Annotated in this window: 58 protein-coding genes; 22 read left to right on the top strand and 36 right to left on the bottom strand. The window is 36.9% G+C overall.

What is annotated here, in order from left to right:
- Positions 1-120 precede the first annotated feature (120 nt).
- The 3 genes from CVT13_RS03460 to CVT13_RS03450 all read left to right on the top strand — a co-directional run bounded on the left by CVT13_RS03460 (position 121) and on the right by CVT13_RS03450 (position 3,214).
- A complete protein-coding gene (locus tag CVT13_RS03460; protein WP_107811611.1) occupies positions 121-1,794 on the top strand; it encodes a 4Fe-4S binding protein in 1,674 nt (557 codons plus the stop codon).
- The gene (locus CVT13_RS03455) at positions 1,787-2,500 is read left to right on the top strand and encodes a molecular chaperone (protein ID WP_103579643.1); all 714 of its coding nucleotides are present in this window, start codon (positions 1,787-1,789) and stop codon (positions 2,498-2,500) included. The genes CVT13_RS03460 and CVT13_RS03455 overlap by 8 nt, the downstream gene beginning before the upstream one ends.
- 81 nt (positions 2,501-2,581) lie before the next feature.
- Complete coding sequence (locus CVT13_RS03450; RefSeq protein WP_107811610.1) at positions 2,582-3,214, top strand: DUF6803 family protein; 633 nt, start codon at positions 2,582-2,584, stop codon at positions 3,212-3,214.
- Positions 3,215-3,255: 41 nt separating this feature from the next.
- On the opposite strand, the gene CVT13_RS03445 is transcribed toward CVT13_RS03450, so the two are convergent.
- From CVT13_RS03445 to gltX, 6 genes are all read right to left on the bottom strand, one after another.
- The gene (locus CVT13_RS03445; protein WP_107811609.1) at positions 3,256-3,936 is read right to left on the bottom strand and encodes an MqnA/MqnD/SBP family protein; all 681 of its coding nucleotides are present in this window, start codon (positions 3,934-3,936) and stop codon (positions 3,256-3,258) included.
- A complete protein-coding gene (locus tag CVT13_RS03440; protein ID WP_107811608.1) occupies positions 3,933-4,205 on the bottom strand; it encodes a barstar family protein in 273 nt (90 codons plus the stop codon). Before CVT13_RS03440 ends, CVT13_RS03445 begins: the two co-directional genes overlap by 4 nt.
- A complete protein-coding gene (locus CVT13_RS03435) occupies positions 4,202-4,708 on the bottom strand; it encodes a ribonuclease domain-containing protein (protein WP_103579639.1) in 507 nt (168 codons plus the stop codon). Before CVT13_RS03435 ends, CVT13_RS03440 begins: the two co-directional genes overlap by 4 nt.
- A gap of 9 nt (positions 4,709-4,717) precedes the next feature.
- Positions 4,718-5,344, bottom strand: coding sequence for a uracil phosphoribosyltransferase (gene upp / locus CVT13_RS03430; RefSeq protein WP_103579638.1), 627 nt, complete (start codon positions 5,342-5,344; stop codon positions 4,718-4,720).
- Positions 5,345-5,428: 84 nt separating this feature from the next.
- Positions 5,429-6,682, bottom strand: coding sequence for a malic enzyme-like NAD(P)-binding protein (locus CVT13_RS03425; protein WP_103579637.1), 1,254 nt, complete (start codon positions 6,680-6,682; stop codon positions 5,429-5,431).
- Positions 6,679-8,058, bottom strand: a complete 1,380-nt coding sequence (gltX, locus tag CVT13_RS03420) for a glutamate--tRNA ligase (RefSeq protein ID WP_107811683.1) — start codon at positions 8,056-8,058, stop codon at positions 6,679-6,681. Before gltX ends, CVT13_RS03425 begins: the two co-directional genes overlap by 4 nt.
- 70 nt (positions 8,059-8,128) lie before the next feature.
- Between gltX and CVT13_RS03415 the strand changes: the two genes are divergently transcribed.
- Entirely contained in the window at positions 8,129-8,959 is an 831-nt protein-coding gene (locus CVT13_RS03415) for a peptidylprolyl isomerase (RefSeq protein WP_021091056.1), read from the top strand.
- 92 nt (positions 8,960-9,051) lie between these two features.
- Here CVT13_RS03415 and CVT13_RS03410 read toward each other — a convergent pair whose 3' ends face one another.
- Complete coding sequence (locus tag CVT13_RS03410) at positions 9,052-11,154, bottom strand: TonB-dependent receptor (RefSeq protein WP_107811607.1); 2,103 nt, start codon at positions 11,152-11,154, stop codon at positions 9,052-9,054.
- A 292-nt stretch (positions 11,155-11,446) separates the two neighbouring features.
- Positions 11,447-12,505: a YedE family putative selenium transporter gene (gene yedE / locus CVT13_RS03405; RefSeq protein WP_107811606.1), complete on the bottom strand. Its 1,059-nt coding sequence runs from the start codon at positions 12,503-12,505 to the stop codon at positions 11,447-11,449.
- A gap of 134 nt (positions 12,506-12,639) precedes the next feature.
- On the opposite strand from yedE, the gene CVT13_RS03400 reads away from it, so the two are divergent.
- Together CVT13_RS03400 and CVT13_RS03395 are read left to right on the top strand one after the other, a co-directional pair.
- Positions 12,640-13,839 (top strand): molybdopterin molybdotransferase MoeA, encoded by a 1,200-nt coding sequence (locus CVT13_RS03400; RefSeq protein ID WP_107811605.1) that lies wholly within the window; start codon positions 12,640-12,642, stop codon positions 13,837-13,839.
- Between the two features lie 18 nt (positions 13,840-13,857).
- Entirely contained in the window at positions 13,858-14,859 is a 1,002-nt protein-coding gene (locus CVT13_RS03395) for a TerC/Alx family metal homeostasis membrane protein (protein WP_107811604.1), read from the top strand.
- Positions 14,860-14,979: 120 nt separating this feature from the next.
- Here CVT13_RS03395 and CVT13_RS03390 read toward each other — a convergent pair whose 3' ends face one another.
- From CVT13_RS03390 to CVT13_RS03350, 9 genes are all read right to left on the bottom strand, one after another.
- Entirely contained in the window at positions 14,980-15,543 is a 564-nt protein-coding gene (locus tag CVT13_RS03390) for a MotE family protein (RefSeq protein WP_107811603.1), read from the bottom strand.
- Positions 15,543-15,965, bottom strand: a complete 423-nt coding sequence (locus tag CVT13_RS03385; protein ID WP_107811602.1) for a flagellar export protein FliJ — start codon at positions 15,963-15,965, stop codon at positions 15,543-15,545. The genes CVT13_RS03390 and CVT13_RS03385 overlap by 1 nt, the downstream gene beginning before the upstream one ends.
- Positions 15,962-17,212 carry an adenylosuccinate synthase gene (locus CVT13_RS03380; protein ID WP_084041659.1) on the bottom strand — a complete coding sequence of 417 codons (1,251 nt, stop codon included), beginning with the start codon at positions 17,210-17,212 and terminating at the stop codon, positions 15,962-15,964. Before CVT13_RS03380 ends, CVT13_RS03385 begins: the two co-directional genes overlap by 4 nt.
- 2 nt (positions 17,213-17,214) lie before the next feature.
- The gene (locus CVT13_RS03375; protein ID WP_103624594.1) at positions 17,215-18,081 is read right to left on the bottom strand and encodes an ATP phosphoribosyltransferase regulatory subunit; all 867 of its coding nucleotides are present in this window, start codon (positions 18,079-18,081) and stop codon (positions 17,215-17,217) included.
- The gene (locus tag CVT13_RS03370) at positions 18,081-22,175 is read right to left on the bottom strand and encodes a diguanylate cyclase domain-containing protein (protein WP_107811601.1); all 4,095 of its coding nucleotides are present in this window, start codon (positions 22,173-22,175) and stop codon (positions 18,081-18,083) included. Before CVT13_RS03370 ends, CVT13_RS03375 begins: the two co-directional genes overlap by 1 nt.
- A gap of 146 nt (positions 22,176-22,321) precedes the next feature.
- Positions 22,322-22,951, bottom strand: a complete 630-nt coding sequence (locus CVT13_RS03365; RefSeq protein WP_107811600.1) for an NAD(P)H-dependent oxidoreductase — start codon at positions 22,949-22,951, stop codon at positions 22,322-22,324.
- Between the two features lie 92 nt (positions 22,952-23,043).
- Complete coding sequence (selD, locus tag CVT13_RS03360; protein ID WP_410470344.1) at positions 23,044-24,066, bottom strand: selenide, water dikinase SelD; 1,023 nt, start codon at positions 24,064-24,066, stop codon at positions 23,044-23,046.
- A complete protein-coding gene (gene yedF / locus CVT13_RS03355; RefSeq protein WP_103592831.1) occupies positions 24,063-24,662 on the bottom strand; it encodes a sulfurtransferase-like selenium metabolism protein YedF in 600 nt (199 codons plus the stop codon). Before yedF ends, selD begins: the two co-directional genes overlap by 4 nt.
- Before the next feature lie 150 nt (positions 24,663-24,812).
- The gene (locus CVT13_RS03350) at positions 24,813-25,760 is read right to left on the bottom strand and encodes a formate dehydrogenase subunit gamma (RefSeq protein WP_021090567.1); all 948 of its coding nucleotides are present in this window, start codon (positions 25,758-25,760) and stop codon (positions 24,813-24,815) included.
- A gap of 235 nt (positions 25,761-25,995) precedes the next feature.
- Between CVT13_RS03350 and CVT13_RS10525 the strand changes: the two genes are divergently transcribed.
- Both CVT13_RS10525 and CVT13_RS03345 read left to right on the top strand, forming a co-directional pair.
- Positions 25,996-26,130, top strand: a complete 135-nt coding sequence (locus tag CVT13_RS10525; protein ID WP_265094416.1) for a hypothetical protein — start codon at positions 25,996-25,998, stop codon at positions 26,128-26,130.
- A gap of 33 nt (positions 26,131-26,163) precedes the next feature.
- Complete coding sequence (locus CVT13_RS03345; RefSeq protein ID WP_234411958.1) at positions 26,164-26,586, top strand: DJ-1/PfpI family protein; 423 nt, start codon at positions 26,164-26,166, stop codon at positions 26,584-26,586.
- An 84-nt stretch (positions 26,587-26,670) separates the two neighbouring features.
- On the opposite strand, the gene nspC is transcribed toward CVT13_RS03345, so the two are convergent.
- Positions 26,671-27,810, bottom strand: coding sequence for a carboxynorspermidine decarboxylase (nspC, locus tag CVT13_RS03340; protein WP_107811599.1), 1,140 nt, complete (start codon positions 27,808-27,810; stop codon positions 26,671-26,673).
- 84 nt (positions 27,811-27,894) lie between these two features.
- On the opposite strand from nspC, the gene CVT13_RS03335 reads away from it, so the two are divergent.
- The 10 genes from CVT13_RS03335 to CVT13_RS03290 all read left to right on the top strand — a co-directional run bounded on the left by CVT13_RS03335 (position 27,895) and on the right by CVT13_RS03290 (position 35,713).
- The gene (locus tag CVT13_RS03335) at positions 27,895-28,116 is read left to right on the top strand and encodes a MoaD/ThiS family protein (protein WP_002941462.1); all 222 of its coding nucleotides are present in this window, start codon (positions 27,895-27,897) and stop codon (positions 28,114-28,116) included.
- Position 28,117: 1 nt separating this feature from the next.
- Complete coding sequence (locus CVT13_RS03330) at positions 28,118-28,552, top strand: molybdopterin synthase catalytic subunit (protein ID WP_084041651.1); 435 nt, start codon at positions 28,118-28,120, stop codon at positions 28,550-28,552.
- A gap of 11 nt (positions 28,553-28,563) precedes the next feature.
- Complete coding sequence (locus CVT13_RS03325) at positions 28,564-29,025, top strand: molybdate transport repressor (protein ID WP_107811598.1); 462 nt, start codon at positions 28,564-28,566, stop codon at positions 29,023-29,025.
- A gap of 241 nt (positions 29,026-29,266) precedes the next feature.
- The gene (locus CVT13_RS03320; RefSeq protein ID WP_107811597.1) at positions 29,267-31,117 is read left to right on the top strand and encodes a TonB-dependent receptor domain-containing protein; all 1,851 of its coding nucleotides are present in this window, start codon (positions 29,267-29,269) and stop codon (positions 31,115-31,117) included.
- An 11-nt stretch (positions 31,118-31,128) separates the two neighbouring features.
- Positions 31,129-32,094, top strand: coding sequence for an ABC transporter substrate-binding protein (locus CVT13_RS03315; protein WP_107811596.1), 966 nt, complete (start codon positions 31,129-31,131; stop codon positions 32,092-32,094).
- Positions 32,091-32,888: an ABC transporter permease gene (locus tag CVT13_RS03310; protein ID WP_103560510.1), complete on the top strand. Its 798-nt coding sequence runs from the start codon at positions 32,091-32,093 to the stop codon at positions 32,886-32,888. The genes CVT13_RS03315 and CVT13_RS03310 overlap by 4 nt, the downstream gene beginning before the upstream one ends.
- Positions 32,888-33,577 (top strand): ABC transporter ATP-binding protein, encoded by a 690-nt coding sequence (locus tag CVT13_RS03305; protein ID WP_107792814.1) that lies wholly within the window; start codon positions 32,888-32,890, stop codon positions 33,575-33,577. The genes CVT13_RS03310 and CVT13_RS03305 overlap by 1 nt, the downstream gene beginning before the upstream one ends.
- Positions 33,570-34,676, top strand: coding sequence for an NnrS family protein (locus CVT13_RS03300; protein ID WP_107811681.1), 1,107 nt, complete (start codon positions 33,570-33,572; stop codon positions 34,674-34,676). Before CVT13_RS03305 ends, CVT13_RS03300 begins: the two co-directional genes overlap by 8 nt.
- A 111-nt stretch (positions 34,677-34,787) precedes the next feature.
- Complete coding sequence (locus CVT13_RS03295; RefSeq protein WP_107811595.1) at positions 34,788-35,333, top strand: hypothetical protein; 546 nt, start codon at positions 34,788-34,790, stop codon at positions 35,331-35,333.
- A 164-nt stretch (positions 35,334-35,497) separates the two neighbouring features.
- Positions 35,498-35,713: a hypothetical protein gene (locus tag CVT13_RS03290; protein ID WP_234411957.1), complete on the top strand. Its 216-nt coding sequence runs from the start codon at positions 35,498-35,500 to the stop codon at positions 35,711-35,713.
- A gap of 99 nt (positions 35,714-35,812) precedes the next feature.
- Here CVT13_RS03290 and CVT13_RS03285 read toward each other — a convergent pair whose 3' ends face one another.
- Positions 35,813-36,979, bottom strand: a complete 1,167-nt coding sequence (locus CVT13_RS03285) for a multidrug effflux MFS transporter (RefSeq protein ID WP_107811594.1) — start codon at positions 36,977-36,979, stop codon at positions 35,813-35,815.
- A gap of 345 nt (positions 36,980-37,324) precedes the next feature.
- Positions 37,325-38,536 (bottom strand): saccharopine dehydrogenase family protein, encoded by a 1,212-nt coding sequence (locus CVT13_RS03280; protein WP_107811593.1) that lies wholly within the window; start codon positions 38,534-38,536, stop codon positions 37,325-37,327.
- Between the two features lie 93 nt (positions 38,537-38,629).
- Between CVT13_RS03280 and CVT13_RS03275 the strand changes: the two genes are divergently transcribed.
- The gene (locus CVT13_RS03275; RefSeq protein WP_107811592.1) at positions 38,630-39,352 is read left to right on the top strand and encodes a tetratricopeptide repeat protein; all 723 of its coding nucleotides are present in this window, start codon (positions 38,630-38,632) and stop codon (positions 39,350-39,352) included.
- On the opposite strand, the gene CVT13_RS03270 is transcribed toward CVT13_RS03275, so the two are convergent.
- On the bottom strand, positions 39,345-39,986 hold the full coding sequence (locus CVT13_RS03270) for a non-canonical purine NTP pyrophosphatase (RefSeq protein ID WP_107811591.1): 642 nt from the start codon (positions 39,984-39,986) through the stop codon (positions 39,345-39,347). The genes CVT13_RS03275 and CVT13_RS03270 overlap by 8 nt on opposite strands.
- Positions 39,987-40,099: 113 nt before the next feature.
- Between CVT13_RS03270 and CVT13_RS03265 the strand changes: the two genes are divergently transcribed.
- Entirely contained in the window at positions 40,100-41,401 is a 1,302-nt protein-coding gene (locus tag CVT13_RS03265) for an MFS transporter (protein WP_107811590.1), read from the top strand.
- On the top strand, positions 41,398-42,522 hold the full coding sequence (locus CVT13_RS03260; protein ID WP_107811589.1) for an NAD(P)/FAD-dependent oxidoreductase: 1,125 nt from the start codon (positions 41,398-41,400) through the stop codon (positions 42,520-42,522). Before CVT13_RS03265 ends, CVT13_RS03260 begins: the two co-directional genes overlap by 4 nt.
- A 246-nt stretch (positions 42,523-42,768) precedes the next feature.
- On the opposite strand, the gene CVT13_RS03255 is transcribed toward CVT13_RS03260, so the two are convergent.
- The 6 genes from CVT13_RS03255 to CVT13_RS03230 form a co-directional block, all read right to left on the bottom strand.
- Positions 42,769-43,407 (bottom strand): HAD family hydrolase, encoded by a 639-nt coding sequence (locus CVT13_RS03255; RefSeq protein ID WP_107811588.1) that lies wholly within the window; start codon positions 43,405-43,407, stop codon positions 42,769-42,771.
- A gap of 73 nt (positions 43,408-43,480) precedes the next feature.
- Entirely contained in the window at positions 43,481-44,497 is a 1,017-nt protein-coding gene (locus tag CVT13_RS03250; RefSeq protein ID WP_084041636.1) for an OmpA family protein, read from the bottom strand.
- Between the two features lie 153 nt (positions 44,498-44,650).
- Positions 44,651-45,040 (bottom strand): 30S ribosomal protein S9, encoded by a 390-nt coding sequence (gene rpsI, locus CVT13_RS03245; RefSeq protein ID WP_021084780.1) that lies wholly within the window; start codon positions 45,038-45,040, stop codon positions 44,651-44,653.
- Between the two features lie 2 nt (positions 45,041-45,042).
- Positions 45,043-45,471, bottom strand: coding sequence for a 50S ribosomal protein L13 (gene rplM / locus CVT13_RS03240; protein WP_002939292.1), 429 nt, complete (start codon positions 45,469-45,471; stop codon positions 45,043-45,045).
- Between the two features lie 80 nt (positions 45,472-45,551).
- Positions 45,552-48,371 (bottom strand): RecB-like helicase, encoded by a 2,820-nt coding sequence (locus tag CVT13_RS03235; RefSeq protein ID WP_107811587.1) that lies wholly within the window; start codon positions 48,369-48,371, stop codon positions 45,552-45,554.
- Positions 48,368-50,809: a PD-(D/E)XK nuclease family protein gene (locus tag CVT13_RS03230; RefSeq protein WP_234411956.1), complete on the bottom strand. Its 2,442-nt coding sequence runs from the start codon at positions 50,807-50,809 to the stop codon at positions 48,368-48,370. The genes CVT13_RS03235 and CVT13_RS03230 overlap by 4 nt, the downstream gene beginning before the upstream one ends.
- Before the next feature lie 54 nt (positions 50,810-50,863).
- On the opposite strand from CVT13_RS03230, the gene CVT13_RS03225 reads away from it, so the two are divergent.
- A complete protein-coding gene (locus tag CVT13_RS03225) occupies positions 50,864-51,451 on the top strand; it encodes a flavin reductase (RefSeq protein WP_107811586.1) in 588 nt (195 codons plus the stop codon).
- Positions 51,452-51,574: 123 nt separating this feature from the next.
- Here the strand turns inward: CVT13_RS03225 and CVT13_RS03220 are convergent, their stop codons facing one another.
- The 9 genes from CVT13_RS03220 to CVT13_RS03180 all read right to left on the bottom strand — a co-directional run bounded on the left by CVT13_RS03220 (position 51,575) and on the right by CVT13_RS03180 (position 57,671).
- Entirely contained in the window at positions 51,575-52,045 is a 471-nt protein-coding gene (locus tag CVT13_RS03220; RefSeq protein WP_107811585.1) for a FixH family protein, read from the bottom strand.
- Positions 52,038-52,607, bottom strand: a complete 570-nt coding sequence (locus CVT13_RS03215) for a hypothetical protein (RefSeq protein ID WP_107811584.1) — start codon at positions 52,605-52,607, stop codon at positions 52,038-52,040. Before CVT13_RS03215 ends, CVT13_RS03220 begins: the two co-directional genes overlap by 8 nt.
- 106 nt (positions 52,608-52,713) lie before the next feature.
- On the bottom strand, positions 52,714-52,926 hold the full coding sequence (locus tag CVT13_RS03210; protein ID WP_021090794.1) for a DUF4006 family protein: 213 nt from the start codon (positions 52,924-52,926) through the stop codon (positions 52,714-52,716).
- Positions 52,926-53,789: a cbb3-type cytochrome c oxidase N-terminal domain-containing protein gene (locus tag CVT13_RS03205; protein ID WP_107811583.1), complete on the bottom strand. Its 864-nt coding sequence runs from the start codon at positions 53,787-53,789 to the stop codon at positions 52,926-52,928. The genes CVT13_RS03210 and CVT13_RS03205 overlap by 1 nt, the downstream gene beginning before the upstream one ends.
- The gene (locus tag CVT13_RS03200; protein ID WP_021090915.1) at positions 53,777-53,986 is read right to left on the bottom strand and encodes a cytochrome c oxidase, cbb3-type, CcoQ subunit; all 210 of its coding nucleotides are present in this window, start codon (positions 53,984-53,986) and stop codon (positions 53,777-53,779) included. Before CVT13_RS03200 ends, CVT13_RS03205 begins: the two co-directional genes overlap by 13 nt.
- Before the next feature lie 9 nt (positions 53,987-53,995).
- The gene (gene ccoO, locus CVT13_RS03195) at positions 53,996-54,661 is read right to left on the bottom strand and encodes a cytochrome-c oxidase, cbb3-type subunit II (RefSeq protein ID WP_084041629.1); all 666 of its coding nucleotides are present in this window, start codon (positions 54,659-54,661) and stop codon (positions 53,996-53,998) included.
- On the bottom strand, positions 54,661-56,148 hold the full coding sequence (ccoN, locus tag CVT13_RS03190; RefSeq protein ID WP_087585221.1) for a cytochrome-c oxidase, cbb3-type subunit I: 1,488 nt from the start codon (positions 56,146-56,148) through the stop codon (positions 54,661-54,663). The genes ccoO and ccoN overlap by 1 nt, the downstream gene beginning before the upstream one ends.
- 92 nt (positions 56,149-56,240) lie before the next feature.
- Positions 56,241-56,924, bottom strand: coding sequence for a response regulator transcription factor (locus CVT13_RS03185; RefSeq protein WP_084041627.1), 684 nt, complete (start codon positions 56,922-56,924; stop codon positions 56,241-56,243).
- Between the two features lie 81 nt (positions 56,925-57,005).
- Positions 57,006-57,671: a sulfite exporter TauE/SafE family protein gene (locus CVT13_RS03180; protein WP_234411955.1), complete on the bottom strand. Its 666-nt coding sequence runs from the start codon at positions 57,669-57,671 to the stop codon at positions 57,006-57,008.

Below are 57,671 nucleotides of genomic sequence, written 5' to 3'. Positions count from 1 at the left end.
TGATTTTAACATAAAAAATATTATAAATTAAACCTTAGAACAAAAAGGAACATATAAAATTCAGAGTCCATTAATCCCATTAATATTAAAATAAGCCTGTTTTTGATAATAGGAGAAATTATGAAAGAATTTGGCTTTTATAACGATTTTGACGATACTTTAATGCTAAATGAACAGATAGAAATAAATAATGAAAAGGAAGAATATTTAGTTTCTAACTCGCCAAAGCTTAAAGCAAACATTACCGCACCTGAGATAAATTTTTATCTAAAAAGTACAACTGCAAGCGTATTAGAAAAAGCTAAAAATACACTTTTGCTTTATGAAGCAAGGGCAACTGCGTTTGACATGGCAAAGGATGTTGATTACGAAAAAGAAGTCGGCAAAAATGTCGTAATAGTAAGCAACTCAGGCCGTGAGGAGTTAGCAAATTTATTAAAAGAAAATGGCTATAAAGTCATTGAATTAACGCATTTTGAAGTGAAATTTATTTATGGCGCAGCTGGCGAGCTTAGCGTTTTGATACTTAGAGCAAATGACGAGTTTGAAGTTGATTGCGACTTTTTCTTGGTTGAAAATGCAAGGGATTATATGCTAAAGCAAAGCGGCTGTTATGAAATTTCAGGGCTAGAAGATGAAGCTGTGCTTAAAATTTTAAATGAAAAAACTCCAAAATTTAAGTACAAAAGTCTAACTCAATATGACTCTTCGATATGTCAATATCACGAACGACGAAATGAAATTTGTGGACGCTGTGTCGATGTTTGTCCAACTGTAGCCATTTTAAAAGAAGACGAGACAAAGCATCTTGTTTTCTCACAAATCGATTGTGTAAATTGTGGCAACTGCATTAGTGTCTGCCCTAGCGGATCTCTTGACTCTACACTTATGCCACAAAATTCTTTTGCTACCATTGCCAAACTTTACAAAGGCAAAATTCCACTAATAATCTCTAATGAAACAAATTTAGACGAGCTAAATATAAGCCTACCTGAAAATGTCCTGCCTTTTTTCATATCAGCACCACATATGTTAAATCAAGCGCATCTTCTTACATTGCTTCAAGAAAGTGGTGCGAGTGTGATTTTATTTAGCAAAACTCTTGGCAAAGGTGAAAAAGACGCCATTAACATCTTAAATCAAATTTATGAGCTTAAATTTAAAGAGACGGCGATCTATCACGCTAAAGATAAAAATGAGCTTGAAGATGCGCTCAAAAAGGCAAAATTTATATCTGACTCACAACACACAATAAACGAATATGCCTTACCAAAAAGAGAAATTTTTGCAAAAAGGCTTAAGTTTTTAGTAGGTAGCGAGGATCTTGGCGTGGTAAAAAGCGGCGAGATGATAAGATATGGCGATGTCAAGATAAACACTGATAGCTGTACACTTTGTCTAAGTTGCGTTGGCGCTTGTAACGTAAGTGCGCTAGTGGCTGATAAAAAGACAAATTCTATTTTATTTAATCCAAGTGTTTGTACAGCTTGCGGATACTGCGAACTAAGCTGTGCCGAGAAAGATACCATAAGCCTTGAGATTGGAAAAATTTCTCTTAAGCCTGAGTTTTTTACATATAATGAGCTGGCACGAGATGAGCTTTTTGCCTGTGTTGAGTGCGGAAAAGAGTTTGCAACTAAAAAAGCAGTCGAAAAGATCGCAACTATAATGCAACCAAGATTTGGCAACGATAGGGTAAAGATAAAAGCACTTTACTGCTGTGCTGACTGTAAAGCCAAACTAATGGTTCAAGCCCAAATAAACGCGATGAAAGAGGATTTATTAAATGGATAAAAACATCATAAAAGCAAGATCATATTTTTACGAATTTCTAGCATATCCTATGTTTTTTTACACAAATGATGAGAAATTTTCAAGGTGGAAAGAGCAGTTAAGATACTTAAGCGCAAATCCTTTAAGCGAGGATAGTGATGCTGCGTTTAAAAATTTAGATAAATTTAGCTTTGAAGAATTTTCAAAAGAACAAAATGACGTTCTTTTTGGCTTTACAAATATCCCCTTAAGCGCTTCATTTTATGAAGAGGGCAGAGATAACGGAGCAGCTAGGCTTAGGGTTATTGAATGTTTAAAACTAAGCCCATATAGACGTGATAGCGAGCTTTGCAAAGACAGCGAGGACTACGTTGGATTTATATTTTTAGCGATGGCTACATTTTTAAAAGATGAGTTTAATGATGCAAAAAATATTAGCAATAAGCTATTTTCTGAAACTTTAAATTTATTTGTAGACGAGTTTAGCTCGCTACTTTTGGCTCACAAAGAGGCAAATTTCTTTAAATCATATATTATTATTTTAAAAGATTTCATCGATCTTGAACGCTCTATACTAAACGTAGAAGCACCGGCTAAGCCAAAAGGCGATAGTGTCGCCATGGCAGCACTTAAGAAAGAGCCATTTCAAAGCAAGATGCCAACAATCAAAACCAAGCTTCACTGGGAAGAATTTTCTCCAGTCATCTCACACGAGTTTAAAGACTAGCTTAAATTTGTTATCTTGATATTTTATAATTATTAGCAATTTGGCGTTAATCTTCTTTAAATTTTTTACAAAGGACTTACAATGGTAATGACACACTACATGGAGCTTTTATCGCTCAATCAACCTTACAATCTAATCCTCTTCATGGTGATACCTGTGGGGCTTACGGAGCTTTTAGTGGCGATGGAGTTTCTCACTATGTATCACATGGATAGCGGCAAAAATGCTGGCTTTAAGGCTGTTGGCAAATTTGCTGGCATAGTGCTTGGGGTCTATTTTACAGCTCTTGTGATCTATTTTATGGCAAAAATTTATCCAAGTATAAAATGGCGTGGATATGCCGATGTCATCGCTGTCTACTCATATCTCATCGGCGTCATACCACTTCTTGGCATCGCGCTTTTAGAGCTAAATTTGATCTACAAAAACGCAAGCGAAAAGGCAAAGCTAAAGCTTCACTTTTGCCTACTCATATTTACCTTGATCGTCGCACACGTCGCTATGATATTTGGCATGGTTGATCCTACCATAACTGGCTACAAGGCTGAAAACGGTGAGATGGGTATGCATATGAATATGCCGATGAACATGCCAGCAGATATGCCAATGCACGATCACCACAAGATGATGCAAAATATGGGTGAGATGCATATGAATATGATGATGCAAAATATGAGTGATGATAACTCAACTAATATGCATATGCACCACTAAATTTTATAGCTTCTTGGTAGCTGCTAAGAAGCTATAAAAATTTAATTCTTTTTTGCTACTTTTAATAATCTATTTTCTTTAAAAAATTTTCTGAGTGATTTTTGCTCTTTTGGGCCTATTTTGTAGCTTATAAATTTCAAATACCACTTGATATCTTGTTCGCTTATGTCGCGACTTTTGGCATACTGGGCTAAGATATAGTTTGGGATCTTTACATTTTTTTGTAGAAATTTTGCGACCAGTTTTTTGTAGAACGAGCCATTTTTTACGTAAGAAAACCTACCAAAAACAAATGGCAAATTTGTCTTTTCGTGCCAAATTTTACCAAGGTCGTAAAAGCACTCTTTGCCCTCGCTTAAGTATGCCTTTAGCGCCCTGTCGCCTATGATCACCTCTCCATTTAGTTTAAGCACCTTGGCTAGGGCGTTTGAGCTAGCTGAGGCAGGATCTGGCTTTGGGGCTGAGTTTTTGCGAACAAGCACGCTTTTTACATCTTTTTTGGCGACTATTCCAAAATTTAGCTTCTTTAAATTTGCCTTTTTGCTTGCTATGCTTGAAATAACTGCAGCATCGATCTTTCTGGCGTTTAGGGCTCTATTTAGCTTACTTGGCACGCCCTTTTTAAACTCGATCGCCTTTTTTATCTGAGAGCTTAGTGGGGCTGATTTTAAAAAAACGTGAAATGGGAGTAAATTTAGATAATCAATCTTTCCAAATATCATTTTTCATCTTTTACAAGCTCAAATTTAACTAGCTCATTTTCGTTGCAAACGTCACGAAATAGCTGGGTTAAGCTCTCTTTTGTGGCACTATCCAAAGCATTTTCGTTTTTTAGCTTTATAAGCGTTGGCTCATTTATCTCGCAAAGGCAGTCAAAGAGCGCGTCTAAATTTTTGCCGTAGTACTCTGGCAGGTCAAATTTCTTAGCAAAATACTCATGCATCTTCTCTTTTTCGAGCATCTTTTTGGCATCTAAGATCACGCTTTTCATTGCATCCTCTTCTCATAAAGCAGGTAAAAATGCTCGTAGTGATCGGGCGTGTAGTAGATAAGCCCGTCGTTTGAGTATAAAATTCTCTCAGCGCCGCGCCTACCACCATTATAATTTACATCGCACTCAAACCACTTTCTACCATCAGCCTCTGGCAGCCTTTTTTCTCTGTTTGAAAATCTATCTCCGCCGATACTTTTGCCACCGCTTATCTGCCATAAATTTCCGCTTTTTGTATCCCAGCCAAGATTAAGTGCCTCTTTTTTGGTTATGAAATTCTTTGGTAGCTTGTTAAATTTATAGATATAAAGAGCGACCTCATCTTTTGAAGTGTATGAGCCATTTTCTGCAAGACTCTGGCTTTTTTGTCCCTCTTTGTTTAGTTGCTCAAGTAAAATTTGAGCATTTTTATTTGCTTCACTACCATTATTTGAAAAGAAAAAAGTGCCAACAATAATAGTAATGATAAAGGCGACTAAGGCTGGCAAAAGTCTTTTATTCAAATTTTGCCCTTAAAGCGTGTTAAAAACTCTATCGCCAGCATCACCAAGACCTGGAACGATATAGTTTTTCTCATTTAGCTTCTCATCAATCGAAGCTGTATAGACCTCGACGTCTGGGTAAATTTCGCTAAATCTCTTTAGCCCTTCAGGAGCAGCGATGATAGAGATAAATTTGATCTCCTTAACGCCCTTTTCACGTAAGAATTTGACCGCATCTATCGCCGTGCCACCAGTTGCAAACATAGGATCGATGATGATCGCCATGCGTTCTTTTGCGTCTTTTGGAAGCTTCGCGTAGAAAAACTCAGCTTGTGCTGTCTCTTCGTTTCGCTGAAAGCCCAAAAAGCCCACACTCGCATCTGGAATGATAGTAAAAACGCTATCAAGCATACCAATAGCAGCCCTTAAGATGGGGCATATCATCACTTTTGTAGTAAGCCTCTTTGCATCTGCCACCGCAACTGGAGTTTGGACTTTGACATCTTTTACCTTTAAATTTCTAGTCGCCTCAAAGATCATAAGATAACTGATCTCATCAACTAGCATGCGAAACTGAAAAGGTTGGGTGTTTTTATCACGTAGAATGGTTAATTTATGCTCGATCAGTGGGTGTGAGATGAGCTTCACGTTTTGCATTTTTTATCCTTAAATTTACTGTTTTTACAAGGTTTATCTTTACAAAATGCCAAAAAGAGTTTAGCCCAAAATTTGGGCTAAAATTTAAAATCCTTTTGCAAGTTTGGCTTTGTAAGCCTCAACATCAAAGTCTTTTACTCTTGCTACACCATCTTCAACCGCAGCTTTCGCAACCGCTGGAGCGACTGCTGTTAGCACGCGTTTGTCAAATGGTTTTGGGATGATGTACTCTTTGCCAAATTTTAGCTCACTAACACCACTTGCTTTTAAAACTTCAGCTGGCACTGGCTCTTTTGCAAGCTGCGCAAGCGCTCTAGCTGCAGCCATTTTCATATTTTCAGTGATCTTTTTAGCTCTAACGTCAAGTGCGCCTCTAAAGATGAATGGAAAGCCTAGAACGTTATTTACTTGGTTAGGATAGTCGCTTCTGCCTGTGCCCATCATAACGTCACTTCTTACAGCCTCAACGTCCTCTGGATAAATTTCAGGCACTGGATTTGCAAGAGCAAAAATTATAGGCTCTTTATTCATAGATGCAACCATCTCTTTTGTAAGCACTCCTGGCTTACTAAGACCTAAAAACATATCAGCACCCTTCATCGCATCAGCTAGAGTTCTGTCCTCAGTCTCAAGCGCGAACTCTACCTTTTCAGGTGTAAGGTCTGTTCTTTTTGAGTGAATTACGCCTTTGCTATCTATCATCACGATATGTTTTGCACCAAGTGCTTTATACATCTTCGCGCACGCAATACCAGCCGCACCTGCGCCGCTAACTACGATTTTTATCTTAGATATATCTTTGCCAGAAATTTCCATCGCATTTATCATGCCAGCACTTGTTATCATCGCAGTACCGTGCTGATCGTCGTGCATGACTGGGATATCGACTGCTTCTTGAAGCTTCCTTTCGATCTCAAAGCACTTTGGAGCACGGATATCTTCTAAATTTATACCGCCAAATGTCGGAGCAAGAGCCTTGCAAATCTCAACGATCTTATCTGGATCATGCTCGTCTAGCTCAATGTCAAAGGCATCAACATTTGCAAATTTTTTAAATAAAACTGACTTTCCTTCCATAACTGGCTTACCAGCGATAGCACCGATGTCTCCAAGTCCAAGAACAGCCGTGCCGTCAGTGATAACGGCTACTAGATTTGCTTTATTTGTATATTTATAAGCTAGTTCATTATCAGCTTCTATCTCTTTGCAAGGCTCTGCAACGCCAGGCGTATAGGCCATTGAAAGGTCTCTTGATGTTTCGCAAGGCGTCTTTACCTTTATCTCGATCTTACCGCCTATATGGTAGTTTAATGCTTCTTCTTTAGTTACATGTGTCATTTTTCTTCCTTTAATAAATTTTGTATTCTATTTTTCGTCTCGCTACTGCCCACTACTTCAAGCACTTCAAATATGCTTGGGCTCACGCTTGAGCCAGTTAACGCTATCCTTAGAGCCTGAGCTAGGTCTTTTAGCTTTAAGCCATTTTGCTCTAAAAATTTATTTGTTAGCTCCTCATAGCCCTTTGCGTCAAGGTCACGATCTAAAATTTGAGCAAATTTAGCCAAAATTTCTTTGCTATTTTCATTTATAAATTTAGCCCATGCTTTCTCATCGTAGCTTTTTGGAGCGTTGATGATCGCGTTTGCACTATTTGCCATTTCGATTAGTGTCTTTGATCTCTCACGGAGCGAATTTAACAGCAACTCACCCTTTGCCAAGGCTTTAAAATTTACGCCAAACTCGAGCATATCATGAGCTAGTCTCTCATAAGGCAAAGTCTTGATGTAATGAGAATTTAGCCAGTCAAGCTTTTGAGCATTGTAGGTGCTTGAGCTTTTGTTGATATCGTTTGGATTAAAGTATTTAAGCATATCATCAATGCTAAAAATTTCATCATCGCCATGACTCCAGCCAAGACGAACAAGGAAATTTAAGAGCGCTTCAGGCAGATAGCCCATCTTTTTATACTCCATGACATCGGTTGCGCCATGCCTCTTGCTAAGCTTTTTACCATCCTCGCCGTTTATCATCGCTACGTGATAAAATTTTGGTACCTTAAAGCCAAGTGCCTCGTAAAGAACGATCTGTTTTGGGGTATTTGAGAGATGATCATCGCCGCGGATGACGTCCGTTACACCCATTAGTGCGTCGTCTATCACGACCGTGAAGTTATAAGTCGGTGTGCCGTCGCTTCTTGCGATGATGAAGTCATCTAATATGTCTTCAACCTTAAATTTAACCTCGCCCTTTATGCCATCATGTATAACGATCTCACCGCTAAGTGGGGCTTTGATACGGATGACTGGCTCGATGCCAGCTGGAGGCGTGCCAGTAAAATCTCTATATCTATTATCATATTTTGGACGCTCTTTTCTTGCCTCTTGGCTAGCTCTAAGCTCTTCAAGCTCATCCTTGCTCATGTAGCATTTATAAGCTTTTCCTTCTTCAAGAAGCTTTTTTACATACTCCTTGTAAAGATCAAATCTCTTTGACTGATAAGTCACTTCGCCGTCATGATCTAGCTTGCACCAAGCAAATGCCTCTTTTATGGCTTGCGTGGCCTCTTCAGAGTTTCGTTTTAAGTCAGTATCTTCGATGCGAAGTAAAAATTTTCCATTATTAGCTCTTGCGTATAAATAATTATAAAGGGCTGTCCTAAGTCCGCCTATATGTAGGTATCCAGTAGGCGACGGAGCAAATCTAGTAACTATCATTTTGTGCCTTATTTTTATGTTATAATTGCCCAAAATTATATTTACTAAATACTTAAATAAAGGTTTTATTATGAAAAAATTGCTCTTTTTGGCTGCTGGCATGCTAAGTGCTTTAAATTTATATTCGGCTCAGATGATAAACGGTATCGCAGCTATTGTAGAGAACGAACCAATCACGCTTTATGAAGTTTATAGCTTGAAAGAGCAGCTAAGAGCTAGCGAACAAGATGCCTTAAATTTACTCATAAGAGATAGACTCGAAGATGCTCAGATAAAAAATTTAAACATTAGTGTAACACCATTTGAGCTAAACGACAGGATCGAATCAATCGCAAAGCAAAATGGTATGACAAATTCGCAGTTTAGAAGCTCTATCCAAGCTCAAGGCATGGACTTTTTGGAGTTTAAAAACAACATAGAAAAAAAGATGCTTCAAGAAAAGCTTTATAAAAGTATCTTGGCTGAAGCTGGCAAAAATGTAAATGAGCAAAAAGCAAAGATGTATTTTGATGCTAATCCTGATAAATTTAAGGTCTTTAGCACCGCTAGAGTCGTAGTTTATAGAGCAAAAGATCCTGAGCTACTTGAGGCTCAAAAGACAAGTCCGAAGCTGCTAGACGGCGTACAAACACAAGAGGTTAGTTTGGACTATCAAAGCATAGATCCAAGGCTTGCTGCGATCATCTCAAGCACAAATAACGGTGACTACACACAGCCTTTGCAAGGTCCTGACAGCTTTGATATGTTTTTAGTAAAAGAGAAGATCGGCTCATACACACCAAGCTTTGCAGATGTTAAGGATAATGTTATAAACGAGCTTTATCAAGGTGAGCAAGAAAAACTTATGGCTGATTATTTTGACAAACTCCGCGCAAAAGCAAAGATTCAAATTTTAAGATAACTTCAAATTTAGCCATCTTTGGTGGCTAAATTTCTCCAAATTTCACATGACAAAAGATTACACCGCCAAATAGAAGGCGGTGTAAATTTTAGTTAAAAAGTGTAGTGCATATTTAGCATAAACGATCTCTCGTCGCCCGGTCTTGAATCAGAACGCCAGTATTTTTTATTTAAGATATTATTTATCGCTAGTGTTATTTGAGCGTGTTCGTTAAAGTTATATCCAGCACTTGCATCAAATCTAGCAAAACCAGAAAGATGTTCGTCTATAACTCTACCATTAGTATTACTTGTGCGGTAGCTATATCGTTTAGAGTATCCTGTTACACCACTTTCGACATACCATTTGTCGTTTTTAGCATATCTTAAAAAAACATTGCCCTGCCAGTTGGTTGTATTATTTAGACTAAGTTTTTCGTTTAATGGATTTGACTTGTCATTTACGATGATGGCTCTCATGTATCCAAGTGAGCTTCTAAGATATAAATTTTCATAAATTTGGCCCAAGATATTTAGCTCTATACCACGACTTCGCTCTTTACCTCGCTCAGCCCAAACATAAGGGTTATTTTTAGAATCTGGTTGGTATTTTATATTATTATGTTCGATCTGAAATATAGCTAGGTTTGAGCTAAATTTATTATCAGCCCATGTGCTTTTTAAGCCAATTTCGTATTGCTCATTATTCTGTGGTTTTAGATCAAGCATCGTTGTATCGCCTATACTTATACCTATATTCCCGCGACCACCGTATGGAGCAAAACTCTTTGAGTATGAAGCATATGCGGTATGCTCTGGTAAAAAGTCCCACAGCAAGCCAACTCTTGGACTAAAAGAGTGCCCTTTGTAGCTATTTGTCATATTTGTAATATTTCTTGTTTTAAATTTATAAAAGTCAAACCTTCCGCCAACAAGTAGCCTATATTTATCATCTAGGCTTATTAGATCTTCTAAAAATACTCCATTATTTATAGCTTTGTGTTTATTGTCGGTCGTAAGCGGCATGTAACCCACACTACCCCAACTTGATCTTGATGCGTATGGATTTATGGTCACACTTTTGGCTTTATCATACCAAAGCCTTGGATGGCGAGTTTCTACACTATTATCGTAGCCAAAAGTAAGATTATGTTTAAATCTTGTAAATTCAAGCTCTTTTGTAAGTGTTATAGCATTTGAGAGCGTGTCGTTATCAGTTTGTTGTTTAGCATAGTTTTGCTTTAGTCTATTTCCGGGCATGATGGTACCACTAAAATAATGATCGAAATTTTGACTAGCTTTTCTATAACCAAAAACCCATTTTAAATTCATATCCTTTACTAACTCTGCATTTAGCTCGGTACGGAAGAAATGAAGCTTATCTTCAACAAAGTCTCCATCATGAGAAAATCCCTTTGTATAGTCGATACCAAGCTTGTCATAGACACTTTTTGTTGGCATTCTATCAGGTACACGCCAAGCATTATCATATGTGTATTGCGCCTCAAAGCTTACCGTTCCGCCATCATTTGTCACGATAATGCTTGGACTTACCATAAAATTTTTATATTTTACGCCCTCTCTCCATGATTTTCCACGCTCCATATCAGTCGTTAGTCTTGCAGCTAATTGATTATTTACTACGTGATTTATATCGATACCACCACCATATCTACTCCAGCTACCAACTCTTCCTGAGAGCTTATAAACAGGCATAAAATTTGCCTTCTTACTAACTAGATTTACAACCGCACCGCCATCGCTTCTTCCATATAAGATCGAAGCTGGTCCTTTTAAAATTTCAACTCTCTCAACATTTGCTGTACTGCGTCTTATCTGGCCAGAATCTCTAACACCATCTCTATATATATCGCCACCATCAACACTAAAGCCTCTTATCTTGATGTTCTCGCCTCTCATATCATAGCTTGCATCAATACCAGCATTTCCTTCTAGGATACTTGAGAGATCATTTGTGCCGTAGTTTCTGTTCTTTTGTATATCTATATTTTCGATAGTTTGTGGCGTCTCTTTGTTACTGAGTCCATTTCTATTGATATCCGCACTATCATACGCGATATAACCTTTTAGGGTATTTTGCTCCGAGATACCTTCCACCTCGATAGTTGGTAAAACAACTGAATAATCACTGTTATTTGTATCTAAAGCCCACAGCGAGCTAAAGATCAGTGATGAAGCAAGTATGCTAAATTTCATAGAATTCCTTTAGATAAAATTAAAATCGATATTCTATATCAAAATAGCTTAAAATATTTACGTTATATTGATACTTATTAAACTTTGCTAATTCATTGTTAAAATTTAGTTCGATTTAGAATTATCGTTTGCCATATCTTAAAACAAAATGCATTACTATTGCCGCTAAAAAATTTTAGATTAAGGCTAGTATTTTAATGATCACACACCAACGTGAGCTTTTTGAACTTTTTGATGAGGTGATAGATATAAAAAGTGAGTAAATTTGACTGCAAAGGCAGCCAAATTTATATTATGCTTTTTTAGTAAAAACTCCGACATAAATAGCATAGATAAAGCCGATCGCTACGGCATATGGAGCATAAGGAGTGATGCCAGCTCCAGAGCTTGCAAGTATGAAGTTATGGCTTATCGCAGCGCCTGCTCCCATGCCTAAAACAAATACAGCTGAGCTTAAATTTCCAGCTCCCATTTGCACTAAATGTTTGCCTGGGCAGCCATAACTTAGGCTAAAGCAAAGACCAGCCAAGCTCATGCCAAGGAAATTCCAAAGGACGTCATTATGAGCGATAGGTTGAGCTTCAAAGCCAAATTTATATTGTCCAAGAGCTAAATTTGTGATACTTGCAAAAACGATGATAGATACAATGCCATAAAACATTGAAAGATCACGCTCAAAAACTTTGCTAATCGCTCCAACTGAGCAAAATTTACTTCTTTGCATAAAAATGCCAATAACAATGGCGCAAATAAGTGAGATAAAGATATTTGCATGCTGTGAACCTGGGCCTTTTTCTGAGCTAAATAATGCACCATTATCGCCAAGTTTTAAACCAAAGACAAGGGCTATTAAAAGCAAAATAGCAATGATTAATGGCAAAAACGCAACTGGTTTTGTAGTGGCATCATTTTCAGGTATGACGTAACCATTTTTCTTAAAAAATCGTCCAACAAAAACGCCAGCAAATAGACCGACAAGACCAGCAATAGCAGTCATATCTCCGCCGCCAAGGCGCAAAAACGCTCTCCATGGACAACCCAAAAAGATAAGGCAACCAATCATAGCAAACACGCCTAAGAAAAATCTAGAAAAAGCCGCACTACCAGATACTGTAGTGAAATTTCTACTCCAAAGCATACTTGCTAGAAAGCCTCCGATGATAAGACCTAAAATTTCTGGCCTTAGATACTGCACGACCTTAGCTTGGTGAAAGCCAAGAGCACCTACGCTATCCCTTAAAAAGCAAGCCGCACAAACGCCCATGTTTGCTGGGTTGCCAAAATAAACAAGCACTGGGCCAAGAATGCCAAGGCTTGCACCTGCGATGATGTAAAGCACTGTTTTATTCATGAATTTTCCTGTGTATAGGGTAAAATCAAACTGATTTCTTAAATGGCATTTTAATAATCATTAAATAAAACAAAGATTAATTTTTTAAGAGCGAAATGGATAGAATATGCAAAAATTTCATAAAAAGGATAAAAATGAAAGATTTTATGAGTTACGCAGATAGCCTAAAAATTCTAAAAGATACAATAAATGCGTGGGAAAAGGTCGAAAAAGTAGCCATCACGGACGCACTTGATAGAAATATCGCCTACGACGTAACAGCCACTGAAAATTACCCAGCAAAGCCGGTTTCAGCGATGGATGGATACGCTTTTGCCTTTAAAGATGGCCTAAGCGAGCTTGAGCTCATCACAGACCTGCCCGCTGGAAGCGACAAAGGACTAGTCATAGAGGGTAGTAAATGTGTAAAAACTTTCACTGGCTCACTAATGAGCGAAGGCACTGATACTCTTGTGCCGGTAGAAAATGTCGAGGTTAACGGCTCAAAAATACTCATCAAAAAGAGTGTGCCAAAGGGTTTTGCCGTGCGCGAAGTAGGAGAAAGCTACAAAAAAGGTGAAATTTTGATCAAAAAAGGCACACGTCTAACCTACGCTGATATAGCACTTCTTGCCGAGCTTGGTGTCTTTCACGTAAGCGTTTTCATACGCCCAAGAGTTGCGATACTAGCAACTGGTAGCGAGATAAAAGACCTTGGCGAGCCATTAGAAAATCCAGCGCAAATTCACAGCTCAAATCACGTAGGCATCGCTATGCAGATACGCAAAATGGGTGCAGAGCCGATCCTTTGCGAGATCGTAAGAGATAAAGCCGAGCTTGTCGAAAAAGCGATCATAAACGCACTAAAATCAGCTGATATATTAGTGACGACTGGTGGCATAAGCATGGGTGATTACGACTTTGTAAAAGGCGCTTTAAATGAAAATTTTAGTCTTATCATCGAAGGTGCTGCCATAAAACCGGGCCGTCACATCAGAGTGGCAAAGTCAGGCGATAAATATATCTTTGCACTGCCAGGATTTCCGTACTCGGCAATGGTTATGTGTGTGCTTTACGTGAGGGTCTTAATAAATGCGTGGTTTGGTCAAGAAGAGCCAAAGATCACGGCGATAATGGACGAAGACTATAAAAAGCGTTCGCCATTTTTAGAATTTACGGCTGTAAATTTAGAAAATCGTGAAGGAAAAAATTTTGTAAATCTAAATGGCAAAAAGCTTGGCAGTTCAGCGATCGTAAATAATTTGACAAACAAAGCTGCACTTTTAATGATCCCAATGGATAAAGAAATTCTTAAAAAAGGCGAGATAGTAGAAGTCTTGATGATGCCTTGCTAAAAATTTTAAGGATAAAAGTTGAACGCATTAGAAATTCAAACAATTATAGTTTTTATTATAATGGCATCACTTGCCTTTGGAATAGATCTTTTTGCTCATAAACATGATGAGAAAATTTCACTAAAACAAGCTGGCATTTGGTCTATCTTTTGGATAGGAGTTTCAGTACTTTTTGGCATATATTTATATTTTGAGCGAGGCAGTGAAATAGCAAGTCTTTATTTTGCAGGATATGCGCTAGAAAAGTCGCTCTCGGTAGATAATCTTTTTGTGATGATGGCGATTTTTTCATGGTTTAAGATACCTGAAATTTACCGACACAGAGTGCTTTATTTTGGCGTTATAGGAGCTATGGTATTTAGACTCATCTTTGTAGCCGTAGGTACGATGCTTTTTGCCATCTCGCCTTGGATGGAGCTAATATTTGCAGCAATAGTCGCATATAGTGCCGTAATGATGATAAAAAAAGATAAGTGTGATGAGGATATAAAAGATTATTCAAACCACATAGCTTATAGGGCAGTTTATCGCTTCTTTCCGGTTTTACCACAGCTTTTTGGACACAGTTTTTTTGTTAAATTTAGCGAAATTTCTAAGCAAATTTCAGATAGTCAAAAAACTACTCTTAACGATCAGATTTTAAGGCTAAAAGCTACTTGGATAGCAACACCATTATTCTTATGTCTTTGCGTGATTGAGCTAAGCGATGTGATATTTGCTTTTGATAGCGTTCCAGCCGTCATTGCTGTGAGCAAAGATCCTATCATTGTTTATTCAGCGATGATATTTGCAATACTTGGGCTAAGAACACTTTATTTTGTGCTTGAAGCACTCAAAAATTTTTTAAAGTATTTAGAAATTTCTGTGATCGTGCTTTTATTTTTTATCGTAGCAAAGCTAGCTGTAAATGCGACTGCTCATATCTTTCATAACGGATTTGAAATTTCTGCACAAATTAGCCTTTTTATCATTCTAGCCATCCTTGGAGTTGGGGTCGTAGCAAGTTTGGTTAAAAAATAGTTACCACAAAAGTATACAAGCTAAAGTTAGGCAAGCTTAAAATTAAAAAATTATAAGCATAGTGCTTTATGTTTGGTGTCTAAATTCTTTAAAATTTTACTTGTTTGTGTAAAAGATTGATTACTGTATATTTATGCTACCAGCTGGAGTTCGCATATCGCCTTTTTCATCAGCAAATGGTGGTCCTTTTTGAAGCAAAGTGGTGATCTCAGATGCTACTTTTGGATCCATTTTTGCCATGATAGTTGATATCTTTTTGGCATCAAGAGCATAAAGTATGGTGGCTGCGTTTGATCTAGGCATTTTAGAGAGAACCTCAGCTGCCGCGCCATCTTTCATCTTAGAATATGACTCATTGACTTTATCGCTAGTCATTGTGCGAAGTTCTTTTAAAATTTTCTCATTTTTGGCGACCACTTCATCGATCTCTTTGCGTTTTTGCTCGATCACTTTCATTGTCGCATTTAGATCAGCTTCTTTTTTGGCAAGCTTTTTATTATTTTCTTCATAGGCTGCTGCTGAGCTTGCGCGAAATACCTCTAAAGCTTGGCGCTGTTCATCTATGATCTCAAGTTCCTTTGAAATTTCTTCTTTTCTAGCTTCAAAAATTTGCGTACAGTCAACTGGCACTTCAAAACAAAATGCAAAATTTAAAATAGTTAAGAATAATAAAACCACTCTCATCACAACTCACTCTTAGTTGTAAATTTCATCACTGCAAACTCATCAAGTGCAAGTGCTTCAGCCTTTTGTATGCGTTTTATCTCTTTTTTAAACTCTTCTTTTTCTAGATATTTCATCTTTTCGTACTCTAAATTTGCATTTTTATATTTATGTTCGTAATACGAAACCTCTTTTTTAGCTATTTCAAGGCTCTCTTTGCAGGCATTTAACTCTTGCCTTGCTATCTTTATAAACTCTAAATTTTCCTTTAACTCGCCTATATTGCCACTTTTTGGCAAGCAAAATTCCTCAAGCCTTGCTCTTAAATGCACTAAATTTTCTTCAAAATTTCTTACATTAAGCCTAGCAACGGCGAGCTTTGCCTCTACCTTATCCATCTCTTGTTTTTTTACACGGACGATAGAGGTAAATTTACTTTTCATCTAATGATCGTATCGCTTCTTTCGGGGCTTGTTGAGATGTAGCCGATCTTTACGCCAGTTAGCTCTTCTATTCGCTCGATATAAGCTCTTGCATTTGCTGGCAGATCTTCATATTTGCTTATGCCTTTTACGCTATCCCAGCCTGCAAGTTCTTCATAGATAGGAGTTGCATTTTCAAGATCTGTCGGCATATAATCGATAGTTTCGCCATTATATTGATAAGCCTTGCAAATTTTTACCACTTCAAATCCATCAAGTACATCAAGCTTCATGAGCGCATAAGTATCGACACCATCGAGTCTTGAAGCATATTTTACACTCACAGCATCAAACCAGCCACAACGTCTGCGGCGACCTGTTGTTGTGCCAAATTCCTTACCGATATCACACATCTTATCGCCACTCGTGCCTTTATCTTCTGTTGGGAAAGGACCAAAGCCAACACGAGTCGTATAGGCCTTTATGACGCCTATTACTTCACCTATTTCTTTTGGATTTAGTCCAAGACCTGTGCAAGCACCTGCACTTATGGTATTTGAGCTAGTTACGTATGGATATGTGCCATGGTCGATATCTAAAAGCGTGCCCTGAGCGCCTTCAAGCAATACCTTTTTATTTTCATCAAGTGCCTTCCATACTAGGTTTGTAGTATTTGCGATAAATGGAGCCAAAACCTCTTTATATCTTTTTAGCTCTTCAAGCAATTCGTTCTCATTAGGAATTTTTACTCCAAGTGCGTCAAATACGCATTTGTTTGTCTCAAAATCATGCATCAAAGCATCGCACAAACGTTCTGGCTCAAGTAGCTCGCCTACTCTGTGACCGCTTCTACTTATTTTATCAGCATAAGTTGGTCCTATGCCTTTTCCAGTCGTACCGATTGCTTTTTCGCCTTTTAGTCTCTCTTTTGCTTGATCGATTTGGCTATGGTAGCTTAGATTTAAATGTGCTTTATCGCTAATATAAAGCCTTCCTTCCAAATTTTCAAACTGCGCCATTTCAGTAATTAACACTTCTGGACAAACAACAACGCCATTGCCAATGATGTTTATGATATTTTTATGCAAAATTCCGCTTGGAACAAGGTGAAGCGCGTATCTAACACCATCAACCCAGATCGTATGGCCGGCATTATGGCCGCCCTGTGAGCGACAGATCATGTCATAGTTTAGTCCTAGCATATCAACTATCTTGCCTTTACCCTCATCACCCCATTGAACTCCAACTACTAAATCAGCCTTTCTCATTCTTACTTCCTTAAATTAATTTTTTCTTCTATCAATGCATCTGTATAAATAGCAAAACCACTATTTATTTTTCCGTCTATTTCGTAGCTGCCGCCACTTGCTATTATGCTGTTATTTCTTAAAAATCTAAAAAATAAACTATCGTAATATCTCATTTTCGAGTAATATAGCGGAACTATTCTTAAATTTTTATATTCTAAAGCGCTGGCTAAATTTCTCAAATTTTCAAGCGGTTCTTTTAATTTGCTTGGAGAAATTTTAATCACTTCATCCAGTTCATCAACTGACTTTAAAAGAGCAAGAGCGCTTAGCCATGGAACATTTTGAGATAAAATTTTCTCCATTTGTCCATTTTCAAAAATTTCAATAGGCACGCTTAAAATTTCACAAATCACTCTTGGAATTTGTATATTGCTCACTTGCAAAAATGTATCCATTTTTAGCTCATTAAGAAGCTTTGCTACGATATTTATGCTTTTTAAAACATCATTTTCACCGATTAGTTCGGCTCCGATTTGATAAATTTCTTGGCTTGGATAGCGAAAGACTGGCTGGATATAAAACCATCTTTTTGATTCGTTTGCTTTTAGCCTTCTAAGCACGATCCTTACAGTATCTACCGTACTATCAGCTCTTAGGCTTATTTCGTGATTTAGGCTATCGCTAAAACGTAAAAGATTTGTCGCATCTACACTTAAATGCTGGTGATATGAGAAAAATGGCGTTACGATCTCGCTAAAGCCTTCATTTTCTAAAATTTCACTAGCTTTTTGCTCAATCTGCCTCTTTAGCTTTGCGCTACTAGCAAAGTATAGCTTGCTTCCATTTGGGATTTCGTGCTCATAAACATTTAAAGCATTTTCATTCATTATTTATTCGCTCCACTCAAATTTAGATCATCATCGCATAACAAAATTGCCTCATTAGCTAAATTTATTACGTTCTCTTTGTCTATTTTTACAAGGATCGTATCTAAAATTTCAGCTAATTTTTCATTTATTGTTCTGATATCATCTACTTGATTTGCTATTTCGCCTTTTAATTTTTCGCTTATTTTTTCATCGCATTTAAGTAAATTTATCAAACGAATCATAAGCTCTTTTGCACCTACTATTTTGCAAAGCATATTGTAGTTCTCATCATCTTGAAAATTTCTTACATTTAGTGGAGATGATAGAGTGAATTTGAATTTGAGTACATCATCCAGGCTAAGCTCTGGTGCAAAAAGCCGTCCTTGAAATCTACTAAAGCCAAATCCAACAAAAATTTCAAGCATGCTTTTATCTTCTAAATTTTTTATCATGACATCAAAATTAAATGTATCTGATACATACTTTATCATGCGTATGGTCTTTAGCGCTTCTACTGAATCAAAAATTTGTTTGCAAAATCTCTTATCTATATTAAATCTATTTGTTTTTAACATGCCTAAAGCTTCTACTGAGCCTGAATAAGACGCAAAATCATCAAGCGAAAAGCTAACGCCTAGCTCCTTATAAGCATCAATATATCTAACAACATCATCTAAATTTACGCCACTTGCAGAGTCAACGATGTCTATGATTAACCCATTAGCGTCTAGTTGCTCATCTTCTAAAAGCTTTTTAAATTTCTCAAAAAACTCAGAAGTCATTAGCTTTTTAATGCATAAATTTACTCTAACTTTTGCATTTATTCCCTCTTTTAGCCATACAGCCCTAGCTTTTAAAGCATCTTTTAGTGTAAATAATGCAATAGCAACAACTGCTTTTGAGCCTTTTGCAAGTGGCAAGAAGTCTGATGGCCTTAATATCTTATCGCCATTTTTCCATCTAATAAATGCCTCAAAGCTGCTAACTTCCCCACTTTTTATATCAATCTCAGGCTGATATAGCAAGAACATCTCGCCAGCATCGATAGCTTCAATGATCTTTGAGTCATCTCTATATTCATTTTTAAAGTACGTATCTTTTTTCGAATTAAATACATAATACTTATTTTTTCCATTAAGCTTTGCTTGATACATAGCCCAATCAGCTCTTTCAATTAGATCATCAACACTAAGTGCATCGCCGCTTAAACTAATACCAATACTTACGCTAAGTTTTTTCTCATCATCATCAATAGAAATTTTACTCTGGCCCACTCTTAAGATGTTTTCAGCAGTTTCGTAAATTTCTCCCAAATTTTCATAAGGCATAGCACCTATAAACTCGTCCCCGCCTATTCTCGCAAATATTCCTTGTTTTGGAAAAATTTCATCTATTTTTTTTGAAATTTCTATTAGGATTTTATCACCTACTTGATGTCCATATCCGTCATTTATCGATTTAAAATTATCAAAATCAACATAAAAAGCTGCTATTTTTAAGCTTTTTTTCGCTTGTTTTAGTAGATTTTCTAGCTTATTAAAAAGCAAAAATCTATTTGGCAGTCCAGTCAGAGTATCGTGATACGCGATAAATTCGAGATACTCTTTATTGTAGCAATCATCATTTGCGCTTGAAGCTAGTAATATATATCCCTCTTGATCGCCAAACGCGTTTAAAAGCTTGCTTATGCTTATGACTTCGAGTCTATTTTTGCTTCGAACATCATGAATAAGACCTTGCCAAAAGCCAGTTATTTTAAGTGAATTTAAAATTTCATCTTTAATATCTTTTAGTCCGTTTTTAAAATTAATTATATCTTTTGAGTAAATTTTCTCTATAAAATTTTTATCTTTAGAAATGTCAAGCGTATCGAAAAAAGCGTCATTAGCATCTAAGATCCTAAACTCATCATCAAGCATAATAATTTGCTCTTTTGCGTATGAGAAAATTTTTGCTAAAAGGTCTTGATAAGAAAAAAAGCTATTTTGCACACTAAGATCTTGCATTGTGCCCTTTATAACGCTTACTTCACCATCATAAAAAGCTATTGCTTTTGCTCTAATCCTTACATAAATAATCTCTTTATCAGCCCTATAAAAACGCACTTCGCCATCATATACTTCACCTTTTTTTATAAGGTCAAAAAAGTCCTTAAAGCTTACAAATTCATCTACAAATATAGTTTTTGCGCGTTCAAAATTTATACTCATATCTCCATTTAATGCATATCCGAGCGACTTGGCGATAGCATTTGGGATATAAAGGGTGTCGCTTTTTTTATCCCATGAAAAAACAAGCGCTTGGCTTGCCCAAAGTATGCTTTGAAAATATTTTAATTCAGCATCATATTTTTCTTGCAACTTTGCTATATCGCTTAGGTCATTAAAAAAGTAGATGATTTTTTGCTCTTTGTCAGCACCATTATCTATAAATTTTACTTTTATCTTAAATGGCGTTTTGTTGTTTTCATTTGTTTGCATATTGGCTACGAGATTTATCTCGCTATTTTTGCTACCTTTTTCAAAGAATTTTTTAGATTCATTAGAAACATTTACAGCAAACTCATCTAAACTTTCAGGGCTTATTAGATCTTTTAAATTTATAAGCTTCTTATCTTGTGCGACTTTAAAGACACTATCGATATTTTGCGTACTTCTTACGATAGAAAATGGATCGCTGCTTAATGCTTCTGCTATTACATTTGGCGATAAAAACGAATAATCATTTATTGCTTCGTTATCCTTTTTCGTAAATTTTCCATCGTCAAGCTCATGTATAAGCATAAAATTTAGCCTAGAATCCCTTAGCTCGATCTGCGACTCTTGTAAAAATCCCTCTTTAGTGCCGCCATCTTTTGTTTTTAGCTCGATTTTAAAGCTCATATCACTATTTTGAGCGTCTTGTTTCATTTGCATAAACAATGCAAAATCGCCATCTATTAAATCATTTAAATTTAGCTCTATAATCTCATCTTTTGTGTAACCAACAGAAGATAAAAATGCATTGCTAGCATCAATAATATCGCCACTATAAGCATCATAAACTACTATTTTCAAAAAGCTTTGCTCAAAAATATAACCAAATCTACTTTTGTATTCTTCTAGCCCATCAGTTGCTTTTTTGGTTTCTATCTTTAGCTTGTTTATTCCATTTTTTATATCTTCAAATTCTGTTACATTAAGGCTTCGTCTTATCTCGCATTCATCGCCATCTAAAGTATCTCTTACCTCTTTTAAAGCTGGCATTATTCTATTTTTTACAAATTTTACATCTCTAACCCATAAAAATATGGAAGATATAAAACAAAAGATCGATAGCCAAAATAACACAAACTGCATAAAGATATGAAAATGTTTCGTTGAAGCGGTAATAACAAAAATTTTATACTCTGGCATATAGCTTATGAGATAAAAGCCCATATGGCTTAAAGAAAATATTATTTTATCCTCTTTAAACTCATCGCCAAGACTCACATAAGGCAAAAACATCGATTCATCAAATTTTTTATAAAACTCATCTCTTGATAAATTTCCATATTTATCTACCAGATAAGCATAAGTTTTACTTTTATCATCGTAATCTACATTAGTGTAGTTTTGCAAAAATTTTATATCAATTTGAACTAAAATGCTGCCTCCATTTTTTAGTCCATAAGATGCATAAATGTCTCTAAAACGACTGTTTTTATAAACTCGATCCGATACTGTAAATTTTCCAGCATCTGTCTCGTTTAAACTAAGCTGAGATAGATCATTTTCGGCTATGTCATCAGCACCTAAAAATCTCTTTGAATAGAGTAAATTTCTATTTTTATCAAAAACATAAAAAGCTATATAAAGATCGTTTTTTGTTGAATTTTTATCAAATAGCATATCGCTAAGACCTGCTTCAACCATTTTTGACTTTAAAAATAGATCGTTTTTTATTATAAAAAAGCTATTTGAGATTGATGATTTTATATTTGAATTAGTTGAGCTAAGATCATACTTTATATCGTTCGTACCGGCACAAACTACAAATAATGCTAAAAATATAAATGAGAGTAAAAGTAAAATAGCCTTTGTATAAAACATTTTTACTATTTGAAGGCTGGTTTTTTGTTTCTCAAGCACGATAGACACCTCGTTAGTTTAGGTTTTGGCTCTGATTTTATCCCATTTTTACTTGATTTGGGTTTATAAAGGTAAGTATTTATTTAGAATTTATTGATTTATTTAAAATTGAGCCAAAAATTTATTTAAAATTTGGCTCAAATATCTTAATAGATCCAAGTAACGATATCAGAAATTTCTCTGCGAAGTTTTTTTGGTTGTGGATTTAGGCGGTAGCCAAATGGCACCATGATGGACACTCTTTGAAGGCTCTCATCAAGCCCCAAAAGTTCATTTAAAGCGTGTCTGTCAAAGCCTTCTATTGGGCAACTATCAATGCCCAAACTTGCAGCTGCATTCATCATATTTGTGGCAATTATCATGCATTGCTCATGTGACCACTGAAATGTTAGCTCATCATCATTTTTAAAATTTGCAAGCAAAAAGTCATGATAAAATTTTTGCCTTGCAGCAATGGCTTCAGGGTTTTTATTGGTATTTCTAGCGATCATTTTATTAACATATGCGCTTCCAAATTTTACCTCTTTGATCTTAGCTAAAACGACAACTAAATGCGAGCAAGATGTGATTTGCGCTTGATTCCATGAAAGAGCTTTTATTTTTTCTCTAAGCTCTTTATTTTGAACGACTAAGATATCCCACTGCTCAAGGCCAGTTGAACTAGGGCTTAACCTGCCAGCCTCTAGTATAAAATCAAACTCTCCAGCACCGATTTTTTTGCTTTCGTCAAAAACCTTGCAAGCATGACGAAATTTTAAAATTTCAAGATAATTCATCATCTCTCCTTTATAGTTTTTGAAATTATAGAATGGTTAAGTAAATTAAAAGATTTCACTAACGCAATGGATAGCATGCTATTTTTAAAAATTTATCTTAAAAATATACCAAACTCGCTCTTTGACACCGCAGAGCCAACGATAGCCGAGCTTTCATAACCTACTTCTTTTAAGCGTTTTACTGCGAGCATCGCATCCTTTTCACCAACTGCAAGCAAAAGTCCACCAGAAGTTTGCGCGTCAAATAGTAAAATGTCAGCTTCTTTGTCTATAAAATGCTTTGCAAATTCGCGGTTTTTATAGCTTCCTTCTGGAATAATGCCCATATCTGCAAATTCCTTTGCGCTTGCAATGATTGGCACGTTTTTTTCATAAATTTCAAAACTGATCTTTTCATTTAGCATTTCACTTAAATGTCCCAAAAAGCCAAATCCGGTCACATCAGTAGCGCCGTAGACTTTGATGCCATCAAGTGCTTTTAATGCATAAAAATTTAGCTGTGCCATGATAGTTGCAGCCTCTTTTATCTGCTCCATGCTTAATAAATCAGCCTTTATTGCTGTGCTTAAAATGCCGCTTCCAAGGGGCTTTGTAAGTATCAAAACATTGCCATTTATGGCTGTATTATTTGCCCAAAATTTATCAGGATGTACCCTTCCAGTAACGCTAAGCCCATAATACATCTGCTGTGTCTCAATCGTATGCCCGCCAACAATAATGCCACCACACTCTTTTACTTTATCGGCTCCGCCTTGCAAAATTTCACCTAAAATTTCAGGTGCCAAGTTACAACTATCAAAGCCTACGATGTTTAGAGCATTTATCACCTCACCACCCATTGCAAAGACGTCACTTAAGCTATTTGCAGCAGCGATTTGACCGTAAATAAAAGGATCATTTACTACAGGCGTTATAAAGTCAAGCGTTTGAACAAGTGCAAGATCACTTGAAATTTTAAAGACACTCGCATCCTCGTTAGAATTGGTGCTTGAGAGCAGATTTGGATGAGATAAATTTAAACTACTAATCGTTTTGTTTAGACCCGACGGGTCAAGCTTAGCAGCTCAACCAGCGGCTCTAACGAACTGCGTAAGCTTTTTGTCGTGGTAGATCATAATTTGATTTGCTCGTGAGTTGAGAGTATATCGATGATCTCATAAGCATTTGAAATTTCGCCAATCGCAAGATCACTTACTAGCTTATAAGCCTCCAAGCAGCTTCCGCAGCTTAAAATTTTAACACCAGCAGCTTCAAGATCTTTAAGCGGCTTAAAGCTTGGATGTGAGCGATTTGTAGTCATCTTTACAGCGTTATTTACGCAGATTATTATCTTTGGCTTTTTCTCAACTTGAAGAAAAGCTCCCAGGAATTTTGATAATAAATTTATTCCTACTTCGCCGCTACCTGCACGCTCTTCATTTAGATAGAGTACTTTATTATTTTTTGGTGTTATGTCGCAGACAAACTCATCAAAATTTGTAAGCTCAAGCGCATTTTTGCCTTTTGTAGCTAAAATTTTAGTTTCGTTGCCATTGCTTTCGAGGCTAAAGTTTATATTTTGATTTTTTAAAAATCTTGAAATATTTTCTTTTGGGGCTAGTGCATTTACCAAAATTTCTAAGCTTTCACCTTCACTTAAGCCATCAAGTGCATTTTTTGTCATTATGACTGGTTTTGGACACTCTAAATTTCTACAATCAATTGTTGTCATGATTTTTCCTTTTGCAATTAGTATTTCAAACCTTGAAACTAGTTTGGATTATAGCCAAAAAATATTAATTATTTTAAAAATTTTAATGTATAAATTTGAGATAAAAGAGAGCTTTGACCTCGCTTACTAGCAAGATCAAAGTAAAGTTAATTATTTTAAATTTGTATAAGACTTTTCATAATCAGATACTGGAATTTTATTTTCTCTAACGAGCTCTTGATACCAGTAGTGATGAAGAACATAAACTTCTTCTTCTTCTTTATATCCAGTAATCATCGACCAAATAGCGCCATGAATAGCAATAGCTGCCATATAAATATGAACTAAGAAAAATACTGCACATGCGATGCCAAGACAATTATGGATAATTACGCTATATCTTAGAAGATCAATTTGTGTAAGACCAAACCAAGAAGCAACCGCTGGCTCTTTAAAGTCCGTAAAATACATAATCGCGCCAGTAATTATCATAACAATACCACCAGGGATAGCGATCCAGTACCATGCTTTTTGACCAGCATTAAATTTACCAGCTGGAACAGGTCTCTTTTTCTTTGATAAATAGCCACCAACTATCATCATCCATCTGATATCATAAATTGCTGGAAGCATTCTCTTTGTCCAGGTAAATAACATAGGAAGCACAGAAACAGCAAAGATCACAGTTGCTGTATCGTGCAAGTATCTACAGAAACGCACAAATGTTCCACCGCCAAGCTCTGCACCCCACATAATGATGATACCAGTTGGCACTAAAATGATCCATGAGATCGCTGCCAAACCATGAGCTATACGTATGATCAATGAAAAAGCAAATACCTTTTTACCATCATGGCTAAAATGTTTTGGCCCAATGATTAAAAAGTGTAATGCAAATGCTCCAATAACAGCCAAAATGATAGAAAGTGCTGCTATTGCAAAATAATCATTACCTTGGATAAAAGTAAATATCGGCCCCAAACCTTGTTCGTATGGCTTGATATTTTCTATCCTTTCAGCCGCCCAAATGGCACTATTATATTGATTGACGCCAGTTGGTCCTTGAGTTGCCATTGCTGTTACAAATAATGTAAAAAGCAGAGTAAGAATTCTCGTCATTAGTATTCCTTTATGAGTTTGAGCTTAAACAATTTAAGTATTGGTTAAATACGTTAAATCGCATAGCTACGCTATTTTGATCGCTATTATATCAGAGCTAATCACAAGCAAACCTTAGCAAAAAAGATTACTAAAAATTTTATAAAAAATATTTAAGCTTTGTTAACTTTTAGAGTTTTTTGATCTGAAAATTTAGCTAAAATAAAGCCAAAATTTAGTTAAAAAGGACTGCGCTATGCATCTTCTTTGCCTTATATTTGATGAGTACGAGACGCTTGATCTTATGGAGCCAGTGGAGTTTTTAGCAAGGGTGCCTGAAATGAAGATAAGCTATGTTTCGTTTGATGGCGGGATGAAAAGAAGCAAATAAGGCTTTTTTATAAAGACCAAAAAGCTTAGTAAGATGCCAAATGAGAGCGTTTTGTTACTCCCTGGAGGTCAAGGCACAAGAGCGCTTGTAAATGATAGTGAGTTTATCTCAAGACTTAAAGAGTGCGTTTTGGCATCTAAATTTTGCCTAAGTGTATGCACTGGCTCAGCGCTCATCGCTCGCACAGGAGTGCTTGACGGACTAAAGGCTACCTCAAATAAAAGATCGCTTGAGTGGGTAAAAAGTTGCGGCGAAGCTGTAAAGTGGCAAGAGCGCGCCAGATGGGTGAGGGCAGGTAAATTTTATACAGCTTCAGGCGTGGCTGCTGGCATGGATATGGCGCTTGGATTTATCAGTGATCATTTTGGCAAGGAGCTAGCCCAAAAGATCGCAAACGAGACTGAATACAACAGGCAAAAAAGCTCAAAGATAGATAAATTTGCCAAAATTTTATAGATACTAATCTGTAAAAAATTTTTAGATATAAATAAAACGAACTTTTAGCATTTAGCAGTCAAAAGCTAGTCAAAACACTAGTGATTAATTTCTGCGTCTATACTCTTCATATCCGAATTCGCGGATCATTTTAACCTCGCCATTTTCTTTCAAAAGCACTAAATCAGGTAGTTTTATGCCATTAAATGTCGTATTTTTCACGATGGTGTAGTGGATTTGATCTTCAAAGATGACGCGATCGCCGATTCTTAGCTCACTATCAAATTTATATTCCGCATCGCCTGCTTCAAGCCCTACTATATCGCCAGCTAGGCAAGTATTACCGCCAAATCTATAAGCAAATTTGCCATTTTTACTCTCGCCTCTAACGGCTGGGCGGTAAGGCATGAGCACGGTATCTGGCATGTGCGCCTCGGCTGAGGTGTCAAGGATGGCGATATCTTTCTCGTTATGCACGATGTCAAGCACGCTGCTTATCAAAAAGCCAGTCTGCCAGCCTACAGCCTCGCCTGGCTCCAGATAGACCTCTACGCCGTATTTCTCGCGAAAGCGTCTAATGATATTTATAAGTAGCTCCACGTCATAATCAGCCCTCGTGATGTGGTGGCCGCCGCCCATATTTATCCACTTCATCTTTGGTATAAACTCGCCAAATTTCTCCTCAAACGCCTCCAGCACGACCTGCAAGCTGCTCGCACTCTCCTCGCAAAGCGCGTGAAAATGAAGCCCCGTGATGCCATCAAGAAGCTCTGGCTTAAAATTTGCCCTTGTGATGCCAAGCCTGCTAAATTTACCACATGGGTTGTAGCTGTCAGTTGGCGCTAGTGAGACCTCTGGATTGACCCGCAGGCCGCAGATGATGCCATTTTGCAGAGCAATGCCTTTAAATTTTTGCCACTGAGCAAAAGAGTTAAACGTGATGTGCTTTGAAATTTTTAAAATTTCATCAAAGTCCTCATCTTTAAATGCTGGGCTATACGTGTGGATCTCGCCTTTTACGTATTCGCTCGCAAATTTAGCCTCATGAAGCCCACTGCAAGTAGCTCCATCAAGGTATGAGCCCACCATATCCATCACTCCGCTAAACGCAAAGCCTTTGAGCGCTACTAAAATTTTAGCTCCGCTTTGCTCTTTTACATACTTTAAAAGCTCCAAATTTTTACGTACTTTGGCCTCTTCGCAGACGTAGGCTGGGGTTTTTATGCTTTTTAAAATTTCGTTCATCTTCTATCTCTTTTGCAAATTTTCAAATAAGTATATCTAAATTTATTTTTAAGTAAAATCAGCAAAAATTTCAAAGGATAAAATGTGGTAGAGATCGAATTTCTTGGGCCTATAGGGCTTGAGAGTATAAAAGTAGAGGCAAAAAATTTAGGCGAGGTAAAAGCTGCTTTAAGCGAGAAAGAAGAGCTTAAAAAGTGGCTAAATATCTGTGCTGTGGCTGTAAATGACGAGATCGTAAGCGATATAAATTTTGCTCTTAAATCAGGTGATAAAATTTCTATTTTGCCACCAGTTTGTGGGGGCTAAGATGCAAATTTATAATGGAAGCTTAGATGTTCAAAGCATCACAAACGAGTGGTATGAACGCTTTAAGGATAAAAACTGCGGTGCGCTCATCACTTTTGTTGGAATCGTAAGAGAAGAAGGTGGTATTTCGGCGCTTAGCTTTGATATCTATGAGCCAATACTTAAAAAATGGCTAGATGCTTGGCAGGAGCGAGCCAAAAAAGAAAATGCCTACGTACTCTTTGCTCACTCAAAAGGCGACGTGGCGGTGCATACGAGCTCTTATGTAGCAGGCATTGTGAGCCCTCAAAGAAAGGTCGCGCTAAGGCTCATAAACGAATTTGTCGAGGACTTTAAGGCAAATGCGCCGATCTGGAAATACGATGTGATAAATGGCGAGAGAATTTATGCAAAAGAGCGCAGCCAGGCGATAAATGGTGCTGGAATTTTAGCTTAAAAGGAAAAGTGATGATAACAAAAGAGAGCAAAAAAGATGTTTTTTGGGCGCTAGCCTTTGGGCTTGGACTTTTTATATTTAGCATCATTGGCTACTTTTATCTAGCTCTTGGCACAGCGTCTATCTTTGGTGTCATCATTGGTGCTCTCTCAGTGTTTTTTTGTGTTAGAAAAATTTTTCAAAACAACTTTTTACGCATTGAAGATGATGGGTTTATCATCACAAAAGGCTCAAAAAGCATAAAATTTTACTTTAAGGATATCGACGAAATCGCCATTAAAAGCTTTGGCGATAAGAAAAAAGTGGAAACTTTAAGCGTAAAATTTAAGAAAAACCGTCTTGATAGAGATGCTTGCTTTGGGTTAGTGCAACCACTAGGTGATGATTTGATCATCATTTTTGATAAATATGAACTCTCAAAATTTACCATTTCAAAAGAGCTAAGAGATAGGCTTAATAATTTTAGAGCATAATTAAATCATCCTATGATCTAAAAATTTTTATATAACAATTATCAAAATTTTATACATTTTTCACATTAAATTTACACCATTTAGCTACTCTTGCAAAAATAAAATTAAGCATTTTATCTACAATAGACTCGTAATTATGGATTAAAAATTTAAAAGATGACTTACATCAACTTTTATAAAGGGTTTTGCTACTACAATTCTGATAAAAGAAATCATAATTATATCTTTAAAAGGAGTTTACATGAGGCCCATTTTAAGCCTAGCAGTTCTTTCATCACTGCTTCTAGCAAATGAAGCAAATTTAGACATTATAAAGCCTATTAGAGAATTTGCACCGCCACCAGTCATCACGCCAAACGTTGCACAAAGTGCCTTTGTGGAAAATCAATTTGACCGCACTCAAAGAAGCGAATATCCATTTGTTACAAATTTGCTTGATAACTCAACTGATATGTTTCATATCTCGGCTGGAATGTATGGCAAAAGCTTTTACAATTCATCACTTTTTAAATATCGTGGCGCAAATTTTTACACCATCTTAAATGCAAATTTCACCAAAGCAAATAATTATAAAGACGGAAGTGGCAAAAAATGGAACTATGGCTACAATAGACAAGGTCAAAGCGCTATCTTAGGTTTTGTGCCAAATGATCTTAGCGAGCTTAGGCTTACGTTTTTAAGGGATAATATCGACAAAGACAAGCAGCCAGAACATGCGATGGATGCTTTTAAAACGACAAGAAAAGTTGGCAAACTAAATATTCGCTTAGGCGAAGAAGATCTTTCAAATACGCTAAATTTTGAACTTATCCTAAAAAAGGTTGAGCGAAAAGCTGATAATTTTCATCTAAGAGATGCCACTCCAAATGTGAAAGTGGATTTAAAAAGGAATATATTTGAGGCAAATTTAAAGTATGATGTTGATTTTTCAAGCTTTCACAATCAAATAGGTGCTGGCTTTGAAAAAGATAAACATGACGGCAAAAGATACATGAAACAAGGCAACAACTGGGTCTTTAACGGATACAGATTTGCTGATGTTAGAAATGATAAATTTATGCTCTTTGACACACTTGCTTATAAATTTAATGAAGCAAATGAAGCCTCGCTTGCCTTAAAATATGAAGAGCAAAGAAGTAAATTAAATGGTATCGACACTAAATTTTTCGCACCAAATCCAGCCATTAGTACGACTCGCGGGCTACTTCGTCAAATTTATGGCAAAGACGTAAGTGATAAGATCAAAAAAGACGCTTTTAGCGCAAGTTTAAAATATAAATTTACGCCAAACGACAAAGATAGCTACTTTGCAAAGCTTGAAAGCTTATCTCGCTTGCCAAGTAATATGGAGCGTTTTAACGCACTTTATGGTGCAGGCGATAATGGCTGGATAGCAAATCCGAATTTAGAGCCAGAAAGACACAACAGAGCGGTTCTTGGCTTTAAATTTGGCAGCGAGTTTTACAAAGAATACCTAAACTCTTTGCAAAACAAAGATGCTTTTAGCTTTGGAGGACATTTCATCGCTGATAGCGTTAAAAATTTGATCATTTTTGATAGACGCCACTCAAAAGCCCCAATGCAACTAAATAAAAATGCTGTCATCTCAAGAAACGTTGATGCAACGCTTTATAGTGTAAATTTCAATACAGAATATAGCTTTGCAAGGCACTTTGGCTTAAAAAGCTCACTTTACTACAACTACGGACAAAACAAAACCGACGGCAGGCCACTTTATCAGATAAGGCCTTTTGAGGCAAATTTCGCATTTGACTACAAAGACTATGCAAGCTTTGGTAGCTACAACCTTGGCACTGCACTAAGGCTAGTTTCAAAGCAAACTAGAGGCGATTTTAGCAAGCAAAATGGCCTAGGTATCGACAAAAAAGAGGCCGCAAAAGGATTTGGTTTGCTTGATCTTTATGGTGGCGTAGAGTTTAAAAATAAAGTTGGCATAAGATTTGGTGTAGCAAATTTATTTGACAAAGATTATGCAGAATTTATCAGCGGTGATCACGTAGCAGCACTTGATCCAGTAGTCGTTCATGCCCCTGGCAGGACATTTTTCATTAGCTTTCACAGCAGTTTTTAAAGGAGAAAAAGATGTTAGATAGAAGAAAATTTTTAGGACTTAGCACAGCTTTAGGCGTTAGCGCATTTGCACCAAATTTATTTGCAAAAGAGAGCTTTAATATGTGGGGTGCGCCAGCAATCCCAAGCGTCATAATGGCAGTTGCTGCACTGCAAGGGGAGTTAAATAAAACTTATGATGTAAGCCTAAATATCTGGAAAACACCAGATCAGCTTCGTGCAGGCGTGGCTAGTGGGGATATCAAGGTAACGATGTCGCCATCAAATGTCGCTGCAAATTTAAGAAATCAAGGGCTTGATTTTGCGATGTTAAATTTACTAACTCTTGGCGTAATGAACGCTATGGTTAAGGATGAAAAGATCAAAAATTTAGAGGATTTTGTAGGCAAAAAGCTCATCATGCCATTTAGAGGCGATATGCCTGATCTTGTTTTAAGAGCGCTTTGCAAGAAGCGAGGCATAGACGTTAGCAAAATAGACATCACCTACACAGCAACGCCGCCTGAGGCTCTGCTTTTATTTTTACAAAAAGATTTTGACATTTTAATAGTTCCACAACCTCTTGGCGAAGCGACTATTTTGCGCGGTAAAAAAGCAGGCGTTAGCGTGCATTACTCAGTTGATTTTCCAAAAATTTGGGGCGAGAGCTTTGGCACAAAACCTATAATCCCAATGGCTGGCATTATCGTAGAAAGAGGCTTTTACGAGAAAAACTTAAGTCTATTTGATACGCTTCATAGCGATCTTAAAAATGCACTTTCATGGATACTTGAAAATAAGCAAAGTGCAGCAAAGATAGGCTCAAGCTACTTGCCAGCTCCAGAAGTAGCACTTGCAAATGCTTTTGATAAGGCAAATCTAACAGTAACAAAAGCAAATGAACTACAAAGTGAAATCATGGCGTTTTTTGAAGAAATTTATCAGTTTAATCCAAAATTTCTAGGCGGCAAGATGCCAGATAAAGGTCTATTTTTATGATACTAATTGATGGCATCAAAAAAGATCGCTCAAGCTTTTTAAAAATAATTGACTATTTTTGGGGTGGATTTAGCGGATTTGCCGTAGTTTTTTTGATCTTAGCCATTTGGCAAGTGGGAAGCGAGTTTAGCTCCCCACTCTTGCTTCCGCCACCAAAAGATGTATTTTTAAAAGCCTGTGAGATTATAAAAGATTATAAAAACAGCGAGATAAACATAACGCTTTGCAGATCACTGATCGGAGTTTGCTCGGCAACATTTTTTGGTATATTTCTAGGGTTAATAGCAGGTAGCTTTAAAAGTTTTGCGGCCTTTTTAAAGCCTGTTATTACATTACTTTTGTCAATGCCACCGATTATTTGGATAGTGCTTGCTATTTTTTGGTTTGGATTTGGAAATTTTAGCACCGTTTTTACTATCTTTATAACCGTTTTACCGCTTACTTTTGCAAGCTCGGCAGTTGCTATGAGTAGCGTAGATGAGGAGCTAAAAGAGATGTTTGACGCTTATAATCTAGGAATTTTAAAAAAAATAAGACACCTTTACATCCCGCATCTTACGAGCTACATAATAAGCTCTATTAGTGTAGCTGTCGCAATGGGCGTAAAGATAGTCATAATGGCTGAGCTACTAGGTGCAAATAACGGCATGGGAGCAAAGATAGCAAATGCAAGAGCGATGCTTGAAACAACCGAGGTAATGGCGTATGTTCTTTTAAGTATCACTCTTATCATGCTCTTTGAATACCTCATCATTGAGCCACTAAAAATAGCTTTGATGCCTTGGAGAAGATGATGCTTGAGCTTAAAAATGTAGAGTATGAAATTTTAAGAGATAAGGTCGTAAGGAATTTTAGCCTAAATGTAAAAGGTGGCGAGGTAGTAACGCTTTTTGGGCCATCTGGATGTGGCAAAACGACGATACTTCGGCTTATTAGCGGACTAAATGAACCTAGAAAAGGAAAAATTTTTAATAACTTTAAAAAGACTACATATTTTTTTCAAGAAAATCGCCTACTAACATGGAAAAATGCTCTTGAAAATGTGCTTTTAGTTATGGATAAACCAGACATTAACGCTGTTTTAGAGCTTTTTAAAAAGGTTGGGTTAAGTCAAAAGGACACTTTAAAATACCCAAGCGAGCTAAGTGGCGGTATGAGACAAAGGGTCGCTTTCGTAAGAGCAGTCGTGACAAAACCTGATCTACTTTTGATGGATGAGCCTTTTTCTGGACTTGATTATGATATGAAAGAAATTTTAATTGAAATTATTGGCCAAAGAGTAAGTGAAGGTATGAGTGTGGTTCTCGTCACACACGATAGAATGGAGGCTGTGAAGATGTCAAATAGAATTTATTTCTTATCAAGTAAAGGTGCAGTTATACAAAGAGAACTTGAAATAGACAAAGATTTCAAAGAGCGCGATTTTACGTTTATTAGCAAGATGATAGATGAAAATTTCAAAGGGCAAATTTATTATGATTAATAATTTTTTTACTCATCCTATGAGGATATTTTTCTTAATGAGTGCCGCCTGTGCGGTGCTTGGTGCTAGTGTGTTTTTTACTCCAACTGATTTTGTGAGTTTGCATAAATTTATATTTTTGCAACTTTTCTTAGCCCTTGCTTATGCTGGATTTTTGCTAACTGGACTAACTGATTGGACAAATTTTCAAGCATCCCTAAAAATACATGCTTATATATTATTTTCACTCTTTTTTATAAGCTTTATATTGGCATTTTTTAGCCTATTTTTAGCACACTGCTTTATCGCTCTTTTTTGGCTATATTTGGTTTTGCTTTGTGTTTATATGATCTGGCGAGATAAAAACGATGATCAATTTGGCGTACTTGGCTTTTTGTTTGGTATTTTAGGCTTTGAAATTTATTATCTAATAAGTGGCAATGAAAAATTTCTAAATTTACAAGTTTTTATCCACGTGATCGCTATCTTACTCATCTCTTACCGTGTTAGTGTCGTACTTGGGAAAGAAGCACTAAAAAGAGAAAAAGGCATGGATGAAGCTGTTTTTGTGCCAAATTTTATCTATAAAAATATCGCTATTTGCTGCGTTTGTGCTTTTTTGCTTTTAAATATATTTTTTGAAGAAAGCATGGGTGTCTATTATGCCGCGATAGCTTGCGGAAGTGCGGTACTTGCAAAGCTTAAAGAGTGGCACTATAAAGAGCTTTTTAGGCATAGTTTTGTGCTTTTGTACTATTTTATGCAACTATTTTTAGCACTTGGATTTTTTGGAATCGGCTTTAGCGGCATTTTTGGGCTCCATCTTGAAACAAATTTTATGCATCTAATAGCGATAAATGCAGTAGTTTTTAGTGTGATGCTTATATTTAATGTCGCAGGACTTCGTCATAGTGGACAAGAGCTTGAGTTTTTACGCCTTAGTAAGGTTGCTTTCATTTTAGTTCTTTTAGCTGGCGTTAGCAGAGGAATTTTGGCTTATTTTTGGAGTGGCTTTTACATTCATTTACCAGCAACACTCATAGCAATCGCTTTTGTTTTTTGGCTCATAAATTTTTATGCGATCTTTAGGGATAACGATTTTAGCGATGACCCAGAGTAAAAAGATATTAAAAATCTATTCATTAATTAAAAAGAGTTTTTAAGTCTTTTTTGAAGTAAGTGGATATATAATTTGCGATATTTATTATCAATATTATAAAAAGGATTCTTTATGAACAAACTTACTTCTGTTGCTTTAGCAGCTTCATTTTTTGCAGTTTCAGCTCTTGCATTTAGTGTAGAAGGTGAACCAAAGGTAACATTTACTGGTTACAAGCTAGCAAATAAAACAGCCGTACCAGGTACTTTTAAGACGATAAATTTTAAAAGTCAAGAAAATGCAAATTTTGCTGATTTTTTAAAGAGCTTTGAATTTAAGCTAGAGCCAAAAGATATCGACACAAAGCTACCTGACCGCGATAAAAGGATTGGCATTATTTTTGATGGCAAGGCCGTAGATGGCAAGATCGTAGCTGTAAATGGCGACGATAAGGCCGGAGAAATGGATGTTCAGCTTAGCATAAATGGCAATTCAAAAATTTTTAAAACAAAATATGAAGTGCAAAATGGTAAGCTAATGGCAAAATTTTCAGTTGATCTTGTAAATGATTTGAAGCTAAATGAGAGCTTTGATAAATTTGCCGCTGCTGCCAAACCATTTCACGGTGGAAAGAGCTATCCAGATGTAGATGTTGGCTTTGAGGCAACTATAAAATAACTTTCAAATTCGGCGCCAGTAAGTTAGCTTGCGCCGAAGTTACCTCTTTATCCTAGTTTCTTATTCTGCGATACCGAAAAATCGAAGATGACGGATTTTTCATACAAAAAGGCGGCAAAAACGCCAAATTTTACTTTAAAGATATCGAAGAGATCGGCGTTCGCATGGTCGACGCCAAGCGCAAAATCGACGTTTTAAACGTGAGGTTTAAAAGAGGTAAACTAGACCGCGACGCGGCTGATGGCCTCATGCAGCCTATCGGCGACGATGATGCCGTGATATACGACAAATACGAGCTATCCAAGCACGAGGTTTTTAAAATTTTAAAGCAGAAATTTGAGGCGTTAAACGCACAAAAAAGCGAAAATAAGAAAAAGTAAAATTTGGCTAGGCCCGTCGGCTTCAAATTTGATTTTGGCTTTGGTGACCTAAAATTTGCGAATTTGACCGAAATTTGAGTCAAACCCGCAAGGCTAAATTTATTTATTAAAATACGCCGCGAGCGCGCTTAGCCAAACAAACAGAGCTATTATCCAAGACATCGTCCACGGCGTACCCGCAGAAAACGCCGCAAGCATCGCCGAGGAGAGGATGCCGCTACCGTATTGCAGCGAGCCGATGAGCGCAGCGGCCGAGCCCTTCATCTCCTGCGGCACGCTATCAAGAGCGGCGGCATTGGAGCAAGAAGCGATGATGCCGTTCATACTAAAAACGAAAAACATCGGGATTATCACGCCAAGAACGCCGCCCGTTTTGAAAAACGCAAACGCAAACAGCACGCCGGCAGCAAGCGCGGCAATGAGCGTGGAGACTATGAGCAGGTGATTTAGCGCATAGTGCTTTACCAGCTTTTTATTTACGAAACTTAGCGCCATGACGCCCACGATGTTTATGCCGAATAAAAATCCGTAGTATTTGCTAGGAATGCCGAAATAATCGATATAGACAAACGATGAGCCCGTGATAAACGCATAGGCGGCTACGTAGAAAAACGTCACGCTAAGAGTGTAGCGCATAAATTTGGCGTCTCGCAATAATCTTAGATAGTTTCTAAAAGACGATACGATGGGCTTTGTGGAGCGCTTTTGCAGCAGCAAGGTCTCCGGTAGAGAAAAAATCATCGCAAACATAACCGCGCTAGCTAGCGCCATCAGCCAAAATATCCCATGCCAAGAGCCAAACTCCAGTATCGCGCCGCCCAATAACGGACCCGCTATCGGCGCTATAGCCATGATGATAACTAGCGTAGAGAGCATCTGTGCGGCCTGCGAGCTACCGAAAAGATCGCTAATCATCGCCCTGCTTAGCATCGGTCCTACGCACGCGCCCACGGCCTGAAACACGCGCCAGAACACTACGCTAGCCATAGTGTCCGACATCGCGCATCCTACTGATCCGATCGCAAAGAGCGCCATACCGATAAAAAGCGGGATTTTACGCCCGATCCTATCGCTGATAGGCCCCCATACGAGCTGCGCTATAGCAAAGCCGATCAAAAAGCCCGTTATAGTAAGCTCCGCATCGCCATGCAACTGTCGCTCCATCGTAGGCATAGCGGGCAAATATACGTCCGTAGATAGCGATGTACATGCCATGAGCGCGCTTAGCACGACTAAAAAAGATAGTGAAGTTTTTGAGGAGTTCAAATTTTTCCTTTTGTTGTTATTTGAGTGGGCGCAGGGTTTGCGCGACTAGAGATTGAGAGTTTTAAATTTACTCAAATTTGTTTTGATAAAATTGGCGCGATTATAGCTAAATTTAAACGCTTTTCGATGTGGAAGCTTGGAGTAAATTCGATATGAAATTTCAGGCATAAATTTAAATGCAGGCGAGGTAAAATTTAAACTGGAAATTTAAATACGATAGGGTAAGGTGAAGTATTTTTCGCTTAGACGAGGCGAAATTTGATTTTTAAGCGGAGCGTATATGTAATACGTAGCATTAAAAATCAAATTTCAACGAAGTATAAGTAGAAAAAGACAAGCCTAAATTTAGACTTCGTATCTTTCTCCTGGCTTCATTTCGATGATCTCCCATGGCAACCCCTGCTTATTTAGCTCGTCCATGAAAGGCTTGGCGTCGAAATTTTCCATATTAAAGACGCCTTTTCCGCTCCAGATGCCTTTTGCAACCATCATCGAGCCGATCATCGCAGGCACGCCAGTCGTGTAGCTCACTGCCTGCGCGCCCGTCTCAGCGTAGCAAGCCTCATGGTCGCAGACGTTGTAGATATAGACTTGACGCTCTTTGCCGTCTTTGAGCCCGCGGATCACGCAGCCGATGTTGGTTTTGCCCTTCGTGCGAGGGCCTAGCGACGCAGGATCAGGCAGTAAGGTCTTTAAAAACTGTATCGGCACGATTTTTACGCCGTTATGCTCGACCTCGTCGATGCGCAGCATGCCGACGTTTTCTAGACACTTCATGTGAGTTAGGTAGCTCTGTCCGAAAGTCATGAAAAAGCGGATTCGCTTTAATCCTTTGATGTTTTTAACGAGGCTTTCTAGCTCCTCGTGGTAGAGCAGGTAGCTGTCTTTGACGCCCACTTTTGGATAGTCCCATTTAAACATTATCTGCATCGGCTCGGTTTCTTTCCACTCGCCGCGCTCCCAGTAGCGGCCCTTTGCGCTCACTTCTCGCAGGTTGATTTCGGGGTTGAAATTCGTCGCGAACGGGTAGCCGTGATCGCCTGCGTTGCAGTCTAGGATGTCGATCTCATGGATCTCGTCAAAGAGATTTTGCTGTGCGTAGGCGCAAAATACGTTCGTTACGCCCGGATCAAAGCCGCTTCCCAGCAGCGCCATCGTGTTTGCGGCTTTGAACTCGCCGTCTTTCGCCCACTGCAGCTTGTATTCAAATTTCGCCGTGTCGGGGCGCTCGTAGTTTGCGGTGTCGATGTATTGGATGCCGACGCGAGAGCACGAGTCCATGAGGGTTAGGTCCTGATACGGCAGCGCCACATTTAAAAGCAAATCGGCACCCGTTTTTTTGATGAGCGCGACCACAGCATCGGTATCGTCCGCGTCGATCTGGGCGGTGTCGATAACGACACCTAGGCGGTCTTTGATAAATTTGGCGATCGCGTCGCACTTGCTTTTGGTGCGGCTAGCAAGGGTGATCTTGCTAAAAACGTCCGCGTTCATCGCGCATTTTACGGTCGCGACTTGGCTCACGCCGCCAGCGCCTATGATTAAGATATTTGACATTTGTGCTCCTTTAAATTTTAGTGATTTTAGCGAAGTTAATATAAATTTCTCGCTTTAAAAGGTAAAATAAGGCAAAAATTTAAAGGTAAAAAGATGAAGAAAATTTTGCCATTTTTAGCGCCTATTTGCCTCTTTGCAAGTAGCTGTGACGAGCTAATACAAGAGAGTGTGAGGGAGTTTTATAAAAGCGATAGAAATTTGGAGAGAGCCATAAATTTAGCCGAGCAAGCGACTGATGTCTGCTTAAAAGAGGGCAACACCGAGCAGGCGATCACTTCGCTCATAAATAGCGCTAGCATTTGCATGGTAAATAAAGAGCCACAAAAGGCGTTAGAGCTCTCACAAAGAGCCCTAGAGCTTGCGGCAAACGTTAGCGACAAGCTGCTACTAGCTCGCTCTTATCATAGCCTAGGTGCGGCACAAAAGGTGCTAGGCAGATACGACGAAGCACTTGCTAATTTTCAAGAAGCTCTAAAAATTTATGACAACGCGCCAAATGCCCCAATGAACGACGAACTCATCTGTATAAAAGGCATCGCTAGCGCCTACTACCTAAAAAACGAATTTGACAAAGCCCACGAAAACCACCTTTTAGCGCTAAATTTACTTGATATCACGCCAGAGTTAAGCAGCAACGAGCTTGTGCGATCAGAGCTTTTAGTAGAGCTTGCTAACGACCTAGCAAAGCTTAATCAAAAGGACGAAGCTACCCAAAACTACAAAAAAGTGCTTGAAATTTTAAATGGAAAAGAGCAAAATCCTCGCGCACTGGATCTTTTAGAGAGAGCTAACAAAGGGCTAAATGGGCTTAACTAAAGTTTTTCTTTAGACTTTTTAGCACGAAATTTGCAAGCTCAAGTCCCTTTGAACGGTGAGAAATTTTAAGCTTCGTCTCATTATCTAGCTCACCAAGCGTTTTAGTAAAGCCATCTGGGATAAAGAGCGCGTCGTAGCCAAAGCCATTTGTGCCACGCTCCTCATCAATCGCCCTTCCATACATAAAGCCATGCGTAGTGTAATCACCAAATTTTGAGCTAATAGCGATACAGGCAGTATAGTGCGCTGATGAACTCTCTAAATTTAGCGCCTTTAGCTTGCTAATGAGTTTTGCTCTATTGTTTGCGTCATTTGCGTTTTTACCGCATACTTTGCCATTTTCATCAAGGTCAAAATAGCGAGCTGAGTAGATCCCTGGCTCACCGCCAAGTGCATCCACGCTAATGCCGCTATCATCGCTAAGAGCGATAAACTCATTATCAAGCCCCTGCTCTTTAAGCTTTGCAAAAACAGCTTTTGACTTTATGAGTGCATTTTGCTGAAAAGTGCTGCCATCTTCAACGATCTCAAATGGCTTTACGACCTCGCTTAGAGCGTAAATTTCATAGCCTTTTAAATACTCTTTTATCTCTTTTACTTTGTCTAAATTTGATGTCGCAAGCACGATCTTCATTGCAAGAGCTCCTTGATTTTTGGGCATATTTTACAAAAAAGTAGATTAAATTTTTAAATTTAAATTAGCGTTAAAATGATAAACTTAGTCCTTTTAAAAATAAGGAAAATTTTATGTTAAAAAGCGTTTTACCACTATCTTTTATCATAGCAAGCAGATTTTTAGGTCTTTTTATAGTTTTGCCAGTGCTTAGCCTTTATGCCTTAAATTTACGCGGAGCAAACGAGTTTTTAGTAGGGCTAATAGTAGGCGTCTATGCGATCTCGCAGATGATATTTCAAGTGCCTTTTGGAGCGCTCTCGGATAGGATAGGACGCAAAAAAACATTAACGATCGGACTTTTGGTTTTTATCATCGGCTCAATAATTTGTGCACTTACAAGCGATATTTTTACCATGCTATTTGGTAGATTTTTACAAGGCGTAGGTGCTATCGGAGCAGTTGCAACTGCGATGATAAGTGACTATATAACAGAAGAAAAACGCTCAAAAGCCATGGCGATAATGGGAGCTTTTATAGGGCTTAGCTTCACGCTTTCGATGGTACTTGGGCCACTTCTTGCCAAAGACTACGGACTTTCAAGTCTCTTTTACCTAAGTGCCGCTCTTAGCCTACTTTGCATTGTACTTCTCTACACCGTTGTGCCAAAAGAGATAAAAGTGAGCGCTAAAAGTGAAAAAGTACCATTTGGTAAGCTGTTTTTACAAAAAGACTACATGATCATAAATTTTACTTCTTTTATGCAAAAGATGCTAGCAAGCATCGCATTTTTGGTGATCCCTATCGTTTTAGTAAAAGAGTATGGCTACGAAAGCAGTGAGCTTTACAAAGTCTATTCGCTTGGCGCCGTGCTTGGCTTTTTAGCTATGGGGCTAGCTGGCGCCCTTGGCGATGGCAAGGGACTTAGCAAGGTCATCTTGATAGCTGGCACGCTGCTTTTTGCCCTAACCTACACTATTTTTGCTATTAGCTTTACGCTTTTTATCTTCGTTTTGGGAGTTGCTATATTTTTCATAGGTTTTAACCTTCATGAGCCCATCATGCAATCAACCGCAACAAAATTTGTAAAATCCTCACAAAAAGGCTCAGCCCTTGGTGTATTTAATTCATTTGGCTATCTGGGAAGCTTTGTTGGAGGTGCATTTGGTGGGTATATATTGCATGCCTTTGGTTTTAAAGTACTAGCCGTCATCTGCGTGGTGCTTTGCGTGATATGGCTTGTTTTGCTCTTTAGCTTAAGCGATCCAAGAATTTTTAAAAATATCTATCTAAGCCCTGAAGTAAGCTTAAATTTAGAGTTACTAAATAGCCAAAAAGGCGTAGTCGATTATTACAAAAACGAGAAAAATCAAGTGATCAAATTTGACTCTCGCCTAACAAGCGAGGCTGCTTTAAAAGAGAGCTTGAAGTTTTGATCTATGACGTCATCATCATTGGTGCTGGCGCTAGCGGGCTCTTTTTAGGGGCAAATTTAAAGGGTAAAAAGATTGCTATCTTAGAAAAAAATAGTAGTGCTGGCAAAAAGATCCTAGCAAGTGGTGGAGGCAGATGTAACATCACAAATCGCTTTATAAGCGCTAAAAACTACCTTGGCGAGCAAAAATTTATAGAGCAAATTTTAAAAAAATTGACTCCAAATCAAGTTTTAAAATTTTTTAGCGAGCTTAAATTTAGTGAGCAAAAGCAAAATCAATTTTTCTGCGATAGCGGTGCAAAGAGCGTTTTAAACGTACTTCTGAAAAGACAAAAAGCGGATATTTTTTACAATAAAGAGGTTCTTGGCGCTAAAAAAGTAGATGGAATTTTTGAAATTTTGACAAAAGATGAGAAATTTAGAGCTAGAAATTTAGTCATAGCAAGTGGCGGACTAAGCTACAAAGCCCTTGGCGCAAGCGACATTGGCTATAAAATAGCAAATGATTTTGGTATTGAGACATCAGCTCTTGCACCTGCACTTGTCGGATTTAGCGTACAAAAAGATGAGTTTTGGTTTAAAGAACTTAGTGGCGTCAGCCTAAACGCAGATGTGGAGATAAATAGCCATAAATTTAGTGGAGACTTACTTTTTACACATAGAGGCATAAGCGGACCAGCGATACTAAACGCCTCGTTATTTTGGCAAAAAGGTCGAATTTGTATAAATTTTTTACCCAAATTTAATGAGAAAAATTTAATAAATGGCAAAAAGCAGCTTAGTTCGGTTTTGCCCTTACCAAAGAGATTTGTACTGGAGGTTTTAAAAAATTTTGGCTTAAAAGACAGAGCCTTTTATGAATTTAACGACAATGATAGACAAATAATAAAAAGGCTTTTTGCTTATGAGTTTGCCCCAGCTGGGACATTTGGCTTTGAAAGAGCGGAGGTTACAAAAGGTGGCGTAAAGAGCGAATTTTTAGATGAAAATTTACAAGCTTATAGCGTTAAGGGGCTTTATTTTATTGGTGAAGTCTTGGACATCACTGGCATGCTTGGCGGATATAACTTGCATTTTGCATTTGCAAGCGCCCTAAAAGTGGCTAGGGTCTTAAATCTATGATCTCCTAAAATTAGCTAGTTTTAGATAAATTTTCATATTTTAAATAAGATAAATTTACTATGAAAGTAGGCTATTAAGAAAATCAATTTAAGTAATTTAGATGTAAAAATTCATAATAAATATTTTTAAAAAGATTTTGCGCCAAACAAAGGTAATAAATTTTTTGGAGTAAATTTTATAACCAAGCAAGCTAAACGTTAGGTTAAATTTACTTTAAAGGATAAGCAGTTTGGGGATATTAGATTATCAAACCTCTTCTATAAAGCTAACGGCTTCAAATGGGTTTGAGAAAATATGTTTACTAAAATTCTCCAAATCACTCTTTTGACCATATCCACAAGTTAGACCCACGCCTGTAACAAAGGCAGCTTGTGCAGCCATTAGATCCATAATGGTATCACCTACCATAAATGCATTATTTTTATCTTTATTAAGTCTATCTAAAGCCAAATTTATAGGTTCTGGATTTGGTTTTGGATTAGCAACATCGTCTCTTCCAATAACAGTTTTTATATATTTCATAACCCCCAAATGCTCAAGCAAGATAATAGAAAATTTTGAAGTTTTCGTAGTAACTATACCTACATCAGCAAAGCTACTTGCCTCCTTCAATGCTTCATTTGCATAATCTAAGAGTACCGTCTCATTAAGATAATTTTTTTCGTAGCAAGCTTTATACTCTTTTATATAGCTATCAATTAAATTTTTGCTTGCACCAAGTCTTTCAAACATTATTTCAAGCGGATGACCAACCAAAGACTTTAATACATTATGGTCTGGCTCTTTTTTGCCATGAGATAAAAAAGCTCTATCAAATCCTTTTAAAATAGCCGAAGTCGAGTCAATAAGTGTACCGTCTAAATCAAAAAGTATGGTTTTTTTCATCATTTTCTCCGTAGAAATAAAAAAGGGCCTAGCCGAAGCTAAGCCCATAAAAAAGTAACTTTAAATAATAAGATTATTTATTGAAAGTAGCTTCAACGCGTCTATTTTGAGCGCGGCCTTCTTTAGTTTTATTTGTAGCAATTGGTTTAAGCTCACCGTAGCCAACTGTTGAAATTTTATCCTCGCTTACTCCATAGCCAGCAAGAACATCAGCTACTGCTTTTGCTCTTTTTTCAGATAGTTTTTGGTTATAAGCTTCTGCACCTACGCTATCAGTGTGACCAGCAAGTACAACTTTATAATCTGGGTGTTCGCCCATAAAGTCAGCTACTTTTTTGATCTCAGCTGCGTATTTTGGTCCAACTTTGTAGCTATCAAATGCAAAGTTAACATCTAGATCTCTAAGAACGATAACTTTCTCGCATCCTCTTTCATCAACAACTACGCCAGCTGGAGTGTTAGGGCATTGATCTATATCGTTTGGCACGCCATCATTATCATCATCAAGAACTGGAGTTGCTGCTGGAGTTGCTGCTGCAACTGGAGCTGCTGCTACAACTGGAGCTGCTTTTGAGTCAAGACCAATACCAAAGCCTAGTGAATAGAATAGGTTATGATCAGCATGTTCAAATTTGATAGCATCTCTTGCTTCTGCTTTAAGAGCAAATCTATCAGTTACTTGATATCTTAAACCAAAACCATATTGGCCAAAACCGCCATCTTCATTTTTAACAAAAATAGCTGGAACATCTTCATAACCAGCACCAACTAAGCCATATAGACTAACTGGTCCAAAATCAACTATATCTTTTACAAGATTTGCATGATATCTAAGAACTCTTCCTTCTCTTGTTAAGCTACCTGTTTTTTCTTTTGCTTTTTGAGTGTAATCAACACCAAGCTCTACTTGATCAAAGAAAAAATCTTCAAGATTTCTAGCAGCTCTAACACCAACGAAGTTATGGTCTTTTACACGTAGATTTCCCTCTGGGTGAACGCCACCAATAGTTGGAGTAACTTCATAATTATATGCTGCGTTAGACGCAAAAACCGCTGTTGCGGCAACCATAGCTAAAGCAATCTTTTTCATATTTAGAATTCCTTTCTTAGGATTTATTTTAAAGTGGTTACATTTTAACTGAATAAAATTTAACCGACTCTAAATCATAATTTAATTAACAATGTAAATTTGAAATTTACACAACTTAAATTTTGCAAATGCAAAAGCACTTGCAAAAAATCATTAACGTTTAGAGAATTGTGGGCTTCTTCTTGCCTTTCTTCTACCAAATTTCTTACGCTCAACAACACGAGAATCTCTAGTTAACAAGCCTTTTGGTTTAAGTGCTGCTCTAAAATCAGCATCCATATCAGCTAAAGCACGTGAAATACCGTGCCTTAAAGCCTCTGCTTGTGCTGAATAACCACCACCTAAAGTTGTAGCTACTACATCTATTAAACTCTCTTGTTTAGTAACTAGAAGTGGCTGAATTACTTTAAGCTTTATAGCCTCATGACCACCAAGCCAAGTGTTAAGATCCATACCATTTACTACGATTTTACCGCTTCCAGCTTTTATCCAAACCTTTGCTACGGCAGTTTTTCTTTTACCAGTTGCATAAACTTTTGCCATAATTATTTTCCTTCTTTTTTAGCTATTTGTGCCGTATGAGGATGCTCACTGCCAGCATAAACTTTTAGTTTTTTTATCATCTCTCTTCCAAGTTTAGTTTTTGGAAGCATTCCACGAACAGCTAATTTAAATAATTTTTCTGGCTTATTTGCTATCAAATCGCCAAATTTTTCACTCTTTACGCTACCAAAATATCCTGAGTGTCTGTGATAAAGTTTGTCTTCAGCCTTGTTATTACCAGTAAATTCTACTTTTGAAGCATTTATGATGATAACATAGTCGCCACAATCTACGTTTGGCGTGAAGCATGGTTTGTTTTTGCCACGAAGTATAGTTGCTACCTCAGTTAGCAATCTACCAAAACGTTTACCAGCTGCATCAACAACGATCCAGTCTCGTTTAACTTCGTTTGGCTTTGTTATTTTTGTCATTTTCTTACCTTTGCCAAGTTAATTTTTGAGTTGTGATTGTATTTAAACAATGCTTTTATAAAGCTTAAATTAAGTAGCATTTAAACTTCAATATATGAAATTTTTCCATCAAGAGCGTAGAAGATGACGGCGATTATACTATGCTTTGGATAAAATTTACTTAATGCCTCTTTGTATTCTCCAACTTGTTTTTTATTTTCCTCAATATTTTTATCGGTCGTTTTATAGTCAATCACACAAATTTCGCTCTCTCCAATACAAAATAAATCCATCTGTTTTAGTTCGTTTTTTACTTTAAATGGCTGCTCTTTGTAAATTTCTTTATTTTTTATGCACTTTAGAAATTTTGGCTCATTTATTAGCATTTTTGCCCGTTTAAAGGCATCTTCAAGTCTATCAGGTGAAAGAAATTTATAAAATTTATTTAGCATTAAACTTTTAGCTTTTAAAAGCGAATTTTCATCAAATCTTTCACTCATCTCAAGCAAATAGTGAAACGCTAAGCCAAAATAGATTGCCTCTAAATTTTTACCGCTCGTTTTTTGCTCTCTTGCCTCTATCTCTTGCCTTTCTATCTTTAAAATTTCAGGCATTTTTTCATCTTTTTTTGCCTCTTTTTGCTCGCTCTTGCTAGGTAAAATTTTGCCAAAACTAAACTCTTTTAGATCAAGATAGTCGTTTACTTCGCTTTTATCACTTCTAGTATAAAAAGAAAAAAAGCTAGGACTATTTCCACTTGGAGTAGCTTGTTTAATGATGATAAGTGACTTTGTAGCCCTAGTGAAAGCGACGTAAATTTTATTGATATTTTCTTGCTTCTCAAGCTCTTTTATTTGCTCTAACACACCAGCATACTCAGGGTCAAAATTTTCTCTACCAGAAATTCTACTTTTTACTATCCACTCGCCTTTTTCGCTATATTCTGTTATAAAGTTTGAGTCATCGCCTCTGCCTTTACTCATCATATCACAAACTATCACGTAAGCAAACTCGAGCCCTTTTGACTTATGAACAGTCATTATCTTTACGCCATCAGCATTTTTTGGACTGATTTTAGAACTAAAATTTTCAAGATTAAAGATAAAATCACTTAAATTTTTGTAGCCGTTACTTAGCTCAAAAAGCCTTAGAATATCAACATCAGCCATATTTATGCATAAATTTTTAGCTAGATAAAATAGGCTTTTTGTCGCACTATCTTCAGCATTTATTTTTAATTTTTTAGGATTTGTGTTTACGAGTGCTTTTACATTTTTTTCATAAATTTCTTCACCAAAAAGACAAAATTTCGCATACTCGATGATCGCTGCAACAAACGGCGTTCGCTTTAGCTCCAAGGTGCCTTCATTTACGCTTTTTATCCCCTCACTGCTAAGCACCTCTGAGATGAGGCTGATGTCACTATTTTTCCAGCAAAGCACAGTTATCTCACTTGCATTTACGCCAGCAGCAAGTAGCTCTTTTACTTGCGAAACCGCTGCACCCACGATATCTTCATCGCTTAGCACACGCAAGTAGCCGTAGTCGTCTTCCTCGGCTTCAAAATAAGGACACTCGCCACTTACTTTGTAGCTTAGCTCCTTATCTTTTTTAGCTGGCTCTTGTGGCTCAAAACTAAGCCTATATCTATGGTAAATTTCTTCAAAAACGGCATTGTTAAATTTCACTAAAGCCTTTAAACTGCGGTAGTTGCTAGGCAAATTTTCGACCAAAATTTGCTCAAATTTCTCTCCAAGCTTATCAAAAAGCTCTTTTTTACCACCTCTAAATTTATAGATACTCTGCTTCGTATCTCCAACATAAAAGAAGCTTCCAAGCCCGTTTTGTCCGTATCCTGAAACGATCTCGGTGATGAGCGGCAAGATGATCTCATATTGGATCACATTTGTATCTTGAAACTCATCTATCAAAAGGTGATTTATGCGGCCATCAAGCCTGAAATAAAGCACATCTTTATCAAAATTTTCAACCAAAAGCTTAAATACCAGCTTATTTATATCAGCAAAACTTAAAGCGTTTATCTCTTTATTTAGCTCTAAATTTGAGTGTTTATAAACATTTAAGAGCTTGCTAAAGCCGCTAAGTCTATATCTTTCAACCTCCAAAATATACTCTTTTGCCGCCTCTTTTAGCTTTACAAAAAGCTCATCAAGCTCACTTGTATAAATTTTACTAAAAGTGCGGTAATACAGACTCTCTCTTTCAAAGACCTTATTTTTAAAAAGCTCAAATAAATTTTGCTCACTAAATGTCTTTTTGGCCGTATCGCTAGCACCATTTTGCAAGGCTATATGTTCATTTATCTCCTTTTGCACTGCTCTTACCTTGCTATCATCTGGATAGCTTGCACCACTATCTTTTAGCTCACCGCCAAAGCTCTCATAAAATTTAGCCAAAGTCTGTGAAAAGCTCGCCTCTTTTTGACTTGAGATTATCATCATGAGTGCAAGCTCGCTAAGAAGCTTTTGATCTTTGCTTACCTCTTTTACAAATTTTTTCCACGCCAGATCTTGCAGACTATCTTGCACGCTGTAATCAGGACTAAGCCCTAAATTTTGACTAAATTTCTTTAGGATTCCAGAGAAAAATGCATCAAATGTATAAATTTTTAGCTCACTTTGCAAAAACCTATCAAGCTTCTCATCGCGTCTTTTTATGACCTCATCTTGGCTCAAACCAAGCTCTTTGCAAAGCTTATCAAGCTCGTCTTTTTTGTTTTGTAAGTCCAAAAAAGTTGTGATTATGCGCTCTTTCATCTCATTGGCCGCTTTTTTGGTAAAGGTTAGAGCGATGATCTCGTTTATATTTTCGCCTCTAAGCACCAAAGCGATATAACGAACGCTTAAAGCGAATGTTTTCCCGCTTCCAGCACTTGCTTTTAGGGCTAAAAAATCTTTCATAACTCTCTCCTACAAAGTATGGCATACTCGCAAAATTTACAAGCTCCGCTCTTTCTTTCAAAATTTATCTTAGTGTTATTTATGCTCTTTAGATTTTCTATCTCATCCTTTAGATGATCCACGCCTTTTTTTGAGCTAATAAGCACTGGTTCATTCTTTAGGGCAAAATAAGCACTTTTTACCTCGCTACCGTAAAGTGCTTCATAAAATGCAAGCTGAAGCGAGTTCGCATTTGCCTCACCAGTTTTATAATCAAGCATAAAAGGCTCACCATTAGGGCTAGCATCGATCCTATCGATAATGCCTTTTATCTTTACATCACAAAAATCACTCTCTATATCTTTTTCACAATCAAGCACTCTAAAGCCAGCACTTAAACGCTCATTTTCAAACTCTGCGTATTCTTTAAATTTCTGCGACCAAATCTCAAGCTCAAGCGAAGAAAAATCTTGCTTTGCAAGTATTTCTTTAAAAATAGCCAAATCAAATATATTTTTTTGTCTATAAAAATCACTTGTATAGTATTCATAAAGCGCCTTATGCACGCTATTTCCTTGCTTAGATCCTGGCTCAGTTGCTATTGCTTTTGCTCCTTTTATACCAGCTATCTTTGCGTAATAATACTTTCTTGGGCAAGTTAGAAATAAATTTAGTGTAGAAAATGATAGCGGTTTAGTAAAAAAATCATGCTCCAAAATGATCTCATCATCGCTTAAATTTAGGCTTGTATTTCCTTTTAAAAATAATTTTAAATACGCCTCGTCACTAAATTTCTCATCTTTTATTGTTTTGAAATTTTTTAAAAATCTTGAAGGAATACTCTCTTCGTTTAAAACACAGCTTATGGCGACCTTTTTGGCATTATTTATAAGACTTTCATAGTAAAATCTCTGCAAATTTTCACGCTCAAGGTAGCTTATGAGCCCTGCCTTTTGCCTCACTTTCGAGTTTAAAAACATCTCATTTGTGCTTCTTGCTGGGATGAAGTTATCATTAAAATCAACTATGATCACGCCATCAAATTTCATTCCACGGCTCTCAAGCATGCCCATGACGCTAATCTTTCCACCACCCACATCATCGATGCTAAGGCGCGAGATATTTAGCAAAAAAATTTCACTTAACTGCTTTAAGCTAAAGCTAAAGTACCTACATAAATTCTCAATCCTAAAAAGCTCAAGCGCGAGCTTTTCTTCGCATCTTGGCTCATTTTCAAGCATTAAAAGCTCATCTATTAGCTCTTTAAATTTAGCAAAGTCGCAAAGTTCAAAATAGCTTGATTTAAATTTATTAAAAAGCTCTTCGCTTACGCCAAGCGTACTCAAGATAAAGCCAAGCTCCTCGTAGCTCTCACACTTGCTTTGATCAAAAACCGGTCTTGCCTCTTCGTTTATCGCTCTTGTAATGTAAAAAAGCGTCTCATAAATTTTTGTATTTTTAAAGCTCTCGCCCATAGCATAGTTAAAAATTTTATTGCTATCATGAAGCCTTAAAATTTCACTAAAACTCTCATCTGGCAATATAACAGCGATGTTTTCAGGCTTTATACCCTCACGCACAAACTCGCTCGCCTTTGCCATAGCGTAGGCACATTGCAAGCTTCTAGTCGCAAATCGCTTTTCTAAAACTGGCTCAAATTTTTTGATATTTTCTAAGCAAATTAGCTCATTTGTCTTTAAATTTAGCTCATATTTTTTATAGTTTTCAATCTCGCTAATAGCTGAAATTTGCTTTATTTTATTGATTAGCTTTGTGTTGAAAACACTGGTTTGAAAGATAATTTTTAGCGTAGTTAGCTTTGAGATTTTCTCTAAAATTTCCCACTCAAACTCGCTTAAAATTCCATCTATGTGTAGTGAAATTTCACTAAAGCTTTTGATGTAAGCTTCATTTACATTATAAATTTTTGGCAAGGTTATATCATCATAGAGATTTTCTCTATCAAGCAAGCTCTCATACTCTTTTAAAACTGCTTCAAGTATGTTTAAATGCTCCTCAAAATTAGCGTAAATATCGTTAAATTTGATCTCAGCAATACTCTTTTTACTAATAGCTAGCTCTTTAAAAAATGAAAAAAGATAGTCATTATTTTTTAAAAATTCAAAAAACTCAGTTGGAATTTTAAGAACCGAGTTTGCCTTTTTAACACTGGCACAGGCTCTATTCATAAGCACTAAAGCATAGGTGCTATCAATCTCAAACCTACCATCTACATAAACTACCTTTTTATAAAACTCAGCGATACTTAGGCTTTTTGGGATTAGCTCATCATTAAAACTTGCATTAAATTCACGAATCTTACGCGAGTTCGTAAAGACAAAAAGTTGGTTTAGGTTATGCATTTTTCTCTCTTGAATTTTTAAGCAATGATAGCTAAATGCTGATAAAAGAGCGCTTTTTACGCTTAGCCAAAGCTTTAAATTTTTATCTAAATACATTAAAATTTTAAGCCTTAAAGAGCCAAAAGCTACAATCACAAAAAAGGAGCGAAAATGCATAAAGAGTTAAACAGACAAGGTTTTTACTATGGCTTTCCGGTTTTGCTAGCCACCACAAAAGATAAAAACGCAAACGATGATATCACGGTGCTTTCATCCTCTTGGACGTTAGGAAATACAGTGGTGCTTGGCATAGGTATTGAAAATCAAGGCTTTAAAAATATCAAAAACGGTTCAGATATCACGCTAAATTTATGTGATGAGAGTCTGCTAGAAGCTGTGCAAAAAATGGAAAAACTAACTGGCGATAGTGAAGTATCAGAAGAAAAAAAGAATCTTGGCTACACCTACGAGCACGACAAATTTAAGGTGGCAAATCTCAGCAAAGAGCCTGGCATAAATGCAAAAACCGTCAGGATAAAAGAGTGCAAGATACAGATAGAAACGGTTGTAGAAAAGATAGAGTTAAAAGAGTGGTTTAGCATAGTTACTTGCAAGATTACAGGCATTTTTGTAGATGAAAATTTGCTAAAAGATGAAAAGATAGATACGCAAAAATGGCATCCACTAATCTATAAATTTAAAGAATATGTCGGCACTTGCGAGCGTTTGGGATTAAATTTTGGATTTAAAGAGATTTGATTTATAGTTTTATTTGATAAAAACTTAGTATTTTGGTTTTAAATTTAGCCAAAAAGATTAGTTTATTAAAATTTAAATCCAGCTTTGAAATCTTTCTTAGATACCAAAGCTGCGATTTTAAGATCATTTTGTGACATTAAGATCAAATTTATAATACCTTGTGTCATTAGTGTCACTTAGCCTTAAAAGTAGTTGCCATCTACCTTCTTTTAGACTTGTTTCTTCGCTTACTAGATCATTTTCTTGCCATGAAGCTCTTAAAATTTTATTTTCTTTATTTGTCTGTGGGCGAGTAAGTAAAATTTCATATTTTAAAGCTGAAATTTCTCCTTTTTTGGGAGTTATATGAAATTTAAACTTAGCATTTAAGGCGTTAAAATTTGGCTCAAATTTTAGATCAAATTTCTCATCAAAGCGTTTTTCACTCTCTTTGATAAAGGTTATGTTTTCATCGACATTTTGGTAGCTTTGCATATAAGAGCTATCCATCTCTACTGGATGTTTCAGCGCTATGATGATCGTTACTGCACAAGCGATAATGATAGCAATGAAGCTAAGCACGATAGCATAAGGCCAAAAGGTTTTTTTATCCATTTTTTACCTTTTTATAAAAGATAACAATTATAAAAAATGCAACCAATCCATAGATGAAAAATCTTAAAAAATTTAACGTAGTTTTATTTGAATTTCCAACACTACTTTCAAGCTGAAAATTTAAGTTAGATGCGATTTGCTCGGCAATATCAGCGTAGCCGTTTAAGATAGCAGCATTATAGACATCTTTGCCATTTTTAGAAACTAAAATAGGAATTATCGTTCCTGACTCTGGATTTACACTTAAAATTTGTTCTTTATTAAAAAGTTTTGAGGTATTAGCATCGGCAAAAATTTCTACTTTCTTTTTATCCTTTATAAGCAGTAAAAAGGCATAAGGCGAGCTAAGGTTTTGCTCTTTAAAAAGAGATTCTAGCTCACCATCTTTATATACGCCAACTACTAAATTTATACCGCTTTTTGTGTAAAGCTCACTGCCGATCTCATTTAGCTTTACACTTACTTTTTGGCTTAGAATTTCATCATTATTTATCACAAAATTTGCTCCCAAAGCCAAACTTTGTGAGAGCAAAAATATAAAAATGAGTATAAATTTTCTCACACCTAGCCTACAAAAAGGTGGTTTGATGTAAGCACTGACCACGCACAAATAGCCCCTGCAACAACTATAAGCAAGATTATGGCTTTTTCTATTATGCCTAGCATCACTACTCCTTTATAATGACGTGTTTAGCGTTATCAACGCTCTTCATCTCAATGCTACTTGCATCTTTTAATGAGTAAGGCTTGGTTGCTACATCTTTTTGCAAGCCAATACCAATATAAGTAAGTACGCCAAGGATAGATAGCAAAAGCAAAACTGCCACCAAATAACCGCTAATACCATTTAAAGCAAAGATATTTCTATTTTTATTTTCCATTATTCGCCCTTTGATAGCGATATGACATATTCGCCAACTGCTTTTTGTTGTATCTCGTTTAATCTGCCATCATTAAATTTAGGCATAACACCGATGTTGCCGTTTTTACCACGATTTAGTACATCTACGATGAACTCACTTGAACCATATTTACTAAGATCAGCCGACATACCATCCATACCTTTGCCATCATCTCCGTGACAAGCTGCACAAGCTACGTAAAGCTCTTTTCCCATGGCTACTAAATTTTCATTTTTTGTACTTTTTATAGCACTTATCTCTTTTGCTACATAAGCTGCGATAGCCTTTGCTCCATCAGCATCAGCTAGCCCTGCTGGCATCTCACCCATAGGATAATCAAGCCCTTTTGAGCCATTTAGTATCGTATCAATTATTCCTTGTTCGCTACCCCAAATTTGTAAATTTGCAGCTTTGCCACCAATGCCATCGCCTGTGATGCCATGACATGCTGAGCATTGCACCAAAAATACGCTCTCTCCCATAGCATGAAGCGTTTCTTTGCTTGGGTTTGCATACTCTTTTTCAAATTTAGCGTTTGCCTCTTTTACCTCTTTATTATATTCACCGATTTGTGAGTAAGAATTTAGTGGATAGCCAAGTAAATAATACCAGATCGCCCAAACAAGCGTTAGTAAAAAAACTACCGCCCAACCAAATGGAACTGGGTTTTTATACTCGCCTATCCCATCCCAGTTGTGCTCGCTAAGCTCTACGCTTTCATCTTTTTTAACTTTCATTTGACCAACATACTTACCAGCTACAACGACAGTTAGTACGATAATTAAGATGGCACCTATTAACGCAAGTAAATTTATATTATCTTCTAAATTTAGCCATTGCATACGCTCTCCTTTGTAGCCTTTTGCTCTAAAATTTTACTTCCGATCTCATCATCTAGGGCTAATCTTGAATACTTCTCATAATTTCTTCTACCTTGCTTTTCACTTTTATAAAGATGAAAAAAATAAGCGTACAAAGTGATAGCTAAGAATGCTGTCAAAATAAAATAGCCATAAGCTTGAAGTTCTCTAATATCCATTATTAACTCCTATTTTAGGCTATTTAGATAGGCGATAAGTGCCACGATCTGGCGAATTTCACCCTTTGCAAAGGCACTTTTTACTTGCTCATCTTTCATACTTTCAACGATACTTGCAGCCTGCTCTTTCACGTTAGCATTTGCTTGCTCAAAAGTGCCAAGAGCTGGCATATCTTTCTCATCATAAGGTGTGTTAAAAACCTTTTTAACAGTTAGTGCTTCAGCGTAAGCGGTCTCTATATCAGCATTTTTCTTAAATAAAAATGGATATGCTGGCATGATCGAGCCTGGCACAACTGAGGCTGGGTTTAACATATGATTTTCATGCCAATCTGTCGTTCTATAATTACCCACACGCATAAGATCTGGGCCCGTTCTTTTTGAACCCCAAAGATGAGGGCGATCATAAGCAAATTCGCCGCTTAACGAGTACATGCCGTATCTATCAGTCTCTGCTTTAAACGGACGTATCATCTGTGAGTGACAAGTGTTGCAACCATTTTGTATATATATATTTTTTCCAGCAAGCTCTAAAACCGTATAAGGCTTTGTACCCTCAAGTGGCCTAGCTCTATTTGCAAAGTCGGGTAAAATTTCTACCACACCAGCATAAGCTATGACAATAAAGACGCAAACTGCAAAAAAGAATGGATTTTTTTCTAACCAAGCAAACATCACATCACCTCCGCGTTGGCTTTAGCGCTACCCATAGGCGTTGCACTTTTTGGCTCTGCCAAAATAGCTTTAGCAGAAGTTGATTTGTAGATATTGTAAGCAAACATCAAAAAGCCAATCAAATACAAAAGTCCGCCAATAGCTCTAATGTAATAATAAGGTATAAGCACTACAACAGTATCAATAAATGAGTAGAGTAAATTTCCATAGCTATCAGTCGCTCTCCACATCATACCTTGCGTAATACCAGCAATCCACATCGAAGCAAAGTATAAAACGATACCTGTTGTTTGTATCCAAAACTGAGCTTCCATTAGCGATTTTGAATAAATTTCGCGCTTAAAGACACGTGGCGTCATATGATAAAGTGCCGCCATAGTCATAAAACCAACCCAGCCAAGTGCACCATCATGTACGTGTCCTGGCACCCAGTCAGTATAGTGAGCTAGTGCATTTACAGATTTAATAGCTAAGATAGGGCCTTCAAGAGTTGAAAACATATAAAAAGTTGAAGCTAGAATCATAAATTTAATAAGCGGGCTCTCGCGAAGTTGTGTCCATTCGCCTTTCATTGTAAGAAGCATATTAATAGCTGAACCCCAAGAAGGCAAAATCAAAACAATAGAAAAAACCGAACCCATAGTCTGCATCCAATCAGGCACAGCAGTATATATTAGGTGGTGACCGCCAGCCCAAAGATAGATAAACATAAGACCCCAGAATGAAAATAACGAAAGCTTATAAGAAAATATTGGCTGTCCGCTCTCTTTTGGCAAGAAATAATAAATTTGGGCGATAATCGCTACTGTAAATACAAACGCAACTGCGTTGTGACCGTACCACCACTGAACCAAAGCATCATTTGAGCCAGCATACATCGAAACTGAGTGTAGCCATGAGCCATATCCACTAACTAGTCTTGTTGGAATTTCCATGTTATTAAATAGATAAAGCATAGCAACGCCAAGGAATGTAGCAATGTAATACCAAACCGAGATATAAAGTGTCTTCTCGCGGCGTATACCAATAAGTCCAAATATACTTACACCCCAAAGCACCCAGACTATTACTACTGCAATATCTAGTGGCCACTCAAGCTCGGCATACTCCTTAGATGTACTCTCGCCCATAAAAAGCGTCACAACAGCTAGAATCATAACAAGTATATAAAGCCAAAAATGAAGCTTACCAATGAACATCAAAAAAGGAGATTCACTCATTGATACTTTTAGGACACGCTGTCCGATATAATACCAAGTGGCAAATATACCAGAGAGCATAAAACCAAAAATGATACCATTAGTATGAAGAGGACGTAATCTACCAAATGCCGAATACTCACCAGCTATATAGTTTAGATCAGGACAGGCAAGCTGAAAAGCTACCAAAACACCAATAGCCATGCCAACAATACCAAAAAATATCGTGGAGAACATAAAGAGTTTTGCCACACTATAATCATAATGTAGCAACTGGGATGGTCGCATAAATTTTCCTCCTAGTTAAATTTATATTAATTTTCGGTTATTTTAGAGTAGAAAAACTATAAAAAGACTTAATTAATATAAATTATCTTTTACTAAGAGAGTCTTCTATCTATTTTGTAACCAAGTCCAGGAACATTTTTTATAAAATTACTACCGACTTTATCTCTAACACGTTTAACAAAGGTCCTAATAGCAGCCTCTGTCACGCTCTCGCCAACCCAAACAACATTTTTTATTTCATCATGAAGCACAAGCGTACCAAGTCTTTTTATGAGTAAAGATATAAATGCAAGCTCTTTTTTTGTAAGAGAAATTTCAACACCATCTCTGATAAGCACACGTTTTATTTTATTAAAACTATATCCATTTGTAACCTGAATAATATTTGCTGTTTCTATTTTATTTTTAGCGACATTTTCTAACGTAACCAAAAAATCATCAAGATCAATCGGTTTTAAAACGTATTTATCAATACCAACATCTATCGCTTTTAGAAGTGTTTCTTTTTCACTATTTGTGCTAAAAACTATAATAGGCGTATCTTTTGAAATTTCTTTAATGCATTTAGCCATATCAAGGCCATTCATTATAGGCATAAAAACGTCTGTTATAACCATATTTGGATTATATTTTTTAAATTTCTTAAGTCCTTCATCGCCATTTTGAGCAGTGATAACTTTTTCGAATTTATCTCGCATAACTTCTTGTACTATTTTTTTACCATCTCCCTCATTTTCAACGATAAGAACAGTTAGATTATTAAGAATCTTGCTCATTTATTCTTCCTTTTTGGTTATATTTATCAAACTTCATAAATTTTGACGCAATTAACAATTATCTCTCTTACTTTAACTATCTTAGGCATTTGCTCTATATCCTAAAAATGATAGATAAATTCCATTTATTATCATTATGCTAGCCGAAATCTTAAACATTATGTCTTTAAATTTCTCATTTAAAATCCCAAATACAAAGCTAGCTAAAAGCATAGCTGGCAATGTACAAAGACCAAATACAAGCATTATAAAAGCCGAATCAATAAAATTTGCACTTAAAATCCCAAGTGCTAAAAAGTAATAAACCACACCGCAAGGCAAAAAGCCATTTAAAAAACCAAGTAATAAAAAATTTGCTAAATTTTTCTTTTGAATCCTTGTTTTTGCAATTCTTACTACAAAATTAAGTGCCTTTTGATTCTCTACAAATTTTAAAAGCTCACCCCTAAAAAGTAAGGCAATGCCGATAAATGCGATCACTAAGCCAACTATAAAAAATATAAGACCTCTTGCTTGCATGCTAAAGCTAATAACAGCTCCAAAGGCACCAAACAAAGCTCCTAAAACTACATAAGCAAAAATTCTAGCTAGACTATAAAGTGTGCTTAGCATTAAAATTTCTCTCTTGCTTTTGCCTTTAAAAAATAGAGTCTGTAAGCTCAAAAATCCGCTGCACATACCTACACAATGACTAAAGCTACTTAAAAATGCAACTGAGATAATCATGTAAAGGTTTATATTTTGCAT

The sequence above is a fragment of the Campylobacter concisus genome (assembly GCF_003049085.1).
Lineage (GTDB): Bacteria > Campylobacterota > Campylobacteria > Campylobacterales > Campylobacteraceae > Campylobacter_A > Campylobacter_A concisus_H.
This window is presented reverse-complemented; position numbering and strand designations above follow the sequence as displayed.

Excerpts from the sequence above, each read along its gene's own strand:
- CVT13_RS03460 (WP_107811611.1), top strand. The coding sequence starts at position 121 with ATGAAAGAATTTGGCTTTTATAACGATTTTGACGATACTTTAATGCTA.
- CVT13_RS03455 (WP_103579643.1), top strand. The coding sequence starts at position 1,787 with ATGGATAAAAACATCATAAAAGCAAGATCATATTTTTACGAATTTCTA.
- CVT13_RS03450 (WP_107811610.1), top strand. The coding sequence starts at position 2,582 with ATGGTAATGACACACTACATGGAGCTTTTATCGCTCAATCAACCTTAC.
- CVT13_RS03445 (WP_107811609.1), bottom strand. The coding sequence starts at position 3,936 with ATGATATTTGGAAAGATTGATTATCTAAATTTACTCCCATTTCACGTT.
- CVT13_RS03440 (WP_107811608.1), bottom strand. The coding sequence starts at position 4,205 with ATGAAAAGCGTGATCTTAGATGCCAAAAAGATGCTCGAAAAAGAGAAG.
- upp (WP_103579638.1), bottom strand. The coding sequence starts at position 5,344 with ATGCAAAACGTGAAGCTCATCTCACACCCACTGATCGAGCATAAATTA.
- CVT13_RS03425 (WP_103579637.1), bottom strand. The coding sequence starts at position 6,682 with ATGACACATGTAACTAAAGAAGAAGCATTAAACTACCATATAGGCGGT.
- gltX (WP_107811683.1), bottom strand. The coding sequence starts at position 8,058 with ATGATAGTTACTAGATTTGCTCCGTCGCCTACTGGATACCTACATATA.
- CVT13_RS03415 (WP_021091056.1), top strand. The coding sequence starts at position 8,129 with ATGAAAAAATTGCTCTTTTTGGCTGCTGGCATGCTAAGTGCTTTAAAT.
- CVT13_RS03410 (WP_107811607.1), bottom strand. The coding sequence starts at position 11,154 with ATGAAATTTAGCATACTTGCTTCATCACTGATCTTTAGCTCGCTGTGG.
- yedE (WP_107811606.1), bottom strand. The coding sequence starts at position 12,505 with ATGAATAAAACAGTGCTTTACATCATCGCAGGTGCAAGCCTTGGCATT.
- CVT13_RS03400 (WP_107811605.1), top strand. The coding sequence starts at position 12,640 with ATGAAAGATTTTATGAGTTACGCAGATAGCCTAAAAATTCTAAAAGAT.
- CVT13_RS03390 (WP_107811603.1), bottom strand. The coding sequence starts at position 15,543 with ATGAGAGTGGTTTTATTATTCTTAACTATTTTAAATTTTGCATTTTGT.
- CVT13_RS03385 (WP_107811602.1), bottom strand. The coding sequence starts at position 15,965 with ATGAAAAGTAAATTTACCTCTATCGTCCGTGTAAAAAAACAAGAGATG.
- CVT13_RS03380 (WP_084041659.1), bottom strand. The coding sequence starts at position 17,212 with ATGAGAAAGGCTGATTTAGTAGTTGGAGTTCAATGGGGTGATGAGGGT.
- CVT13_RS03375 (WP_103624594.1), bottom strand. The coding sequence starts at position 18,081 with ATGAATGAAAATGCTTTAAATGTTTATGAGCACGAAATCCCAAATGGA.
- CVT13_RS03365 (WP_107811600.1), bottom strand. The coding sequence starts at position 22,951 with ATGAATTATCTTGAAATTTTAAAATTTCGTCATGCTTGCAAGGTTTTT.
- yedF (WP_103592831.1), bottom strand. The coding sequence starts at position 24,662 with ATGACAACAATTGATTGTAGAAATTTAGAGTGTCCAAAACCAGTCATA.
- CVT13_RS03350 (WP_021090567.1), bottom strand. The coding sequence starts at position 25,760 with ATGACGAGAATTCTTACTCTGCTTTTTACATTATTTGTAACAGCAATG.
- CVT13_RS10525 (WP_265094416.1), top strand. The coding sequence starts at position 25,996 with ATGCATCTTCTTTGCCTTATATTTGATGAGTACGAGACGCTTGATCTT.
- CVT13_RS03345 (WP_234411958.1), top strand. The coding sequence starts at position 26,164 with ATGCCAAATGAGAGCGTTTTGTTACTCCCTGGAGGTCAAGGCACAAGA.
- nspC (WP_107811599.1), bottom strand. The coding sequence starts at position 27,810 with ATGAACGAAATTTTAAAAAGCATAAAAACCCCAGCCTACGTCTGCGAA.
- CVT13_RS03330 (WP_084041651.1), top strand. The coding sequence starts at position 28,118 with ATGCAAATTTATAATGGAAGCTTAGATGTTCAAAGCATCACAAACGAG.
- CVT13_RS03325 (WP_107811598.1), top strand. The coding sequence starts at position 28,564 with ATGATAACAAAAGAGAGCAAAAAAGATGTTTTTTGGGCGCTAGCCTTT.
- CVT13_RS03320 (WP_107811597.1), top strand. The coding sequence starts at position 29,267 with ATGAGGCCCATTTTAAGCCTAGCAGTTCTTTCATCACTGCTTCTAGCA.
- CVT13_RS03315 (WP_107811596.1), top strand. The coding sequence starts at position 31,129 with ATGTTAGATAGAAGAAAATTTTTAGGACTTAGCACAGCTTTAGGCGTT.
- CVT13_RS03310 (WP_103560510.1), top strand. The coding sequence starts at position 32,091 with ATGATACTAATTGATGGCATCAAAAAAGATCGCTCAAGCTTTTTAAAA.
- CVT13_RS03305 (WP_107792814.1), top strand. The coding sequence starts at position 32,888 with ATGCTTGAGCTTAAAAATGTAGAGTATGAAATTTTAAGAGATAAGGTC.
- CVT13_RS03300 (WP_107811681.1), top strand. The coding sequence starts at position 33,570 with ATGATTAATAATTTTTTTACTCATCCTATGAGGATATTTTTCTTAATG.
- CVT13_RS03295 (WP_107811595.1), top strand. The coding sequence starts at position 34,788 with ATGAACAAACTTACTTCTGTTGCTTTAGCAGCTTCATTTTTTGCAGTT.
- CVT13_RS03290 (WP_234411957.1), top strand. The coding sequence starts at position 35,498 with ATGGTCGACGCCAAGCGCAAAATCGACGTTTTAAACGTGAGGTTTAAA.
- CVT13_RS03280 (WP_107811593.1), bottom strand. The coding sequence starts at position 38,536 with ATGTCAAATATCTTAATCATAGGCGCTGGCGGCGTGAGCCAAGTCGCG.
- CVT13_RS03275 (WP_107811592.1), top strand. The coding sequence starts at position 38,630 with ATGAAGAAAATTTTGCCATTTTTAGCGCCTATTTGCCTCTTTGCAAGT.
- CVT13_RS03270 (WP_107811591.1), bottom strand. The coding sequence starts at position 39,986 with ATGAAGATCGTGCTTGCGACATCAAATTTAGACAAAGTAAAAGAGATA.
- CVT13_RS03265 (WP_107811590.1), top strand. The coding sequence starts at position 40,100 with ATGTTAAAAAGCGTTTTACCACTATCTTTTATCATAGCAAGCAGATTT.
- CVT13_RS03255 (WP_107811588.1), bottom strand. The coding sequence starts at position 43,407 with ATGAAAAAAACCATACTTTTTGATTTAGACGGTACACTTATTGACTCG.
- CVT13_RS03250 (WP_084041636.1), bottom strand. The coding sequence starts at position 44,497 with ATGAAAAAGATTGCTTTAGCTATGGTTGCCGCAACAGCGGTTTTTGCG.
- rpsI (WP_021084780.1), bottom strand. The coding sequence starts at position 45,040 with ATGGCAAAAGTTTATGCAACTGGTAAAAGAAAAACTGCCGTAGCAAAG.
- rplM (WP_002939292.1), bottom strand. The coding sequence starts at position 45,471 with ATGACAAAAATAACAAAGCCAAACGAAGTTAAACGAGACTGGATCGTT.
- CVT13_RS03235 (WP_107811587.1), bottom strand. The coding sequence starts at position 48,371 with ATGAAAGATTTTTTAGCCCTAAAAGCAAGTGCTGGAAGCGGGAAAACA.
- CVT13_RS03230 (WP_234411956.1), bottom strand. The coding sequence starts at position 50,809 with ATGTATTTAGATAAAAATTTAAAGCTTTGGCTAAGCGTAAAAAGCGCT.
- CVT13_RS03225 (WP_107811586.1), top strand. The coding sequence starts at position 50,864 with ATGCATAAAGAGTTAAACAGACAAGGTTTTTACTATGGCTTTCCGGTT.
- CVT13_RS03220 (WP_107811585.1), bottom strand. The coding sequence starts at position 52,045 with ATGGATAAAAAAACCTTTTGGCCTTATGCTATCGTGCTTAGCTTCATT.
- CVT13_RS03210 (WP_021090794.1), bottom strand. The coding sequence starts at position 52,926 with ATGGAAAATAAAAATAGAAATATCTTTGCTTTAAATGGTATTAGCGGT.
- CVT13_RS03205 (WP_107811583.1), bottom strand. The coding sequence starts at position 53,789 with ATGCAATGGCTAAATTTAGAAGATAATATAAATTTACTTGCGTTAATA.
- CVT13_RS03200 (WP_021090915.1), bottom strand. The coding sequence starts at position 53,986 with ATGGATATTAGAGAACTTCAAGCTTATGGCTATTTTATTTTGACAGCA.
- ccoO (WP_084041629.1), bottom strand. The coding sequence starts at position 54,661 with ATGTTTGCTTGGTTAGAAAAAAATCCATTCTTTTTTGCAGTTTGCGTC.
- ccoN (WP_087585221.1), bottom strand. The coding sequence starts at position 56,148 with ATGCGACCATCCCAGTTGCTACATTATGATTATAGTGTGGCAAAACTC.
- CVT13_RS03185 (WP_084041627.1), bottom strand. The coding sequence starts at position 56,924 with ATGAGCAAGATTCTTAATAATCTAACTGTTCTTATCGTTGAAAATGAG.
- CVT13_RS03180 (WP_234411955.1), bottom strand. The coding sequence starts at position 57,671 with ATGCAAAATATAAACCTTTACATGATTATCTCAGTTGCATTTTTAAGT.